The following is a 55,813-nucleotide window of genomic DNA, read 5'->3' on the forward strand; positions in this document are numbered from 1 at the left end:
GTCCATCTTCTTGTCATCTTGATCCAGTAATCATCCATGTTTTTCAGGATCAAGGCTGCCATCGCGAAAGCAAATGGCACTGCCAGCCCGACATATCCCAGGTATAATGTAACCGGGTGAACGATCATACCTGGATTCTGCAGCATTGGATTCAGGCCCCTGCCTTCAGCAGGAATTTGGTCGAGCAAGACGAACGGCTTTGCCACGAAGCCAAGGATGAAGAAAAAGAAAATGGTATTTGCAAGCAGGATGGCGGAAATATAAGGAACCATCGGATTGCCCTTCATTTTCCTAGAAAAAGCGACCATCGCAGTGTACATAGTCAAAAAGAATGTCCATAAGAGCAGAGAGCCCGAGTTGCCAGCCCAAAGGGCGCTCAACTTATATAGCAGAGGCAGCTCACTGCTTGTATAGTCCCGTACATATTCATATTGGAACTGTGAAGTTGCCAGCAGATAAAGCATGATTCCAGTTGCGATCACGGTACAGATAAAAACCGCCAGAACCCCTGCTTTTCCGCTATCTACCAGGTTTTGCTTTTTCTTATAAATGCCGACTATGATGATGAGCATCGAATAGATCGCTAATATCAACCCGATATAAATTGAAGCGTTGCCGACTAAATACATTTCGTCACCTTCTCTATCTCATTGGCCTTTTTATTTTTTATCGGTGGTTTGATCCAGCTTATTCTTATGGAGTTCTGGATCATAATTTTCCATATCCTCGCCTTCATACTTCGAAGGGCATCTTGTTTTAACGGATTCAGCGATAAATGTATCTTTTTTGTCGACGTGTCCCTGGAGGATGACAATGACTCCTTCCGAGAAGTTGTCTGGCTTCACGCCATTGTAAATGACATGCAGCTTGTTTTCTTCATTATCCTTGATGTCAAACTTCAATTCGATGTCGCTGGAATTCCAAACAATCGACTCTTCGATCAACAGGCCTTCAACTGTGACGAAATCATCCTTGTATTTCTCCTGGTTTTCCAATAAATCCTTGAGCTTCAGCTCAACCCCGCTTGATCCAGGAGTAGCCGCCATCAGCAAAAAAACAATCGCTGCGGCAATCACAAATCCTCCAATCATCACAAGTGTATTCTTTTTCATCCCATTCACCTCTTAAATTAGTTTTTTCATTTTTTCTTCATATGTCTTCTGATCGATTTTCCCGTTTAGAAGCATGGAACGCAGCTTTTTCTTTTCATCGGCAATATCCGCTATCTTGGATGGAATGGTTTTTTTCGAAGGTTTCCTCGTACTTTTCTTCGCTGGCTTAATGGCACCCTGGTGCCGCTTTCCTCGAATGCCCCAAAACACAAATGCTCCGGCAATGATAATTGAAATACCGATGATACTAGCGCCAGCTGCATCAATCAGCGGCCTTCCTTCGTCTGTGCCGTTGGTTGTTTGATCTGATGCTGTGCCGTCATGGTTCTCATCGTTAGGTGGATTCATTTTACTGATAATCGATAATGACGACTCATTGCCTTCCTTTGTATAGACAGCAGAATAGGAAAGTGCTTTTCCCGTCTTCACATCTGTATATTGATAATGACCCAATTCCTGGCCATACTCACTTTTCGTTGTTGTCGAAGGATTTGGATCAATCGTGAATCCCTCTGAATCCAGCGGCTTGTAAACAATTACATCCAACTTTTCAATTTCGGCAGGAGGCGTGAAATCGAATTTGAAACTTTTCTTTGCGCCATCCACTTCAAATGAATTCTCGTAATACTCAATGACGAAGTCATAAGTTCCTCCATTCTTTATTGGTTTCCCAGGTTCCCAGAAAACCACCCCCTTCTCCTTATCGATTTCAAACGGCCTCTGGATTTCAGGCTTGTTATCCTCAGGAAACTCGGCGATCAGGTAGATACTGAAGTTTTTTCGATCAACAGGCAGCGGGAATTCGATTTTCCCGTTGAAATCCTTGCCGGTTTGATTCAAGATTGTTCCATAATATCCTACCAGCATGGAGGGCTCATCCTTCGGCCAGTTCTCAGGATAATCGAATTCAGGCATCAGTTGGATCTGCATTTCTTTATAAGGGAATTTCCCTGAATCAAATCCTCCCTCCGCATGTGCGTTATTAAGTACAAAAAAGCCTGGGAAAGTTATTGCTAAAAACAGAATCAGTAATCTCTTCAGCATAGGTACCCTCCAACTTTTCAACATTGTCACTCGCTCCCTATTTTTACTATATCCCTCATATTAATAACTATAGTGGCTAAAAAGCGTATTTTCTGTTCCACTATTGAACATTTTGTTACCCGGCTAAAAACTTTTCCAAATCGTCAAAAATCTTTAACAAATTGGTCAAAATTTGAAACAATAGAAAATATTCCAATGGACGGATGGTTTAGAAGTTCTTTATAGTGAAAACCAAAGATAAATAAAAATGTTTCCAAATGACTGACACAATTTGTCTATTTCTCCTAATCGTTTTTTCGTGTAGAATACCACTATACGTATAAAGAAGGAGCGATTCGATCTATGAAAAAAATGCTGACTGCCCTGATGTTCATTTTGTTGATCACTGGATGCTCGTCATCCGGATCCTATAAGGATGTTTCGGTCGATGAAGCAAAAGAAATGATCGACAATAAAGAGGTGGAAGTGATCGACGTGCGTACGCCGGAAGAATTTGCGGCTGGCCACATCCCAGAAGCTAAACTGGTTCCTCTTCAGGTGATTGAGGGCATGCTTTCGGAGCTTGATAAAGATAAAAGTTATCTGGTTGTCTGCCGAAGCGGAAATCGTTCTGCTGAAGCAAGCGGAATCCTTGCCGAAAATGGTTTTAAGCATATTTACAACATGACAGGCGGCATGAACGAATGGACATACGAAATTGAACAATGAATGAAAGGAGGAGCATTCCGCGCTGCCGGATTGCTCCTCCCTCTTTCTAGCTCCATCATGTCACGCTGATGTGTTCTTGAATGGCTACTTGCCTTTTTCATGGACTCCACGTCGGCAACAAATCAAAAAAACCCCCGCTTCCTTAAAGGAGCGGGGGTTTTTGCCATTAAATTATGCTCTTGAGACATAGCTACCGTCAGTTGTATTGATAATGAGCCTGTCACCCTGGTTGATGAAGAAGGGAACCTGGACAGTCAAGCCCGTTTCAAGTGTTGCCGGCTTCGAGCCGCCAGAAGCTGTATCCCCTTTGATTCCTGGCTCAGTTTCTGTCACTTCAAGTTCCACTGTATTAGGAAGCTCGAGGCCGATTGTCTCTCCGCCGTACATCATGATATATACTTCCATGTTTTCTTTTAGGAACTTCAATTCATATTCGATTGAACTAGCTGGCAGCTCGATTTGCTCATAGCTTTCATTGTCCATGAATACGTGCTGGTCACCACTTGCATATAAGTATTGCATCTTGCGATTGTCGATCTGCGCTTTAGCCACTTTCTCGCCGGCACGGAAGGTTTTTTCCTGGATAGCGCCAGTACGTAGGTTGCGGAGCTTCGAACGGACAAATGCAGCTCCTTTTCCAGGTTTGACATGCTGGAAATCCATTACGCGCCAGATGCCGTTATCCACTTCAATTGTCAAGCCAGTACGAAAATCATTTACTGAAATCATTATTTGTCCTCCTATTGTTGTCTTTAAATTATGATGAGTTCTTTTGTAGAATGTGTAAGGGACTCATTATGGTCAAGGGTTATCACGGTATCGTCTTCAATCCTGACTCCGCCAAGGCCTGCGATGTAGATCCCTGGCTCGACGGTCACCACCATGCCAGGTTCAAGCACGGTATCCGACCGGAATGAAAGGCTTGGGCCTTCATGGACTTCCAGTCCGATTCCGTGGCCTGTGGAGTGGCCGAAGTATTCACCATAGCCTTTTTCCGTGATAAAATTCCTTGTCAGCGCATCCGCTTCCTTGCCGGTCATTCCTGGCTTGATTCCGGCCATGCCGCGAAGCTGGGCTTCAAGGACGATATCATAGATTTCCTTCAATTTGCCTGAAGGGTTGCCGATCGAGACCGTACGGGTAATATCAGACACATAGCCTTTGTAGTAGGCTCCATAATCAAGTGTAATGAATTCGCCCTTTTCAATCACCTTATCACTAGCCACACCGTGCGGCAAAGCAGAACGGTAGCCGGATGCAACAATGATATCGAATGAAGAGGAAGTAGCACCCTGTTTCCTCATGAAAAATTCAAGCTCGTTCGATACTTCCAGTTCTGTTCTTCCCGGGCGGATGAACTCAAGTATATGTGTAAAAGCAGCGTCTGCGATTGCTGCAGCTTCCTTTAATATCTTAATCTCTGAATCCGTCTTAATCAAGCGTAACTTTTCGATTTCGCCCGAGACTGGAACCATCTCTGCATCAATGGACTGATCGAATTCTTTATACGCTGCAAAAGTAACATGTTCTTCCTCAAAACCAAGCTTCTTTATTCCGAGCAATTGGGCCTGTGCCGCCACCTCTTCATGAGCCTGGCCTTTTTGAAGGACCACTTCAAAGCCTTCACATTGTTTGGCTGCTTGTTCCGTGTAGCGGAAATCTGTAATGAACAGAGCTTTCTCGTTACTGATCAATATCATGCCGGATGTTCCAGTAAATCCTGACATATACCTTCTGTTGAACTCGCTTGTGATGAGCATTCCATCAATCCCAAGACTTTCAAAACTTTCACGTAATTTCCGCACTTTTTCCATATCATTATTCCTCCCCTAAACCATCTCTAATAAATGCTTCGAGCGCCAGCTCATACCCAAGAAGCCCAAGACCGGCAATTTGCCCTTTCGAAACTGGGGCGATCACCGATTTATGCCTGAATGCCTCCCTTTCATAAACATTCGATATATGTACTTCGATTACAGGACATTGAATTCCTGCAATGGCATCCCTGATGGCGTAGCTATAATGGGTAAAAGCGCCTGGGTTAAAAATGATGCCAGCAAAATCAGCATCCTCAGCTTCATGGATTTTATCAATCAATTCCCCCTCATAGTTCGATTGGAAACAGATGATCTCCATTTGCTTTTCCTGTCCAAGCCTCGCCATCCTGGCTTCCAAATCAGCGAGCGTTTTCACGCCATATATTCCTGGTTCCCTTTTTCCTAAACGGTTCAAATTCGGTCCGTTCAGCAGAAGTATTTTTTTCATAATATGGCTCCCCAAAAAAAGAATGTTCAATAAGAACATTCTAACATAACTATTTTTAGGAAAACTAGCTTGAGCCGCTTATGAAGTTGCCTGTTTCTGATTTTTTTCGCGATTCTGCATTTCATTTTCTTCATAGGATATGGAATAGCCTACAAAAACGCCATAAAGGAGGTAGAGGCACGCTGAAGTGATAAGCGTGTTTTTCGACAACTCCCAAAATGGCTTGATTCCCGGGAAGATTGGGTTCAGTACATAAAAGACAAGGAAAAATAATACCAGCCCATAGGCGGCACCTGCCCAGATGGAATTTACCTTTCTTAAAGCCGCGTAATAGATTAGCGCTGCACCGATCGAAAAAAGACCGATTGCCGCAATCGAAATGACAGTCCCCAGCCATTGCTTTTTCCAATCACCCAGAGCCCATGGTTCCAGGATGACGTTCGGACTGACTTCCGTAAAGTTAAAGAGATATGCAAGGTAACCAAGGGAACTCCAAAAGATTCCTCCAAACAAGCCAGTAATCACTGTCAGTGCCATGAAGGACATCGGCTTTTCCTTTTGATCCTGTTCGAGTCGTTCTTCATTTCCAGCCATCAAAAACACCTCCAGGCTTAGTATATCCGGATGATGCGCTTCCCTTTCATGAATTGGAAAATAACTGCCTTGCAATTGTCATTCTTTTTTAGCAGACTGGACGGTTTACGATATGGAGGTTTTATCTTTTCTTTAGTAAAATATAAGTATATACAGACAATCTTCGAAATATTGAATATGCTATGAACGATCAGCAATTTTCAGGATTTTCCTTTAAAGACTTCGATAGTCTGTGATTCTCTCGTTTAGAGCCCTCCGAAAATAGGGAAAAGAAGCAGGAGAAGGGTATAAAATCGAAGAAATTGTATAAAGTATACGTTGGAAAGTTTAAAAGCTTGAAAAATTGCTCATGATGCTTTTAGGGAGGTGGCTTTCTTGAATAATAGATCTTCGATGTTCATTGTTGCGGGGCTGATCATCCTTGCAGGCATTGGATTAGTATCAGGACTCCTTAAGAATCCTGCTGGTATCCTCAAAATGGTTGCTGTTGTGGCCTTGATTGTTGCCGTTCTATATTTTGCAATAGGACGTTTTTCTTCATCTGGCCCCGGAAAGCAGCAGCAGCGGGCATTCCATAAAGCGGCAATCCGCTCAAAAAAGAAATATCAAAGCAAAGAAGCGAACACTTATTCGAAACGGTCGAAAATCAGGTCCCTGGCATCCGCACGGAGGAAAAAAGATGCATCCCATTTAACTGTCATTGAGGGCAAAAAAGGAAAGAAAAAAAATCGGGCCTCTTTTTAACCCGATTTTTTTATTTTTCTCAATAACACCACGATTTGAAAAACCGGTCCGCATACTCCTTGCCAAGGCCGACCAGCTCATCCTTTTTTTCATTAGTCAATTGAAACTCAGTCGTCAGCGCCCCTTCAGTCGGGATAAATATGATGTTTTTTTCATGTTTTCTTGAGATATATCTTGAATCATGGGCATCCTTCATGGTTTCAAACAGCGCCTCGTATAATTGCAGGGCATTCTTTATTTTATTCGTGGGCTGCTGGGTCAGGTGATGACTGAGCTTGACCCCAAGAACTGGCCTGACTTTCTTGATGTTTTCCTTGTCAAAAAGCCACATCGGAAAATTGCTCAGTACACCCCCATCAACGACAATATTTGTTCCTACACGGTCCCGCAGCTTAACAGGCTCAAAGAAAAACGGCAGGCTGCAGCTCATCCTGATTGCCCTGGCAATCGGAAAGGTCCGCGGATTGATTCCATATTTCGGCAAATCATCAGGCAAAATCAAAAGTCTCCCATTTGTCAGGTCTGAGGCAATCACCCTCAATGTATCAGGCGGCAGATCTCCAAATGTCTTAAGCCCCCGTGCGGCAAGCTTTTCATTGATCCAGCATTCCAGTTCACTGCCTTTGTACAGTCCTAGCCGCCAGTAGACATACAGCCACTTTGTCAACGCTGTAGGGAATATCGTTTTTCGGGAATCGAGGAACTTCTTAAGATCGAGTCCATCGACAAGCAGCTTCATTTCGGTACTTGAATACCCGGCTGCCAGCAATCCTGCAATAAGGGATCCTGCGCTCGTTCCTGCTACCCTCTTGAATTTGAATCCCCGCTCCTCAATTGCGGCACATGCACCGATCAGGGCGAAGCCTTTGATGCCTCCTCCGGAAAAAACGCCGTCTATATACATATGAGCCCCTCCCGTCGATGTACTCTATTGATACATCTTTAAGCTCATATTCTGTAAAATAGTACGGCGTACAAGCTGAAAATTTTTATTGTCAATGTAATACTGGATTTTTTAGATACTGAAATGGGCCGACTCTTATTGTCCCATGCCAGATGTTGCGATAATGTATTCTCCAGCTCCGAAAGGCCCCGCTTTTCAGAATGATCGCCCTTAGACAGATATTAGGGGCGCCGTATGATCTTGCCGAACGCCCGACCCTCATAAATCTTCTTTCGCTCCTTTATTCAAATCGGCCAATAGGACGATACCTTCCTATAGCTTACTGGAAGTACAAAAAACAGAGGCTGGATAAGCTTTTCCACCCTCTGTAGATATTCATTAAAGTCCGCATTTCAATTGCGCGTTGCAATTCGTGCAAGTGTTACAACCGCCGATTTCCTTTACTTCGCCCTTCCGGCACACTGGGCATGTGTTCCCGACCTCTGAACCGATCGTTACATTCGTAGAGCGAAGCTCATTGATCGTGTCAACTAGGACGACATGCTGCTTTTGCTTTTGATGTTTGTCTTCTTTCTCTTCGAAACTGTTTTCCTCAGCTTTCAACGTCAGTACTTGAGAATCACGGGAGCCGTCAACGTATACAGTTCCTCCCTTGGCTCCGCCCTTGTACAGGCGTTCGTATACCTTTTCTACCTGCTCGACACTATAGCCCTTCGGAGCGTTTACCGTCTTGCTGATCGAACTGTCAATCCAGCGCTGGATTACGCACTGTACATCCGCATGTGCCCCAGGAGATAGTTCCATTGCCGATATGAACCAATTCGGAAGGTTATCAGGGTCGGCACCAGGATTGCGATCAAGGTATTCCTGGACGATATCCGCTTTCACTTCGATGAACTTGCCAAGACGGCCGCTGCGGAAGTACGAGAATGAGAAGTATGGTTCGAGTCCTGTGCTTACACCAACCATGGTTCCAGTGGATCCAGTAGGGGCAACAGTCAGCAAATGGGAGTTGCGGATGCCATTTTCCAGGATCGATTCACGGATATCTTCAGGCATTTTTTTCATGAAGCCTGTATTTGTGAAAGCCTTTCGCAATCTGTTTGTTTCTTGCTCTGTCCCGCCTTGCAGGAATGGGAAGCTGCCCTTTTCCTTCGCCAGTTCGACAGAGGCTCTATAGGCTGAGGTTGCGATTGTTTCGAACACTTTATCAACAAGCATGTTGCCTTCTTCGGAACCGTACTCTGTTTCACAGTAAATCAGGAGGTCATGCAGCCCCATGACACCCAGTCCGACCCGGCGTTCGCCAAGGGCTTGCTTTTTATTCTCCTCAAGGAAGTATGGAGTAGCATCGATGACATTGTCCTGCATGCGGACACCCACTTCAACTGTGCGTTTGAGCTTCTCAAAATTCACTGTTTTCGATTCCTTGTCCGCCATTTCCGCAAGGTTCACGGCCGCGAGGTTACAGACCGAAAATGGAGCAAGCGGCTGTTCCCCGCATGGATTGGTCGCTACAACCTTTTGTCCATATGCTTGTGCGTTTGTCATGTCATTGGCGTTATCGATGAAGAAAATACCTGGTTCCGCTGAATATGTGGCACAAATATTGATCAGATTCCATAATTCTTTTGCCTTGATTTTTCTGTAAGTGCGTACCTTATAGCCGAGCTTTTCCCACTCGCGAACGTCGCCAACTTTATGCCATTCTTCATTATAGACTTTCATTGTCTCAGCATCGTAGCTTTCAACATCAGGGAAACGAAGTCCATAATCTTCATCTTTTTCAACTGCTTCCATGAAATCTTTTGTCAATGTGACTGAAATATTGGCCCCTGTCAGGAATTCGGGGTTGTGGACTGTGTAAGTACCTCCGGTAGCAAGCTTTTCTTTAGCTGCACTAATAATATCAGCACTGAAACCACCATACCCAGGGATGTTCTCATAATTTACAATTCCCTGATACATCGCTTCTTCTTGAAGGGTTAGCGGTGTGAACTTCAGTTTTTCCCTTGCTAATTTCTTGATTGATTCATCCTTTGTGTTTTCAATCAAGAAACGAAGGATCCTTGGATTTTGCATTTTTGAAATGATGAATTCAACGATGTCAGGATGCCAGTCTGCCAGCATGATCATCTGGGCGCCCCTGCGCGACCCTCCCTGCTCGACTAAGTGTGTAAGCTTTGCAATATCATCAAGCCAGGAGACGGAACCTGATGATTTCCCGTTTACCCCTCTAGCCAAAGTGTTCCGTGGCCTAAGTGTTGATCCATTCGTTCCCACACCTCCGCCGCGGCTCATTATTTCCATGACCTGCTTGCGGTGCTCGGAGATACCCTCACGCGAATCCTTCACGAAAGGCATTACATAGCAATTGAAATACGTGACATCGGTCTCGGCGCCGGCACCATAAAGAACACGTCCAGCAGGAATGAAGTTCATGCTTACAAGCTCTTGATAGAACTTTTCAAACCATTCCTTGCGCTTTTCCTCGGTCTTTTCCACTGCAGCCAATCCGGCAGCATTCCTCTTCGCAATTTGTTCATAGAAAACTTCCAAAGGTTTCTCTATGACATCAAGCGAACGTTTAATGACTCCTGTCGCTGCTTCCTCCGGATCATCCAGCACGGCGCGGAACTCCTCATCCACTAGGACCTTCGCAGCCTTGCTTTCCCAGTCTATTTCTAGAATGAACCCAAGTCCGCGGGCAGGGAATTTCGGATCCTCCTTGATGGTAAGGACGACGAAATCGCCAGCTGACAAAGTAATCTTCTCTGTGTCTTTGTACGTATAGCGGTCAAGCATGACTAGGCGGGAAACACCTTTGTGTGTAAGTTTCATATCAGGGGTGATCGGATGAACCTGTGGAAATAGCTTAATATCCTTGTTCAAACTCTCAACATTAAGACTCATTTTTTGTCCAGTAGTAATAGACATTTCTACAACTCCTCCAACGGTTTTGAAACTGCTATCTTTTTTGTCACTTGTTTTTCAGGATGGTATGTAAATCTAGCTGCATTTTTCAATTACCCTTACGTTATCATACCGAAACACAAAAAATCAATATATAGTATATATTTAATTTTCAACAATACTATATATGGTGTTCGGTTCATATGTGATTAATTTTGTCAAAAACGAAATCTATTAAAAAAAAGAGAGAAGAAGAGAGAAAGACGGATATCCTTCTCTAAATGAAAAAAAACAACAAATTTCGAGGGTTGCACTTTTTCAATCGCAAACAACCTTTTGAAAATACTGGATAAAAACAAAAAAAGCGGATTCCGCTTTTTTCATTTTTGGCTGTTTTCGTGAATTTAAAATGGTGGATTTCCACTCCAGGCTGCTCGCTTTCCGCAGGGCGTCAGCTGAGCCTCATCGGCGAAAAAGATCCTGTAGGGTCTCAACTTTCCCGCTGAACCCGATGGACACTGAGTGAGCTACTGTGAATTCACCCACTCACGAAGAAAATGCGTTAGCATTTTCTATGAGTCTCGCACCGTCCGTTCCAATCAATCTTTTCGAACTATTTGTTACTCTTAAAATTGATATAGAAAACAACAATCCTTTAGAAAAAAGCCTACCTTTTAAAATTCCACTCATCCGTTTCGTATTTGTTTCTTGCAAGTGTGGATACATACTCCATCTCTTCGTCACTAAGCTGATACGGAGTCAATTCAATGTTAAGCCCCTCTTCAAAGCCTTGCCTGAACGCTTCTTTTGCTTCTCCAATCGTGATTTTCCTGCTGCTAAGTTCGTTGATGGTTACGGCTTTTGTCTTGAAGGCTCGCTGCATCCGTTCCTTCACGCGTTCATTTGGATATTTGAATAAACTGAAAAGCTTATCTTCATCAAGATCAAGCAAAATGGAACCATGCTGCAGGATTACCCCCTTTTGCCGTGTCTGGGCACTTCCAGCAACCTTTCTCCCCTCAACGACAAGTTCGTACCAGCTTGGCGCATCAAAACAGACAGCGGAACGCGGATTCTTAAGTGCATCTTTTTCGGCAGAAGTTTCAGGCACAGCAAAATAAGCCTCAAGTCCAAGCTTTTGAAAGCCTTTCAAGATTCCTTCTGAAATGACACGATATGCCTCCGTGACCGTTTTAGGCATATCCGGATGTTCTTCAGTAACAATCACGCTATATGTAAGCTCATGTTCATGCAATACGCCCCTGCCGCCTGTAGGCCTGCGTACAAAGCCAAGTCCTTGTTCCTTCACTGCTTCCAAATTTATTTCCCGCTCGACTTTCTGGAAATAACCAACTGATAGTGATGGAGGGTTCCAACCATAAAAACGGATGACGGGAGGCATTTTCCCGGAACCGTGCCAATCCAGGAGCGCTTCATCCAAAGCCATGTTGAATGCTGGTGAACAATCACCTGAGTCAATAAATCTCCATATTTCTTTTTCCATTCCATTCCCTCATTTTGTGTTTTGTGAAGTTTATGCGATTTTAAGTCTAACAAAATTCATAGCAAATTCAAAGCAGCTTGATTTTTATATATCCGGAGAGAAATTTGCCAAATTCCTTTGCTCTTATGCTAAATGGCTTATATAATTAAAAGTGGTTCAGCTAAGCTTGAAAGGAGAAAGATGTTTTGGACACACTTTATTTTTTACTGATCCTCACTGCAGCGGTCATCATTTATTCTGTCATCATGTATTTTTACCAGAAGAAAATCGTGAAGACGCTGACAGAAGAAGAATTCAAGTCTGGTTATCGCAAGGCTCAACTGATCGATGTCCGCGAACCTAATGAATTTGCAGCCGGGCACATCCTTGGAGCAAGGAATATCCCGTTGACACAGCTAAAGTCCCGTCTGAAAGAAATAAGGCCGGACAAGCCCGTCTACCTCTATTGCCAGGGCGGATCCCGCAGCGGCCGTGCTGCGCAGTTCCTATATCGAAAAGGATATAAGGATTTGTATCAACTCGAGGGCGGCTTCAAAAAATGGGGCGGCAAAATCAAAACGAAATGACCTCACTTTAATAAATGGCCCCTCTTGCATATGCAGAGGGGTTTCGCATTTCTTACGGTTGCCCATCCAACCCATCATACTGATATTTTCGAAACCATTCATCAATATGAAAAAAATCACCGGATCAAACCAGCCCGATACTCCTCGCAGGCTGGCCGGCTTAATAAGTCCTGCCTTTGAAAAGCGAATCCGCTTGATCGGATGACAGCAATAGATTGACAACTTTCAACGAATTCCCCACGATATCACCAGGCGCGTGGTCAACCACCTTGCCAGCTTCATCCCAAACGGAATAAAGCCCTGCCGAAAATAGCAGGGCTTTGTTGCATTAAGCTTTTTGATAGCGAAGAATCGGCTTTCTTGCTGCGGTTGTTTCATCCAGTCGGCCTACTACAGTAGAGTGAGGTGCTTCCTGGACGATTTCCGGATTTTCCTCTGCTTCCTTTGCGATCTGGATCATCGCATCGATGAAAGCATCCAGAGTTTCTTTCGATTCGGTTTCAGTCGGCTCGATCATGATTGCCTCTTCCACGTTCAGCGGGAAGTAAATGGTTGGCGGGTGGTATCCGAAATCAAGCAGTCGCTTAGCGATGTCGAGTGTACGGACACCAAGCTTTTTCTGGCGCTTACCGCTCAATACGAACTCGTGCTTGCAGTGCCTGTTGAATGGGAGGTCGTAATATTCTGCCAGCCTTCTCATCATATAATTAGCGTTCAAGACAGCATATTCTGTCACTGCCTTCAAACCGTCCGGGCCCATCGTCCTGATGTATGTGTAAGCGCGGACATTTATCCCGAAATTCCCATAGAATGGCTTGACTCGTCCAATTGACTGAGGGCGGTCATAGTCAAATCCGTATTTGCCATCCTGCTTCGTTAAGATTGGTTTCGGAAGGAATGGCACCAGGTCAGCTTTGACTCCTACTGGACCGGATCCTGGGCCGCCGCCGCCGTGGGGGCCAGTGAATGTCTTATGCAAATTCAGATGGACGACATCGAATCCCATGTCCCCCGGCCGGGCCTTTGACATGACCGCATTCAGATTCGCACCGTCATAATAAAGCTTACCTCCTGCACTGTGGACGATTTCAGCCATTTCAAGGATGTTTTCTTCAAAAAGTCCAAGGGTATTCGGGTTGGTGAGCATCAATGCCGCTGTATCCTCGCCAACTACCTTCCTGAGGTCTTCCAAGTCGACAAGGCCATTCTCATCCGACTTAACAGTGATTGTCTCGAATCCGGCAACTGTTGCTGAAGCGGGATTCGTTCCGTGCGCCGAATCAGGGACGATGACCTTTGTACGCTTGTCATCCCCGTTTGCTTCGTGGAAAGCACGGATCATCATCAATCCTGTCCATTCACCGTGGGCTCCGGCAGCCGGCTGCAAGGTTACTTCATCCATACCAGTTATTTCAATCAGATGCTGCTGCAGATCATACATAAGTTCAAGAGCTCCCTGAACCGAACTTTCATCCTGGAGTGGGTGCAGATGCGCGAATCCATCGAAGCGAGCAACGTTCTCATTCATTTTCGGGTTGTATTTCATTGTGCAGGAGCCAAGAGGATAAAATCCTGAATCGACGCCATGGTTGCGCTTCGATAACGCTGTATAGTGGCGCATGATATCAAGCTCGGATGCCTCTGGCAGTTCCGGTTCGTCTTCGCGAAGGAAACCTTCAGGCAATAATGCGGCCAAATCGAGTTCGGGCACATCCATTTCCGGCAGGCTGTAGCCGACTCTGCCTGGAGTACTTAGTTCAAAAATGAGTGGCTGGTCTTCCTTATGCATTGAAATCCCCCATTTCCTTTACAAATGTGTCGATCTCTTCTTTTGTCCTCAGTTCGGTGATGGCGACAAGCATATGCTGCTCCAGCTCAGGGAAGTCCCTTCCGAGGTCATAGCCGCCGATGATGCCTTTCGCCAGGAGATGTTCATTGATTTCCTTGACAGGTTTATTGACTTTAACGACAAACTCATTGAAGGAGTGGCCGTCGAATGCAATCACAAAACCATTTTCCTTGAACGCCTTTTTAGCATAGTGGGCTTTCTGGATGTTGTCAGCTGCCATTTCGCGGACGCCCTTTTTGCCTAACGCAGTCATCGCAACAGAAGCGGCCAGAGCGTTTAGAGCCTGGTTCGAGCAAATATTCGAAGTTGCTTTATCGCGGCGGATATGCTGCTCGCGTGCCTGGAGAGTCAATACGAACCCTCTGCGCCCCGCATCATCCTTTGTCTGGCCGACAAGCCTTCCAGGGACTTTCCTGACAAGCTTTCCTGTCACGGCAAAATAACCGCAGTGCGGACCGCCGAAAGCAGTCGGGATCCCGAATGGCTGGGCATCGCCGGTGACAATATCAGCACCGAACTTTCCTGGCGGGGTCAATACTCCAAGGGAAAGCGGATTGCTTGAGACGACAAACAACGATTTCTGTTCGTGGGCAATTTCCTCGATTTCCTTCATTGATTCGATCCTGCCAAAGAAGTTAGGATACTGGACTATTACTGCTGCAGTATCTTCACCTGCCATATTTTTCAGTTCAGCCAGATCCGTAACACCATCCTTGTGGGGAATCTCGACAACCTCAATATATTGTCCTTTCGCATAAGTGCGGACTACATCCTTATATTCCGGATGAACCGTGCTTGAAATCAGTATTTTTTTACGTTTTGTATGCCCGGCACTGAGCATCGCGGCTTCTGCGAGAGCAGTACCTCCATCGTACATGGACGAGTTTGCTACTTCCATCCCTGTCAGCTCGCAGATCATCGTCTGGAACTCAAATATAGCCTGCAGTTCTCCCTGGGAGATTTCCGGCTGGTATGGAGTATAGGCAGTATAGAATTCAGAGCGCGATAGGACATGGTCTACGATGACCGGTATGTAATGGTCATATACACCCGCTCCAATGAATGAGGAGTACTTCTTCAAATCAGCATTTTTTGCAGCCATCTGTGATAACTCTTTCATCAAGGCTGTCTCTGATTTCGCAGGTTTGATGCGGTATTCTCCAGCGAAACGGACTTTTTCAGGTATATCACTGAAGAGCTCGTCAATCGACTTTACGCCAATCGTTTCCAACATTGCGTTTTTATCACTTTCAGTCAGCGGTAAATAGCGATGCTTCATATCTCTTTCCCCTCTTCCATTTTTACTTTTTGTCTCTTTTATAAAAAGGTGTCGCTGAAACAATGGCTTTCAGGCGTTTTCCTCGTATTTCAACTTCCAATTCATTGCCCAGCCCGGATTCTTTGGAATCAACAAGCGCAAGCCCGATATTTTTCTTCAGCGTAGGCGATTGTGTACCGGTGGTAACCTCGCCAATTTTCACATTCCCTTTATAAACAGGATACCCATGGCGCGGAATGCCGCGGTCAAGCATCTCGATTCCGACAAGCTTTCTTGGTACGCCATTTTCTTTTTGTTCCAGCAAAGCGTCTTTTCCAATGAAGTCTGCATCTTTGTTCAATTTGACTGCAAAGCCGATTCCTGCTTCAAGCGGGGTGATATCCGGGGATAGCTCCTGGCCATACAATGCAAGATTGGCCTCGAAGCGGAGCGTATCCCTGGCTCCAAGCCCGCATGGCAGCACACCCTCTTCCTTTCCTGCTTCAAGGATTTTTTTCCACAGGCTCACTGCATCTTCAGGCTTGCAATAAATTTCAAAACCATCTTCCCCGGTATAGCCGGTCCTTGAGACGAGGGTTTTCCTGCCATCAAGCTTTACTTCCGGATTGAACCTAAAAAATCCAATCTTGCTCAAATCGTGATCAGGTGAAAGCTTCTGCAGTACAGATTCAGCCAAGGGTCCTTGTATGGCAAGCTGGGCATAGTCTTCTGAAAGGTTCTCGACTGTAGCCTCACCCTCCAGGTGGTTTTTCATCCATTCATAATCCTTATCGATATTGGAAGCATTGACAACCAAGAGATAATGATTGTCACCCAGCTTGTAGACGAGAAGGTCATCAACAGTACCGCCATTTTCGTAGCACATCGCCGTATAGATGGCTTTGCCGTCGGTGAGTTTTGAAATATCATTGGTAAGTAATTTTTGCAAATAGGACAGGCTATCCGGGCCTTTCACTTCAATTTCGCCCATATGGGAAACATCGAATAATCCCGCTCTTGTCCGGACCGCTTCGTGTTCCTCCTTAATGCTTGAAAACTGAACAGGGAGTTCCCAGCCTCCGAAGTCAATCGTTTTTCCTCCATATTCCTTGTAAAGCTCGAATAAAGGTGTTCTTTTCAATTCTGACATCATATATCCCCCTTCGTCCTTCGCCTCAAAATTCCGCAGGCAAAACATGACGAACATAAAAAAGACAGAGTCCCCCCTCGAAAAAAGAGAAGGTCTCTGTCCTTTCACCTGAAAGTTTACCCGTAAAGGCTTTCCCCTTTGGTGGCTTCCAGTTTTTGAAAGCGCTCTCCAGAGATGCGTCAAACAAGAGTTCTTTTGCCTGAGAGATTCACAAATCATGCTTGCTCCTTCGGCGCTACTCGAGTAGTCTCTCCCCTTGTCATCATTCGCATTATATTATTTTCCAAATTGGGCATGCTATACGATATTCATCATGCTATGCCTGCGGTTTTTCAAAAACTATAAAATGAAAAATTTCAAAACATTCAAAGCTAACTTCATCTTACATTAGACTGACTGGTTCGGCAATATATAAATATTTCAAAAAGAGGTGAGTTAAATGTCTATTCAAATAAACTTTGATTCATCCTGGCAGGACGGTTTGGCAGAACGGATCGAGAACGATGGGCCATGGGGGAATTGGGAGCTTTTCAAGCTGGCCGTCGAGATAGAGAAACATACCATCATCCCTGAATTTGAAGGACTTCAGGCACCGGTGCACCTGCCAGGGCTTACCCCCCTTCCCCATCAGCTTGAGGTCGCCAGGCAGGTAATCGAAAACATGAATGGAAAAGCGATTCTTGCGGATGAAGTCGGCCTCGGAAAAACAATCGAGGCCGGGCTCATCCTCAAGGAATATATGATCAGAGGACTTGTGAAAAAGGTGCTGATCCTTGTCCCCGCCTCGCTTGTGTCCCAATGGGCGATGGAGCTGAACACGAAATTTCACATTCCTGCCGTTGCGCAGCGTAAAAGCTATGTGTGGGAGCAGTGCGATGTAGTGGTGTCTTCGATTGATACTGCAAAACGCAACCCCCACCGGGAGATCATTTACAATCAGGATTACGACCTGATTATCATTGATGAAGCTCACAAGCTAAAAAATAACAAAACTAAAAACTATGAATTCGTCCAGAACCTGAAGAAACGATTTTGCCTCCTGTTGACCGCTACTCCGATCCAGAACCGCCTTGAAGAAATCTTCAATCTGGTTTCCCTCCTGAAACCTGGCCATCTGGGAAATGAAGCGGCATTTTTCGAAAAATATAAGAAAGACTCCCGCTCAGTATCGGATGACGAGCATCTAAGGGAGCTGGTCAATAAGGTGATGATCCGTAACAGGCGTGCCGATACCGGGATCGAGTGGACCAAACGCCATGTCGAAACAATTGTCATCGAGTTTTCAAAGGAGGAACAGGCCTTATATGACATGATTTTAGGCTTGCGTGAGTCCGATGGTGGCCTTTCTGCAAGCCAGTTTTCGCTTATGACACTGCAAAGGGAGGCCTGCAGCAGCAGGGAAGCGGTTTTTTATACACTAAAGAACATGCTCCAAAGGCAGGAAAACCCTTCAGAAAGCTATAAGGGCACGATTGACATGCTAGTTAAACGTGTCGAAGAAGTGAAAAGTAACTCAAAAGCTGAAAAAGCATTGGAACTGATCAAAAAAATCGGCGACAAAGTGATTATCTTTACAGAATACCGCGCGACCCAGCTGTATCTCCAATGGTTCCTGAAGCAAAACGGAATCACGTCTGTCCCTTTCCGCGGCGGCTTCAAACGGGGGAAAAAGGACTGGATGCGGGAATTGTTCCAAAAGAATGTACAAGTGTTGATCGCTACTGAAGCCGGAGGAGAGGGAATCAATCTTCAGTTTTGCAGCCATATCATCAACTTTGATCTGCCATGGAACCCCATGAGACTAGAGCAGCGTATTGGACGGATACACCGCCTCGGACAGGAAAAAGATGTAAGGATCTATAATTTTGCAACCAAGAATACGGTAGAAGAGCATATCCTGAAACTCCTGTACGAAAAAATCAATTTATTTGAAAAAGTCATCGGCGAACTGGATGATATCCTGACCAGGCTTGAATTTGGGAGTATCGAAGACCATCTAGTTGATATATTCGGCAAGTCGTCGTCAGAAGGTGAGATGAGGATAAAAATCGATAATCTGACATCGATGATCCAGCTGGCAGAAGAAATGAAGGAGGGCAAGCAGCGTGCAGCAACAGGCGATTCATGAATTTTTGGTGAGGTATTTCCATGCCAATAACTGTGAAATAATTGAAAACAAACCTGGTTATCTGAATGTTCAGCTGACCATCGACCTGGACAAGGAACTGATGAACCGCCCTTTTTACTGGCATTATCTCGAAAAGACTGGCGGCACTCCTAATCCTGCAAAACTGGCCTTTATCACGAATAAGCAGCACGCCCCTGAAAATGCAAAAGGAGAAGCAATCTATTTCGGCTCGCCAAGGCTGCATCAAATCTTTCAGTCCACTAAAAATCTTGCAGGGTATATCAGGCTTTATGAAAATAAAAGTCCAATGGCTGGCATGAATTTGCCTTTGATTCCCTGGCTGGGGTTGAATATGAAAATATCCTACCAGTGCGACCGCAAACGGGACGTGTTCAAATCGATCGGATTGAACTTGATCAATGGACGGTTGCTGGACGGATTCCACGACAGGCTGCTCCAGCTGCCGATGACACCAAAAATACCTGATTACGCCTATACCTTATCGCCGCTCATACGGCCAGGAAGCGGAGTGGCAAGAGTCCATTCGTTTTTGTCATCGGAAATCAGCGTGGAAGACCATACATGGGCAGAAGAGGCCAGGAAGCGCTGGAAAAAAGATCTGGATTTATTGAATCATTTTTACGAAGGCATTGATGAAAAAACGGAAAGCTATGAAACGGAAAAGCTAGCCCTTCGTGAACAATACGAACCAAAGGTCAATATCTCAATTGTCAACGGAGGAGTATTCTACATTACTGAAAAAGCGATTTAAAAGGTGGAAGCCCGGCTGCAGCTTCGCCGGGCTCCCGATCACTTTTTCTTTTTGAAGCTGGACATCAGCAGGAAGGGAAGAATCCCGAACCATCTGTATAAAAAGGTTCCTTCCCCATCCTTTTTGGCCTGCTTTCTCTTTTTCCTTTCTTCTTTCGGCTGGTCTATATACTTCACAAACGTCTGGGTTAGATACTTTACGTAGTCATTTGTCTTCATGGTTCCACCTGCCTTCATACAATTACAAGTATAACCATGGCTTATTGTTTCATACGTCTGATGATTTCTTCAGCTATTTCCCCGACGCCCTTCCCAGTTGTGTCGATTTCAAGATGGGCTGCCTGACGATACAGCGGCAGCCGTTCACTATATAATGCCTCCGCCTTCTCCCGCTTTTTGTGTTGAAGCAATGGCCTGGTCGTATCCTCCCTTAAACGTTCGAGGATTTCCGCCGGTTCTGCAAATAAAAAAACAACCAATCCCTTTTCTTTCATTGCTCTGCGGTTCGTTTCCCGCAAGATTGCTCCGCCGCCTGTAGCAATAACCGCATTTTCTGAAGGCATTGCCTGAATTATTTCCGTCTCCTTTTTCCTGAAGCTTTGCTCTCCTTCAGTAGCAAAAATCATGTTGATGGCTTTTCCAGATGCTTTGATGATTTCTTCATCTGTGTCAAAACAGCCAACGGATAATCTTTCCGCCAATTCTTTAGAAACCGACGTCTTTCCCGCCCCCATAAAACCAATCAAGTAAATTGCTTTCATAGACTTAATCCCCCGCCATTACTTTTCTGTCCATTTTACCATCTGGCCTTTTACTTTGTCATATTCACAAGCAGCTTCCCTTTTTTCGCCATTATCAAGCGACATATAAAAGATTATTTTTTCCCTGTCAGCTGATAACGGATAAGTTTGGTATTTGACAATTCCCCTCATGAACCGGAAGGATCCTTCCCCTTGCCAGTCGGTTTTTTGGACAAGTGATTCAGCAGCCTGAAGGGAGCAGAACAGATAATATTCCTGCAGCCTAATTGTCTCCGTCTCCTTTAGAAACCGTGCCTCAGCAACATATTGCTGGGCCGCCATCATCAAAAGCAAGGTCATGAAAAATAAAAAGATGATGGTTAGAGGATACATGAAGCCTTGCTGGCATTTCTTGGAACGTTTTATTTTTGAATGAAATATTGGATTCTTAAAGAACGCCCTGAACCCGATAGATGGACGGCAAATATTTCAACCCCTCCCTCAAACTCCCCTAACTTCAGACTAGAAATATTCTGAAGAAGGATTTCATGTCCTTCGTTGTCAACCCTTCTCCTGATCGAGTTTCCGTACTTTTCATATAAGACCGTTTTGCCATCCCCTTGCAATACAATCCTGTCAGCCTGGACAGAAACGGTCTCAGCGTTTTGGATTTCTTTTTTTGCCTGGATGCTGAAAAGCTCCCATTCCATTCTCCACAAGCCTTGCTCATAAATTCCATCAGCAAGAAATAGCTTTATGCCCATCGGAAAGATCGTTGCGATTACCAGCATGGTTGCCAGGCTTGTAATCATCTCTAGCATCGTGAAGCCTCGTTCATTCAGCATAAGCGCATTTTTTGCTGTCCTTTTGATGGTCGCCTTCATAATGGACACATACCTCCCGTGGAAGATCGTTCCCATCCTTGGCAACGGTCACGTTGTATTCAAATCCGTCTTTCACGATCAGGTTCCTTTCTGATCCTTGACCGGCCTGCTTAATATACATCAGTTCATCATAAAGGATATGGATTGCATCGGCATCCTGCCTTGATTGGACAAGTTGGCTCCTGACATGGATGGAATAGGGAAGCAGAAAGGATCCCGCCATGAGGATAGCAGCCATGGAAAGGACCATCTCTACCAGGAAATATCCTTCATTCCTGTTTAACATAGAACCTCCCCTTCCCAATCTGGAATGTAAACCGATACGTCTTTTTTCCGGCTTGAATGTAAATTGATCCAAATTTATCAATATTCCCATTTGCAAGGTAACGAAAAATTGAACTCATAGTGGCTGGCGTAACTTTGATTTCCCTTGAATAGTGCCTTTCAATCAAATAACCGCCCTCTCCAGCAGAAACAATATAAGCATATTGGTCAGGGAGAAGATAAACGGTGACATTTTTTTGGCGGCTAATGGCATATTGCTGAGCGTAAAACAAGTCGGACTTAAACTGGGACAAAAAGAGATGGGTTTGAAGGAAATCGCGCTGCGGAGTGAAAACGAAAAGGGAAGAAAAGGTAAGCATGAAAGCAGCAGATAGTACAATCAGCATTTCTATGAGAGTAAAACCGGAAGATTGCCTCATGGGTCATTGGTTTGCCGGGATGACCCTGCCATCGGGAGTGATTTCGAGTTCGGTGCCATCCGGGCATTTTCCTTCTGCGCTTTTAAGATAATTCTTACTGGCCAGTTCCGTAAATGTTGGCTGCGTAGTCGTATTTTGCTCTATTTTGTATGCCTGTATCTGACCCTCTATCATTTTTGCATATGCTGAGCAGCCTTTCGAGTTGATGTTCGAGCTATGCTTCGAAATATTCGGTACAGTGATGATCAATAAGACAGAAATGACGAGGAGGACAATCATCATTTCAATCAGCGTAAAGCCTTTTTGGTTTTTCATCGACTTTTTCTCCTTTTTGTTGATATTAAATCCCTTGTATTAATTGAAACATAGGCAGCAAGATTGCCAGATACAATGAGATGATAAGCAGACCAATGAAGCTGTAGAGCAATGGCTGAATGACTTTCATCATTTTCTCTGTCCTTTCTTCAAGCTGGTTAAGGCAATGCCGGCTGTAAAAGTAAAGCTCCTGGTCAAGCTTCCCATTCTTCTGTCCATGCCGCACAATCCGCGGAAGTTCAGCTTCAAAAAGCGTGTAGTCTAATATCGCCTCATCAAAATCCTGTCCCTTCAACAGCTTCATGATGAGATCTTTTCCAAGTTCCGCCGAAAAATCATCCTGAAGATTTTCCTCGAAAATTTTCAATGCGCCGAACACTGAGAGACCCCCCGCAAACAGGTAACTTAGTTGTGAGGAAAAGTAATGCGTATAATATAGCTTCATAAGTTTTCCCACAACCGGGATCTTAGTGAGAAGGATTCTCTGCTTGACAGGAGGGATGTTTTTAAAAACGGCAATATAAAATGCGTAACAAATGATCGCTGCAGCTACTATAAGGGATGACAGGACGGGAAGCAGTGAGGAGGATGCATTGATGAAACGGATAAAAATGTTTGGAGCAAGATCCATATCGTTGAATAGAGCAGTGAATTTAGGAAGCAGGATTTGCTGGATGAAATAAAAGAGCACACCTGTCAGAATGACAAGGAACAGAGGATAAGTCCCCAGCCTTTTTAAACGCTGGTAGTCGCTGTTCCTTCTCAGGACCATTTCGCTCCCTTCGATCACAGCCTTAGCCAGGCTCCCATGCTGCTCAGCAAAATAGACATAGCTGACTAATTCTTTTTTGAACCCCAGCTTTCCAAGGATCAAATGAAGCGGATACCCCTCACGGAGATTGCGAAGGCTGTTTTTGATATCTTCTTTCCTTTTCTTCTCAAGGTAAAAAGAAAGAGACTCGAATGCTTCTGCCAATGGATATCCACGGGATAGCAATTCACCCGTCCTTTTTAGGAACCTTGCCTGTTCTTCAGCCGGCCATTTAGTCCCCATCCTTCATGACCCACCTTTGGTACTCCGATTCCTTGATGTAGCCAAGTGCAATCCCCTTTGCGATCGCATCCTTCAAAGTTTTGTAATGGTATGTTGGATGTTCGCCTCTCGTTTCCCTTATAACGGCTGAAAGGTTAGCCCCGGTCAGGATTTCGAACACACTCCCTCTCTTTCCACTTCCTATTGAGAAACAAAATGGGGAACAGCCGCCATCGCAATAAGGGCAAACGAGTTCCACAAGCCTTTGGGCAGTGACCGCTATCAGCGTTTGTTCAATCTCCAGCCAGTTGACTCCAAATTCGATGAGCCTGTATATCGCCCCTTTTGCATCCCTGGTGTGCATCGTCGTAAGCACCAGATGTCCTGTCAAGGCCGCCCGTATTGCGATTTCTGCCGTCTCCTTATCCCTAATTTCACCGACCATGATGATATCTGGATCATGGCGGAGGATTGCCTTTAATCCTGTTGAATAGGAAATTCCAGCACGCTCATTCACCTGTACTTGAAGTGCCGTTTGGCTCGGCTTCTCAATTGGGTCTTCAAGGGTGATAATGTTTCGATTGACGATTTCAGATGTCTCAGAAAGCATGGAGTAAAGAGTCGTTGTTTTTCCGCTGCCGGTCGGGCCTGTGAAGATGACCAGGCCATGTGCATGTTTCAAAAGGGAAATTAACTTTTTTGTCGTTGAAGGATAAAGGGAAATTTGGAATGAAGGGATCTGGTTTTGCTGGGGAAGAAGTCTGATGACCATGCTCTCGCTCATGTAGGCAGGAAGGGTGGATAGCCTTAATCCAATATTCATGTTGTTATATACGTAGTTATAGGCACCGCTTTGCGGCCTTCTTTTTTCACCGATATCCATAGATGCCGTGAATTTGAAATGGGAGATGAGTCGGTCACAATCCTCGTGCTCAAGAGTGTAACGGGGCATTAGCTGATTGCCCAGCCTGAATTTAATCAGGGTGTCTTTCTCGCGGGGAATGATGTGGATATCTGATGCTCCGCTTCGAAAAGCATCCTTTAGTACTTTATCTGCCAATTGTTCAATCGACTTTACAATAAAAAACACCACCTTTTTCGATAATATAAAAATAATTCGCTGGAAGTACTGGCATATCCTGCGAAAAAAAAGAATAATTGTGAATAAATGGTGACATTCAATTCCATACTACTACTGTAATAGGAGAGTAATGCTTTGGGCTATAGCCAAGCGGTAAGGCAACGGACTTTGACTCCGTCATGCGTTGGTTCGAATCCAGCTAGCCCAGTCCTAAAAGCTGGCCTTTAATTGGCCCATAAAACAGGAAGCACATCCGTGCTTCCTGTTTCGTCATTTCGCAATACTTTTCAAGGCATCGGGATTGAAACCGACAATCAGTTTTTTTCCATCAGTCAATATCGGCCGTCTCAAAAGTTTTGGTTTATCGATCAAGAGCTTGATCACCTCTGAAAGCGGCAGGTCTTCAACGTCGATATCCAAATTTTTATATGCTTCTCCCCTTGTTGCCAGGAGTTCATCCAGTCCCTCTGATGTTAGAGATAAAATCTGGAGAATCTCATTTTTTGATGGAGTGTCTTTGAACAAATGCCGTTCTTTGAATTTCACGCTGTTTGAAACCAGCCATTTTTTTGTCTTTCTGCATGATGTACAGCTCGGATAAGAAAAAAATGTTAACTCACTCATTTTAGCCAGCCTCCTTGGGGGAATATCTTCTTTATACCTATTGTATAGCTTTTGTATAATATTTGTATACTATTTTGTCATCATTTTGCCATTTAGTTGTGAACATTTTCTAAACATATAGTGTTTACAGTGGAAACCTCATTCCCTTGTGTTTGAGGCTGTAATATAATAGAGGCAAAATAGTGGTCTGAGGTGAATTAAGGTGGAACAAACATTAAAAATCACAAGTGTTTTGTCTGACCCAACTCGGTATTATATTTATCAATACATTACAAAAAGGCATAAGGACGTAACGGTGCAGGAGATCGCAGATAACTTTGACATTCATCCGAACGTGGCAAGGCTTCATCTTTCCAAGCTCGAAGATGTGAACATGCTGATTTCAGAAACGAAAAAAACTGGTAAGGGCGGACGTCCGAGCAGGCTCTATCGCTTGTCGGAAGGTGTCATACAGCTTCACTTCCCGTTCCGTGACTATCAGCTTTTATCCAAAATCGCAATGATGACGATGATGACACTTGGCGATGAAGGCAAAAAAGCACTCTACCTGACTGGAAAGAGGCTCGGAGCCGAATTGATCGACCAGGAAATGGCACGTCATCCACAAATCACTGAGGAGATGAATTTCGAACAAAAACTTCAGGCCATCAAAAATGCTGCGACCGTTGCCGGTTTTTACCCGGAATTCGAGCCGAACAGCGAAAAGACAAAGATCTATTTCCAGATTTTCAACTGTCCATTTAAGGAAGTGGCAATGGACCACGCTGAAACCGTCTGCAATATGCACTATGAATTTTTGCGCGGCATGTTCGAGTCCTTATTTGGGGATATCGAACTGATTGAGAAGGAGAATATGATCACCGGCTGTGATTCATGCTCCTATCAGGCAGTGATCGGGCAATAATCAATCCGGTTCATTGTTTACTTTTCCCTCTACTTTACTTTATAATATGATAGTGATGGACTTGTAGGGTAAAGGAGGGATATCTTTGGATCGTATGTACAGAGTTTTAGGATTCTGGACGGGAATCTTTGCTGTCATGTTTTTCTTGGGTGACATGTATACGACGTCCTTGATTTTCTTTGGTCAAACTGGATTTTTCTTGTTATTAAGTTATTTGAAGCTGACCGAACGTATGTATATCTACATATTCGGCGCATACCTAACCATTTTCTTCGCAGGATTTACTTACTGGAGCACGTTCATGATGCCACTGGGTGGCTGAGGCGGGCATTGATCATTTGTTTGCCAAATAAAAAAACGATGGATTCCCATCGTTTTTTTATTTGCAATCGTCTTTGCCGTTTCACGCAATGCGATCGTTGCTTTCCGATTTCGATTTGGACGGCTTCCAGGCGAAGAAACGCCTGGACACGACCTCATCTCTTTTTTAATCCTGCGCCCCTCTTTCTAACCTCCAAGCTGTGAATTAGTATGTTTCCCATGTTTAAACCTGAAACTTTCCAATGTTTTTTCCTTGAATGATGACAGAAAAGGATTGACTGATCCCCCCCGGCATGATCAAACTGCGAATGGCCCGATTCTGTTTGCTTGCCTCAGAGAATGGGTTTGAATCACGGTGCTCTGCCAATTCCTCCAATATGCCAATCGAAAGCAGGAATTCATCCTGCCGTTTTTTCTGGAAAAAATCCAGCCCATACTTTTTTCCTTGGGCGATCAACGCATCAAAATGGACATGGCTTGTAATATCCATCTCCCCAGGGTGCTGGAGAATGTCCTTGTACAGTTGGTGCTTATAGTAGCCCCTAAGGCTACCATTCCTGCGCCCAGGCTGCATCCATTCTTTTTTTGTATATCCATAGTCCACGCTGATCAGGATTCCTTTGTCCAGCTTTTCGGAAATCGAACGGAGGAAAGGTTCCATGCCCAATGGAACTTCCATTCGCTGTCCTTCTGCCAGTCCAATATCCCCTTCTTTGAGGAAGCGGAAGATTTCTTTATTTTCGGCAGGCAACAGCTTTTCAACGAAATTCCCTTCTTCGTATCCAACAAAAACCTCATGGATCACTCCTTTATGGTTCTCGATCACATGTACTGGGAAAGCGTCGAATAATTCGTTTGAGAAAATCAGCCCTTCCTTCATTCCTGTTTCTCGATAATCTTCAAAGTACAAGACTTTGGCACCGGTGATCTCGCTCAATAATTCTTTTTGAAGCTGCTTGTGGTAAGGACTCGTCTCTACCAGATAGTAGAGCAGGGGTTCAGCTGAAGTCTCATTCCAGCCTTGGATAAAGGCTTTGGCGAAACGTCCGTTGCCTCCGCCAATTTCACACACCGTTCTCCCCAGATTGAGTTTCCCAGTGTTGTTCGCATACCATTTCCCCATTAGCCTGCCAAAAACATCCGACACATTGCTCGTAGTATAGAAATCGCCACCCCGGCCAATTTTCGGCACATCTTTCATATAATAGCCCTTTTCAGGATGGTAAAGAGCGCATTCGATAAAATCCGCATATGTAATCATTTGTTGTTCTGTGGCAGCGATTCTTTGCTTGATAATTTCTTTCATAAATTTACTCCCTGATCGAAGTTTTCACTATTGACATAGTGTTTTCTTTATTATATTGTTGAGATAGTAGCTTAACTATATCCCCTCCCATGATATGAATAGAACATCCCCCGGAAAGCCCTTCTCGTTCGAGAAGGGCTTTCCTAGTTTTTGAGTCTTCGACAAGGGTTCCCGTCTTGTCGAATTCCGGAATAGAATCGTGAGCCTCCATTAAGATAAAATGCTGATTTCCTGTTAGCTATCATTCCGCTTGATATTTCAAATATTCCTTTATTCTTTATTAAGCAATACCCGATTTGACCTTAAGATCAAGGTTTAAAATCCATTTAAGAATGGGTTGGTATCCATCTCGTCGCCGATGGAGGTGACTGGCCCATGCCCTGGCAAAACTGCGGTTCCTTCAGGCAGGACAAGCAATTTTTCATGAATGCTGCTGATTAGCTGACTGTGGTTTCCCCCAGGAAGGTCTGTCCGCCCGATACTTCCTTTAAAAAGTGCATCCCCTGCAAGGACAAACTGATCCTCGGGAAAGTAAAATGATACACTTCCTGGTGAATGCCCAGGTGTGTAGAATACGGAGAACGTGAACGAATCGATTGTCATTTCTCCTTCTTCACCCAATAGATTTTCAGCTGGCTTGGCTTTGACCGCGTCCTGCATCATAAAATACTTTGATCCATTCAGCGCCGGATCGTCCAGCCAATCAGCTTCTTTAAAGTGGACATGGACTGGAATATCATATTTTTCCCTGACCATGTCCACTGCGCCAATATGATCAAAATGTGCATGGGTAAGTAAAATACATACAGGCTTCAATCCCTGTCTGTCTATTATCGAAATCAATTTTTCAGGTTCAGCTCCAGGGTCCACCACAAGACATGAACCATCTTCATCGCTCACAAGATAACAATTCGTCTGCAGCGGGCCAAGAGGGATCTGTTTCCATTTCAACTCACTTTACCTCCTAATAAGTTTGAAATATGCGCTATGTTTATTTTACACTAATACAAGGCAAGAATTAAGGAATGTCTATTGAAATAATGAGGAGAATCAATATGGAAAACATGATTGCAATTGAAGCTTCACATATAATAAACGAACTACCCGATTTCCTTGAAGTATTTGTATCGGTGACAAACCCTCATCAACAGCACGAAAATCTATTCATCTTCCCAGCTGGCACAGAAGCGGATAATGCTTCCTATTTTCTTGAGGAAGCTGGAATGCTCGCAGGAATCCACACCCTGGTAAAGGTCTCGCAGGGTCAGGAAGGAGCAGATTTTTATGACACTGGATTCATTGTCGGCTCTGCGATTTATTTATTTAAAGACTTATTGACTGCCTTCAAGTTCAAGAATGGAAACAAGATGCAGATAGAAATGTCCCTTCTTCAAATGGAAGAACACCTGTCCTTTACAGCCTTTGGGAATAACGGACAAAGTATCCATTTTGCGCACGCTCATTACGAAAAGCTGATTACGGGTATAGCAAAAGCATATGAAGTTGGAGTAGAGTTTTTAGACCTCGACAAATGATCCAAAAAAATATAAAATAGAGAACGAGTGTATGCTTGTATCTACATAGCAGGCTTTAGCGCCTGCCATCTTAATAAAGGGGGCTTAATCATGGGATTGGCAATTATTTTTGCTTTAGTCACACTTCTTGCCGGCTATGCGACTTTCTCGGCACTTAAAAACAAAAACATTCTTGGAATTGTATTTGGGGGAGGAACGTTCCTGGTTATCGGCTGGTTCACAGTCATGACGATCATCCATCAGGGCTTCCCTACAGCACATTAATTCAATCCAAGAAAATTGCAAGCGCCCTGATCGGCCCCGGCGGACATAAGACGAAACGCGTGAAGGCAGTTTCCCGGCCACCACAGCGCTACGGCTTATGACCAGAGGGGCTTGGCGCTAGTGCTGGACATTTCTCAAAGTGAATCTAATACTTATTTCAAAAAAAAAAGGAAAAGCCTTTTATGTTAAGGTGGCTTTTCCTTTTTTTATTTCAGCCCTCAAGAAGCTGGTTAACCCGATCGACCTTTTCTCTCATTCTCCTCTTTATATCCCGCCGGTCATCAATCCTAATGTTCGTTGCCACGCGTTTAACCCCCGCGCTGAAAGGCACTTCGTGTATTGCCTCGATAACCTCGAAGAGCACAGGAAGGTCCCCCTCGATCAAGGTATTCATTGGCGTTAGCTGAAAATCAATTTTCCCCTGTTCCTTGTACTTGACCAGGATTTTCTGGATATCTGCCACATACGAACTGACACTCGGTGACTCAGTTCCAATCGGAATTACTGTCACATCAACTATGGCCATTGCAATCTCTCCTCTTTTTCCTTATTCAGTAAGCTCTACTATTTGCTTGGATTCAATATCCAAGAGTTTTTCGAATTGAAAACCATACAAACAGAGTGGAGCCGAGGGGGCACATGAAAGGGGCTCGTTGTTGAGATTGGATAAAATCACTTTCTCTTCATCCGAATCAAGATTAAAGCGAACCAGGTCAAAACCCTCGTCATATACATCTGCTTCTCCTTTATGAAGAGCGCGGAAATAGATGAAATCTTCCCCATCGTTCATTAAATCATAAAATGGGACAAGCCAGCCAGAAAAAGACGTCAGCAGCGGAGCATCGAATTTCCCAAGCTGGTTGAAGCCTTTGTTGTAAAGGACATAATTCGCCTGATTGGGATTTTCTTCAAGCATGTTGATAGTCAATACATTTTTCCCGATGGCATCAAATTGAAAAATGGACCGAAAAACCTGCTTTATCTTTTTTTCTTTCAAAGAGTAGGACATCAATGGAGCCTCGAGAGACATCCCATCTTCATCCCAATCCTGGAAAACAAGTTGATCCGATGAGACCCATCGTGCGAAAGGCTCTGGCAATGAAATCTGTTCAAGTCCCTTCTGATCCAAATCCAAAATATAAGTTTTGAAATCCCAATCCTCTGTAAAAGCAGAGACAAGAATTGTTTTTTCCGCAAAAGAATTCCATTCAAAGCTTAGCTCATGTGACTCTATACTTGAAGAAAATAGTTCTTGGCCAGACGTATTGATGACATCTAAAATCGCTTCATCGGCACCGGCACTATGAATCAAAATCAAGTTTTTGCTAGGACTGATTTCCGCGGTTATGGCAGGATGCTCACTTTTATAAAGCAGCCTGCTTTCCCCAGTGGAGATGTGATGGGTGTATAAAGAGGAACCAGTCTCGGTATTGGCAATATACAAGATGGTTTCGTCATCAAGCCAGCCTGCAGCCTTATAAAATTCTCCCTCTTCCAGCACAATTGGCATCATGCCTGATGATAAAAAGGAAGGTCGGGGTGATTCCTTTAGCGTTTTGCTGTGGCCGCTACCTGAATGCAATCCTCCTGGTGATTTCCCGGAACAGCCTGAAAGCGCAAGGGCAACGCTGAACAAAATGATCAATAGCAATGATGGTCTGTATGTATATCGGTACCAGTTTTCCACCGCGAAGCCCCCTTTAAACACTGTATATATGTGTACGTTAAAAACCCTTAAATGTTTCACACATCATCAAGAATCTATAAAAGCAATCCAAACATAAAAGCACAGGCTCCCTCAAAAATGAAGCCAAAGTAGATCTTTATCATTCAATGGCAACTTTTAAAAATCCTCTGGCAGATATGATTATCCTCTGTCTCCTTAATTATACTCTAGCATTCAAGCATCCCTGTTGTTCAAAGAACATTCCTTTCCAAAAGACTTCCCAAGAGTCTTTTGGAAAGTGGCCCACACCCGCTCCCATCTGAATATCCGCTCTAAATGGGCAATATAGCCATTCAAAAAACCTGCGCCTTCTTCCCCAGCGCAGGTTTTTGTTCCGCAAACATTTGTCTTGAAGTCTTACTGCTGTTCATAGAACCTCAACAAATCTCCGTAAATGATTTTGTCAGAATACTCAAGTTCGTTCTTTGCTTTTTCCATGAATTGCTCGCAGCTTTCCTTGTCGGCTGGCTGGCCTGTTGCCTTATCATAGCAAGTTTCCCGCGTGTAGACATGGTCTTTTGTAATGAAGCTTCCATCACGGAGTACGGTAAAGTCCAGGCGATCCTTAGCGAACAAATCCGTTCCGAAATCGATGTGGTCCTTCGTATCGATACCCAGTAAATGCAGGATTGTCGGTTTCAGGTCAATCTGGCCGGAAACAGTGGAAATCGTCTTTCCTTCTTGGCCTGGAATGTGGATAATCAATGGAACCTTTTGCAACTGAGTGCTTTCAAACGGTGTGATTTCCTTGCCAAGGTATTCACTCATAGCCTTATTATGGTTTTCTGAAATTCCATAATGGTCACCATATAAAATGATGATCGAATCTTCATATAAGCCTTCATCTTTCAGCTTCTGCACAAAACGCTTAAGTGCTTCATCCTGATATCGGACAGTCGGAAAATAGTTGTTGACTGTTTTATCATTTGACGTATATGGTTGGATGAAACTGTCTTCCTCATTCAATTCAAATGGGAAATGGTTAGTCAAAGTAATGAATTTTGAATAAAACGGTTTTGGCATTTCCTTCAGATGCTGGACAGACTGATCGAAGAATTCAATATCCTTCATCCCCCATCCAACGGAATTCCCTTCATTCACTTCATAATCCGTCAACGAATAAAAGCGCTTGTATCCTAATGACTGGTACATGATGTCACGGTTCCAGAAGCTCTTGTTATTCGCATGCAATGATGCAGTAAAATACCCGTTTTCGTTCAAAATTTCAGGCGTAGCTTTATACTCATTGCCAGAGTGCGTAAAGAAGACAGCACCTCGGCTCAGCGGATACAGCGAGTTTTCAACCAGGAATTCAGAATCCGAAGTTTTCCCCTGGCCGGTCTGGTGATAGAAATTGTCAAAATAATAACTTTCCTTAATGAAATCATTCAGGAAAGGAGTGATTTCCTGCCCATTTACCTTCTGGTTGATCACAAAATTCTGTGTCGATTCCATCGACACAAGGATGACATTCTTGCCTTTTGCGGCGCCGAACATTTCATCATTTGGAGGCAAATAATTCGCACGGACATAATTGTCGATATCAGCCAATTCACTTCCATCTGCCAGCGCGCGCTGTGCGGAAGATTTGGACTGCAAGAATGCATCATATAAATGATAGTTGTATGTCCCGATGTTCTTGACCAGCATCTCCCTGTCGAACGTCCTTGTCAAAAGCTGAGGGCGTTCTGTCTCAGCAAGCCCCAGGTTAAAAAACGCGATGGCGATTGAAACAAGGAAAAATGCCCTGCGGTCCACCTTGGAATATTCCCTATAGCCGATAAATGACGGCTTAAATTTAATCAATAAAGCTAAAATAATGAAATCAGCAAAATATAACAGGTCCTTCAAGTTGATGAGTTCCGTCACACTGCTCCCAAGATCGCTCATGTTGCTTGTCTGGAATAGGACAGGAATCGTGAGAAAATCATTGAAAAAGCGATAAAAGACAACATTCGCGAACAGAATCACAGAAACTATGAAACTTGTAATCAGGATATAGCGTTTCTGATTCTTTTCCTTCAGGAACAGGCTGATTCCGAATATGAACATCAGAAAGCTCAGCGGATTTATGAACAGGATGATTTCCTGTTTCCAGTTTTCAATCTTGATATCAAAACTTGTTTTATATGCAATATAGGTTTTGAGCCACAACATGAGAACGGCAATCGTAACGATCGATGCTTGTGACCATTTGTTATTCTTCATCGTGTTTGCTACCTCCCTGTTACAAATAACAGATATGGAAAATTTTGGTTAATTTATCGATTGTTCCAGAATCAAAGATAATCTTAATACTTTTCATTGAAAAAATCAATTGAAAGTTAAGCATTAAACATGCACTTATTTACCGAGTCACCACAATATTTTCCACCATATTAGACGAATTAAACCTTGAAAAGTTTCAGGTTTGTCCATATTCAGAATATTCATTTAAAAGGAACTTTACGAATTCGGAACGATGTTCGCATCCTTTCCGATGAACAGCAGCTCCTTCTTGTCGAAACGTTCACCCTTTTATTTCCTTTGACAGGGCCAACTTCGAATGGTCAAAGCCAAGGAGAAACATGCTGGGAGGTGCCCATACCCTTGTGGGCAGACTTCGCACTATTCTCTGATACCTTGCGGGTCCAACTTTGGAGCCTAACATAAATTATGCTAAAACAGATAAAGCAGGGAATTTTCCCAATAGAAGATTTCCCTGCCTTTTTCTTCAAATTTTATTTTTGACGAGCCATGCGGCTCCAATGACTCCAGCGTCATTTCCCAAGGTTGCGATGCTGATATCTGTTGAATGCGCAACCCGTGGGAACGAATTCCGTAAAAACTGTTCCTTTACCGGTTCGAGCAGGATATCCCCTGCTTTCGATACCCCCCCGCCCAAAACGATTTTTTCAGGGTTGAGCGTGTTCGCAATATTCGCAAGCGCAATGCCTAAATGCAATGAAACCGTTTCAATCACTTTTCTGGCGATGCGATCCTCTCTTCTCGCAGCGTCGAACACATCTTTTGCAGTTACCAGGCCCTTTTCCTTGTAAACAGTTGATAATTCACCCTCGTCAACATTTTCTTCCAGCATTTCAACCGCAATCCTGACAATTCCAGTTGCTGAGGCAATGGTTTCAAGACAACCTGTTTTCCCGCAATTGCAAGGTGTCCCTCCCACAGGCAAAGAAGTGATATGGCCTATTTCACCCGCAGCACCGCTGATTCCATGTACGATGTCCCCATTGGCAATGACCCCGCCGCCGACTCCGGTTCCAAGTGTCACGCAAACAAGATCTTTTGCTCCGTTTCCGGCGCCCTTCCACATTTCGCCGAGGGCAGCACAATTGGCATCATTATCAATCACTGCCGGTAAAGATGTTTCCACCTCAAGCAAATCCTTCAACGGATAAGGCTCCCTCCAGCCAAGGTTCACCGCTTCATATATATCTCCTGTTGCCAGATTCACTGGTCCTGGTGCACCCATTCCAATCCCGGCGATTTCACTTTTTGGGCGACCAATCGCTTCCAGCTTGTGATCAATTGATTTTGCAATATTCACTGTAATGTTTTTCCCAGCATCCGAAATATCAGTTGGGATTTCCCATTTATGGAGGATCTCCCCGTATGGATTCAAGAAAGCAAGCTTTGTAGTTGTTCCTCCGAGGTCCACTCCGACCAGCCATTTTTCAGACATTGAACGTCACCTTTTCTTATTAACATTTTTTTCTTTTTCAAGCTGTATTTCATGCCTTAACAATAGGAGCGCAGACTGATATTCCTTCGTTTCAATCAATTGGGATTGAAACAGCTCCTTCAGCTCTGATTCCATCAATTCCAAATCAGCTAGCCTATCGCCTATGTATATAACTGTACCGTACTTTTTCAAAAATTGCTGGATATCATAAATCGTTTTCAATGTATTCCCCTCAATGCTTGTGAAAATAAGAGCATGTTTCCAATTATTAAGTATAATAGATACCTATAGTCTACTCAAGTACAGAGTAGATATAAATATGAATAATCAATTCCATCACTTTGCGATATCCATTGTTGTTATGTGGTATTTGTGAATAGCCATCCACCCCTTCTCGGAATGGAAAAAGGCAGCATGATTGCTGCCTCATAAAAAATCCTATCCTCATTTACAGGGAAAAGGGATGTTTTTATGCCAAAATTGCAGTGTAATCGTTATAATAAACCACAAATAGAAAAAAGCTGTGTTATGCTGCTTTTTTCTATTGTGACTTTATCTGTCAGGGTCTTGCGGGCTCAAGATTCGCGGACGGCGATTTTTCAGGGGAATTGGCGATCTTAACAGCACGTCCCGAAAGGCTCTTAAATTGAAAGGGATGAACGGCCAGAAGTAAGGAACGCCAAAAGAGCGCATCCTTGACAGCAGCAGCACCAGGAGAACGAAACCTGCTAGAAGCCCGTATTCCTGGAAAGCAGCGGTAGCAATCAAAAGGAAGATCCTAATAATCCTATTAGCAAGACTCATTTCATAGCTTGGAGTTGCAAAGGTTCCAATCGCGGCAATTGCCAGATAAAGTATGACTTCATTGGTCAGCAAACCAACCTCAACAGCAACCTGCCCAATCATCAACGCTGCGACAAGCCCAAGGGCTGTTGCCAAAGAGGTTGGCGTATGGATTGCAGCCATCCTGAGTACGTCAATCCCCAATTCGATGACCAGGAACTGCAAGAACAGCGGAATCTCCCCAGGGTCATTCGGACCGATAAACGACAGCTTCTCAGGTAGTAGTTCGGGTTTGACCGCAAATAAGTACCAGAGCGGCAGCAAAAATAAGGAAGTCCATACTGCTAGGAACCGGACCATACGCAAATAGGCTCCTACCAGCGGTTTATTACGGTATTCTTCCGCATGCTGTAAATGATGCCAAAAGGTAGTCGGTGTGATCAGAACACTTGGAGAACCATCGACAATGATGCACACATGTCCTTCATACAGGTGTGTCGCAGCAGTATCTGGCCGCTCTGTATACCTGACTGTTGGGAACGGGTTCCAGTGTCTGCCAGAAATGAATTCCTCGATTGTTTTTTCAGCCATCGGCAAGCCGTCTGTATCGATAAGTGATAGAGAATCCTTGATTCTCTTCACCAGGTCGGGATCGGCGATATCTTCAATGTAACAAACAACGATGTCAGTCTTCGACCGCCTTCCGACCTGCGTATATTCCATCCTTAACGTTCGGTCCCTTATCCGTCTCCTTGTGAGGGCTGTATTGAAGACCAGGGTTTCAACGAATCCATCCCTCGACCCCCTCACAACCCTTTCCATGTCAGGTTCCTCAGGCCCTCTTACAGGGTATGTCCTGGCATCGATCAGGATGATGTCAGAAATCCCATCGACACTAAGTGCGATGGGTCCAGCCAATACCATATCCACTACCTTATCCAGGTCATCCGTTGTTTCCACCTCGACATATGGAATATAGGTCTTCACAAGTTTCTTCAAAGTTTCCGTATCTAATGTGCCTGGCTCAAGCTTGGCAAGCAGCTTCATGATATGCAGCATGATATCGTCCTTGGCAAATCCGTCGACAAGAAAGATTGCCATTTCTCTCCCAGCATACTCCACATCAAGATGAATCACATCGAAGCTTTTCCCGACTCCAAGTTCATGCCGTAAAAAATCGGTGTTTTCCTTTAGGTTTTCATTTACATAGTGTTTCTTGAATTCATCCATACCCTGCCTCAAACCTTTCATCACAGCAATTCACCATTATTTTCCTTTAACAGCTTAGCCAAACGATGAAAAAAAAATACTTGTTCATCAGTTGATGGTGAGGTTCATATAGTGGTTATATCGGACAACCGCCATTGTGGCTGCGGGAGGAAACAGGCTGATGAAAAAAATGCTTATCGTTTGGTTCAGTGCAGCGGCAGTTCTCACTGCTTTCTTGATCGGTCGTTTCAATATTTTTGACTCTGCAAGAGAAACGATTATCTTTTTCCCAATCGATGAATCGGTCTCTTTTAAAAGTTCAGGTACAACCCTGTCCCTTGGAAAAGAAAATGACCATTCGATCGATTGGAAAACGGAAGCCAAACTCGACCGGAAAGCATACTTGCGACAGGATTTAGCCCTTTTATACACGAATGGATTATTAAAAGGGAAGATGGGGAAATGGAGGCAAAACACTGCTGACTTAATCCAAAAGGAAACGATTAAGGGGAATGAAAGTTCAAAAGTGGATGCCATTACATTCCACTATGCCGAACTTCATCAGCCAGGCGATACAATCACAAGTGCGCAAACGATGTCAAATGATTCACTTTATATTATCGATTCTGCATTCACTCCCTTAAGCGCTTTCAGGGTAGCGAAGAGCAGCGAGGAAATAGAATGGAAAAAAGTACTCGATCGAAATGTCAGGAATAAGCAGAAAACAAGTTTGCAGAATGCCCAGAAAACCCATGGAGTGAATCTTGCCGAATATTCCATCATTCCCTTAAATGAATTGAAAAGGTTTAGGGAAGAGCCGCTCCCAGGATTCTCTAGAATGGAGTCAGCCGAGATCATAGGCAGGCTTTGGGAGGGAATCTATAAAAACTATTTTCTTGGAATAAGAAAAAGCGACGGTACTGTCGTCGAACCAAACGACAGTACGATGCCGCTAATCCTTATCTCAAGGGATAAAACCCATTTGCTTGTCATTACGGAAACAAAAGACGGGGAAAGCGTGCTTTTAAAGCAGCTGATCTGACCGGGAATACCCAGATAATGGCCAGAAAGGAAAGATTACAAGCCGTTTTCCATCCTAACATGGAAAGCAATCATTCTGAAAGGAAGTGATTGATCTGATTGAGTGTCTTTTGGTAGCTTTCTTCGCCAGCATTTAATTCAACAGCTTTTTCGGCAAATTTTTGGGCTTCCGGGAAATTGTTCTCTTCCATATAGATAAGTGCCAGATTGAAGTAAGCCTCGTGGAACGCTGGGTCTAGTTCAATCACTTTGAAGAGATTTTGCTTTGCGTCTTCAAGCTGGTCCTGCTTGATTTCAGTATAGGAAAGCAAAAAAAGTATTTCCGCAGAGGAAACATCCTTCCTGCTGTATTCTGAAAGCAAATCGTATGCCTTTCCATACTCTTCTTCCTGGATATGCTGCTGGGCAAGCAGGAGGATTGACCTCTCATCTACTAAATCTGCTTTATCGCTGAATCCGTATCTTAGCGAAAAGGCCATCGTGGCAATGGCAACAGCGAGAAAGAGAAATTGCAGCACAGGCCGCTTTTTCCCAGGGAGATGCACGATTCCCGCTGCGGCAAACCCGCCTGCCAGGCCACCGAGGTGTCCAGCATTATCTATCCCAGGCACTGTGAATCCAAAAGCAAGGTTAATCCCAAGCACGACAAAGATATTCAAGCCAAGTGTTCTCCAAAAAAGCCTCGGGTGCACGACCCCGAAATAAAGCAGAGCTCCGAAACAGCCAAATATCGCGCCGCTTGCCCCCGCTGACAGATTAGGACTGAAAAGAAAGCTCGCAAGGGTCCCTCCTAAACCGGCTGTCATGTAAATGAACAGAAACCTCATATTCCCATATAGCCTCTCAACGAGGGTTCCAAGATAGTACAATGCCAAAGTATTCATGAATAAATGCAAAAATCCGATATGGATAAAGATCGGTGTGAAAAAACGCCACCATTCGCCTTCAAGGATGAGGGGATTGAATTTGGCTCCAAACTTAATCAACGTAGCTGTATCCGTGCTTCCCCCTGCCGCTTCCAACAGAAGGAAAACAATTATTTGTGCCGCGATAAAAAGATACGTGAAAAAAGGCTTGCCGTAATTGAACACGGAGCGTTCAGCCTTGGCTCTGTTGGCCGCTTGGAATAAGGCATTTTTCTTATGTGCTTCAGTATCATCATCCGTAAATCCATCAGCAATATCAATTCCGAGCGGTACTCCCATAGTCTGTTCAAATTTAGCAAGCTGTGCTGCCGCATTTGCCCTATCGATCAATATGGATTCAATGGTAACTTTGCTGCTATCCGAGTATCGATACGGCTCTTCAAGGCGGAATTCATAATCATCCACAGGCGGATAGGCGCTGAAATACACATTGAGTAGCTTCAATTCTCCCTTTGCAAGGCCCCTTCTTATCCGTTCCCCATTCCCGGCAGTTGTTTCGATATCACGCTGCAGCCAGTTGCTCCAGTCCAAATTATAATGAAGCAGGCGGACAACCTGTGCTTGTTTGTTTTCGGTTTTTTCCAGCCAAAGTTCATTCTGGTCATTAGACAGCTGAAGAATGCGGTAGCCCTGGTTGCTGATTAAAAATTCCGCTACCCTCCAGTACAAGTACTCCTCCAAAAATGCCAACTTCTCCCCTACTTTCTGCCTTGTTTTTCAATTTAATTGTTTCCATGGAAACACATCGTAACCAAGCTTCATCATGCTCGGCATTGTGCATTCCCTGAAGCGGGAGACTTCTTTTTGAAAACCCAGTTAAAAATATTATAAACCAAATTTCCCCTATCCATATATCCTTTCGCCTTGTCAAAACAAACTTAGAATTTAAATAGTGTCCAAATAGCGCAAAAAAGACCCGAATGGGTCTTTTAGCGGAAATCTCCTGGTCCGGCGAAAACGGATTGGAGCATCTTATTCCTGACTCCGGGCAGACTCATCAATGAACCTACAGCAATTCGGCGCAAGAATCTGTTTCCCAGCAATCCGTTCATGACCCGGTATCGGTTTTCAAATAAGTAATAGCCAGCAAGCCCAATCATAAAAATCGAGAAAAGTCTTTTTAACATTTCGATCCCTCCCCTATTATTTTAGGGAACAGGCTGCTATTTTATCCCTGGTCTTCCTAAAAATCATGTGGGGTTAAAAGCGGCTATATAATAGAAGAAAACCGGGGACATATTGCAAACTAGCCTCTCCAGGTCGCAGGTCACCGCGCTCGGATTTATAATACAGGAGCCATGGCTTTTTTTAACACCTTGACGGAGTGATCGAACTGCTTCTGTTCTTCCTCATTTAGCGATAGCTCGACAATTTCCCTGATTCCATTCCGGTTCACTACGGCAGGGACGCCAATATAAATGTCCTGATGTCCATATTCACCATGAAGCTGGGCAGAAACAGTCAAGATTGAATTCTCATCTTGGAGAATTGCTTTTGTGAGGCGGACAAGCCCCATCGCGATGCCATAGTAAGTGGCACCTTTCCGCTCGATGATATGATAGGCGGCATCACGGACATTCTTAAAGATGTCATCAAGGTCGGCAACGTTATAACCGCCTTGATGATCCATCATCTGAGCGATAGGTTTCCCGCCAATATCTGCATGGCTCCATACAGGAAGCTCAGTATCCCCATGTTCTCCAATGATATAGGCGTGGACGTTCCTTGTATCGACCTTGAAGTAGTCGCCAAGCAAAAATCGGAATCTTGCCGTGTCAAGGATAGTTCCCGAACCAATTACACGCTCTTTTGGCAGACCGGAAAATTTCCAGACAGCATAAGTGAGGATATCAACAGGATTTGTTGCGACCAGGAAAATTCCATCAAAACCGCTGGCCATTACCTCGCCCACGATACTTTCAAAAATCCTAGTGTTTTTCTCAACAAGGTCAAGGCGTGTTTCACCCGGTTTTTGATTCGCTCCGGCGCATAGGACAACAAGGTCTGCATCCTTGCAATCGGCATAGGAACCAAACCAGATTTTCGTCTGCGATGGAGCAAACGCCATGCCATGGTTCAAATCCATCGCATCCCCTTCTGACTTTTCCCTATTCAGGTCTACAAGTACAAGTTCTTCTGCCACACCCTGGTTCAACATCGCAAACGCGTAACTTGAGCCAACAAACCCTGTCCCTACCAATACTACCCGATTTACACGACTTTTCATCTTGAATTCCCCCTAAAATAATGTATACTTATTTACTTCATGTTTATCATTTCACATAAGCTTTTCCTATTTTATTTTCAAAAGAAAACCTTATAGAAACTAATTCCCATCAAGGCTGAAATAAAACACGCTGAAAAATTGACAACATCATTGTTCATGACCCTATATCCTGAAGAAAGCATTGTACTTTTCCCGCAATGTATTTTCTTCTCTGTTTTCGCCCGGCATCCAGGACATTCATACAATGCCTGGACAGAAGCTCCGAGCAGCGCATCAATCATCATTCCGGCCATTCCGACAAAAAATACCGTGGCAGCCACCAGTAATTCCAGCTCGAATAACAACAATGCTGCTGCAGCTATCAGCAATGAGCCTGCTCCTGCCGCAAAAGTGCCGAACAGCGACACAGCCCCGGAAGTACCTCGGGGAACCATCTTGAATGTTTTTACTGAATAAGGGGGATTTTTGCTTAAAATCCCTAATTCTGACGCCCATGTATCGGCGTTCGCACTGGCAAGCGAAATTGAAAAAGCGAGTACCCAGACAGGATCCGGATACAGATGATTGACAATCCCGGCAATCGCTGCCGTACCGCCATTAGCAGCAACCTGTGCCCAGTCTCGTGTCGAACCTTTCTCATGCAAATCACCAAGAAGCATTTTCCGTTGATGCTTGAAGATGGATAACAAGCTTGATGTCAGGAAAAAGACTCCAAGCAATACAAGGCCACGAGCACCAAACCCCAGGAATATAGATACTCCGCTAAAAAAAGCGGCAATCGCCCCTGACGCGGTCAACAGCCGAAATTGATAGGATGCAGCCGCGGTAACAGCGACCATGAAGGTTACGAGATACCTTTCAGTTTCCAATGATTATGACCCCATCTTCAGTGATGATTCTATCCACCGGGATGTCATGGGCCTCAATCGGAACATTGCTGACAAGCTGCTTCCTGAAAGCAAGTGATAGCGTATTCCCTTTATAGTTTTCAAGAAATCGGTCATAGTATCCCCCACCAAAACCAAGGCGAAACCCTTCATTTGAAAAGGCAAGCCCGGGCACAATGACTAGGTCGATTTCAGATGGCAGCACTTTTTCCGTCTCTGAGGGAATGGGCTCCAAAAGACCGAAAAATACAGATTCAAGTTCCGAAAAGTGTTTCAATTCCCTGAAATCCAGCCCTTTTGTCTGTGGTTCGCATTTCGGGACAGTTACCCTCTTCCCTTGCTCCCATGCCTTCCTGACCACTTGAAGCGTTTCCACTTCTGGCATCCTTGAGATTGTGATGCCAATGGTTGAAGCGCTCTCCCACATTTCATCATTATAAAGCCGGTTGGCGATGCGGTAGGATAAATCCTCATACAATGGCCTGGATATCCCGGATAACCCAGCCTGGATCTTTTTTCGGAGATCCTTTTTTTCGTCCATATACGATTCCTCCAATTGAACAATGCGAATGAATGGGTAGTGAATGTCTCTATGTATTGACTTTATCATTTATTGCCTGTTATGGCATTCAAAATCCTATTTTTGTGAGGAAAAGAATGCTCTCCGATCAGTAAAACGTATGGTGACAACCGAGATAGCCTTATCATACACAAACAAAAAAAGCAGCTGGGAGGAATCCCGCTGCTTACTTTGTTTCACGGTGTAATGTTGTACGTTTTTCTCTTGGGCAATACTTCTTCAGCTCAAGACGATCTGGGTTGTTTCGCTTATTTTTTTTAGAAATATAGTTGCGATCTCCGCACTCTGTGCAAGCTAATGTAATGTTTACACGCATGTGATTTCCCTCCAAACTGATTCAAGCTAGGTTCGTGCATACGACTTTTCTATAATATCACTTTTTTTCGCTAAATGCTAGTCTGTTTTTCAAAAGCAATTTGTTCAAATCGATCAGTATATTTATGTCAGATCCTTCGATCGCCCAGCAGCTGCATTCCTGGGTTTCGAAGGGCGAAATACTCAAATCAAGTGAGAAGAGACTCACCGAAGCGCCTTTTGCCAACGGCTGGTAATTCAGCCTTCCTGATTCCTCGCACCTCCAAAGACGGTCCGTGCCAAGATTCCAAAGCGGCTGTACGGTACACTGTTTCATCTTTCCCTCGCTATTCATCCCGTTCACAAGATAAATGGAATTGCCGGCTAAATGAAAAATCACTTCCTCGGCAGGAGACACGAAGCAAAATTGTTCAACTGCAGGATTTGCATGACATTGGAGTATGATCAGTTTTGCTTCCTTCGATAACCGTGATTGGTTTGTGACATAAAACTTCAAATATTCCACTCTGGAATGAAGGTTCAATAATCTCACTCTGATCGAAAGGTCCTCAAGAAGCTGCGATTTCTCCATGCTGCTCTCTGCCCAATGCATTTTTCCATCAATCCATAATCCGTACCTGAACACCAGCGGATTTGTCTGTCCGGCGCCTTTAACACGAGTTTTTAGATGAGCGTTCGCTTTCATTGTCTGCCTCCTTTAAAGTGTATTGAAGCCTCAGCAAGTCATCATACAAACAATCTGTCAATCTGGCGTTCCGCCTCCAACTGAAATTGATTTCCGTTTCTTCGCTCCCACTTTCAGCTATTTTCTTTGCTTTTTCTGGATTTTTGATTATGTAGGAAACAGTGTCAGCAAGGCTCTTTTCGTTGCCAGGTTCCATATAAAAACCGGTTCTATAATCTTCAACCAGTCCCTGCATCCCCCCAGTTTTCGCGACGATAGTTGGGACCCCAAATGAAAGGGATTCCACTGCAGCCAAGCCGAACGGCTCATATAGACTTGGGAACACGGCCAGATTAGATTTCGCCAAAAAACCCAGCCGGACTTCATCAGGAATGAAGCCGATGAAAAATACCCTGTCATCGACGGAGAGTCTTTTTGCGAACTTCCGATATTCATCCAGTAAAGGACCATTCCCGGCGATGACAAAACATATATCCGGATGGGTGTCCCTCAAAAGGACTGCCGCTTTTATCACGCTGTCGAAGCCTTTTTCCTTGACGATCCTGCCAATTGAAAATATGACTTTCTTTCCTTTTATGAAGGGATATTGTTCCTCTAAATTAGCCCGCTGCTTTGTTTTAATATCAAAGGAGGCCCCATTCTCGATCACGGTCACTTTCGCCTTCTTGATTCCAAACAAAGCTGTAACCTCTTCAGCCATGAACTCACTGCAGACAATCACGCGGGCTGCTGATTCAGCAAGTTCCTTCTCTTTGGAATTTATAAAATGCTGAAGCTCCGTAAAAACCCCATTATTTCGCCCGAATTCGGTGCCATGGATCGTTGCGACAAGAGGGACGTTCAATGCTTCGCTGAGGTATTCAGCGGCGGGGCCTGTCAGCCAGTCATGGGTATGGACAATATCAATCGGGGCTGGTCCTGCAATCAACATTGCTTTATTAGCAGCAGCGAGATTCAATCCGCCAATCCAAGCAATGAAATCCGGATCGTTATGATTCAACGGTGTCACCCGATGAATATGTACACCATCTTTCTTCTCATAGTCCGAAGCATTGTATGGATTTGCCGTTATCACATGGATTTCCTGCCCAATTTCCGCTAATTCGGCGGCTAGAGCCTGGACATGTCTAGCGAGACCCCCAACGATATGAGGCGGATACTCCCAAGTCAGCATGATGATTCTTTTCTTTGTGTGGTCGATCGCTTCAGCTATCACTTTTGCGGCTCCCTTCAAGGTCCTCATAATACGTATAAGTGGAGACCCTGCCTGTCCATGTTGGAATTCTGAAATCAACCTCCTGCCCGGCTCCAGTGTTCTTTCCATCGGCGCCGTTAAGTATATTTGACCTTAGGAGCGGGAAGAAACGATCATCGTTATATTTAATACCAAGTTCAGCCATGTATGTATGTCCTTCCCTTACTCCTTTGAACAGCCAGCTTTTGGCTTCCGGCCGAAGGATGGCCTCATGTATGCAACTGGATTCTACACGATTGGATCCTGCGCCAGTGAGATCAAATAAGCGCAGGGACCGGACAGCCGTGTCTTCCCCAAGGTTGAAATATTTAATGATGAATCGGACTTTCGCCTCTTCAATCTGCCAGAAAGCGTAAAGCTTGTCCGATGTGATATGGTGTACAGCGAGAAAATCCGGAATAGCTATGGCTTGTTTGTTTGATTGTTCCATGCTGCCCCTCCAAAAGAAAAAATATATCTGCAAAAACAAATGATTCAGACGACGATGTTTTTAGTAAGGCGGACCAAACACAAGCCATCACGACGGAGAAATTGGACAATGATGGTATCCACAGAAAAGCTGATCAGATGTATTCCTTAAAATTATGTTAGCATTTTCCATAGATAGTCACAATAAACACATATTGTCGTTTTTTGACCCTGTTGATACCCCAATGCACAGAGACGTTCTTTTTTTCAAAAATAGTCATAATGAATTAAGCAGATGGCGTCCCATCGACACTCTTTACAACTTTTGGTGTCCAAATATGACAAAAAGCCCATTTTTTCTTAAGAATGAAAATTATGTCGAATTTTCCAGGCCTGAATGGTAAACTATTTCTGTATGTTTAATTACAGCTCGGGAGGAATTATACATGGGCTACATTTTTATCGGCCTGGCGGTCCTGGCTCTGCTTTTGTTCATACTTTCATTTTTTCTAAAAGATCCATATAAGGACCTGCGCGAGGAAATTGATCAGCTGAACATCCAGCAAATTCAGGACCTTTACCAAATCAAGAAAAAGCTGAAGGTTCTCGAAGAAGAATTGCTAATCAACGACCCTGCGGTCGAAAAGCAAACAACCTTCCATTCAGGCAAAAAGCAAATTCACGAAATCATTAAAAACCAGGTTCGGTCTCTTGCACAGCAAGGAATGGATATTCAGCAAATTGCAAGGCAGTCATCGCTTTCAGCCCAGGAAGTACAAGAAATTATCATTGACTATACTGATAAAGGACAGATGGTATGAATAAACGGACTATACAAGCATTCGCGTTTGGAATACTTTTTTCATCCATAACCCTTTATGCTGGCACAAGCGTGATTGCTGATAAGGAGCCGAAACAGCCTGAAGTGACTGTATCGGGTGCAAAAAAATTGCTAGAAACAAAGGGTTATAAAGTTCTAAGCAACAGTGAGTTCACCAAACTCTCAGAGAATAAGGCAGATGCCAAGGAAGCGAAGCCAAAAGCTGAAGCTCCTGCCGAAAAGCCGAAAGAGGAAGTAAAAGAGGAAGTAAAGGAAGATAAGAAATTCACACTGGTGATTGCGGGCGGTATGTCCCCAGGAGATGTTGCGGTCATGCTGAAAAGCCAGGGGATAATCGATGATGAGAAAAAATTTGAACGGTTCCTTATCGACAAGGGCTATCATACTAAAGTCCAAATAGGCCGCTATGAATTGACTAGCGGGATGGATTACCACCAAATCGCAAAAATTATCACGAAAAACAGGTAAAAATCGGTGAAGCAGAAAAGCTTTTAAACGAAGAAGGTTAACACCCAAGATCCCCGCGTTTCTTGGGTCTGTCCCATCTTATGCTTAGGTCATAACGGAGGAAAAGACAGGCCAGATGATAGCTGTTCCTTAACTTTTGGAAGGCTTTGCTTGAGGCGTTGAGTAGATGGTTTTGGTCAAGGCACTTACGGTACGCAAGATTCACACAAATTCCAGGAAGCTGAAAGGAGCAGGGGAGGTCCCCCTGCTCCTTTCCAATTTATTGATTTAAATCGTATCTCTTCCCTTTAACAAGATAGAATACATTCTCCGCGATGTTCGTGACGTGGTCTGCACATCGTTCAAGATATCTGCTGATAAAGGATAATTGAGTGATCTGTGCCAGTGATTCAGGCTTGTTTTGGCTTAATGTCAGCAAATCTTTGATTGTCTGTCCATACAGATTATCTACTTCATCATCCATCTGCGCAACCTTTCTTGCCTTTGTTAAATCTTCCTCATTGAATGCTTCCAATGCCAATGTCAGCATTTTTAGCGAAAGCTCATGCATTTCCTTGATATGCTCGATTGGTTTTACGAGTGGTTCATTCCCAATCCTGATTGCTGACTTTGCGATATTCACTGCAAAGTCAGCCATTCTTTCAATGTCATTGGCAATCTTGATCGCGACAATCAGCCTTCTCAGATCAACAGCTACCGGCTGCTGCTTTGCAATCAACAAAATGGCGAAGTCATTGATTTCCTCTTCGAGAATGTTCGCCTCCGAATCATCCTCCAGAATTTGAAGCGCCAGTTCCACATCTTTGTTCTCAAGTGCGAAAAGAGATTGATTTAAAGCATTGACAGCAAAGTTGCCGAGCTCCAACAATTTTGCATGCAGGATATTTAGGTCTTCCTGGAATTTTTCCCTCACTACCATTATATTCTATTCGCATCCTTCCTATTGAAATGATTGAAAATTTTCATCCGAAACGTCCTGTAATATAGTCTTCCGTTCTTTTATCGGAAGGGGTTGAGAAGATTTTGTCTGTTTCAGCATACTCGATGACTTCCCCATTCAAGAAGAAGGCAGTCTTGTCAGAGATGCGCGCTGCCTGCTGCATATTATGGGTAACAATGATAATGCTGAAATCCTTCTTCAACTCTTGAACCAGTTCTTCCACCTTAAGTGTGGATATTGGGTCAAGAGCCGATGTCGGTTCATCCATTAGGATAACATCCGGCTCGATCGCAAGAGCACGCGCAATGCAGATGCGCTGCTGCTGTCCTCCTGAAAGTCCGTAGGCATTCGAGTTCAGCCGATCTTTGACTTCATCCCAGATGGCCGCGCCTCGCAAGCTCTTCTCGACAATCTCATCAAGGATTTTTTTGTCGCGGATACCATGGATCTTTGGCCCATAAGCTATATTTTCATATATTGACTTTGGGAATGGGTTCGGCTTTTGGAAGACCATGCCGACACTTGTCCTCAAGTCCTCTACCTTATATGATTTATCAAGGATGTTCCGGCCGCGGTAAAGGATTTCTCCGGAAACCTTTACCGAAGGGACGAGTTCAACCATCCTGTTCAACGTTTTAATGTAGGTTGACTTGCCGCAGCCAGAAGGCCCGATGATTGCCGTAACTTCGTTTTCATTAATTTCAAGGTTGATGTTCTTCAATGCATGCCCTTCACCATACCAGAGATTGAGATCTTTTGTATGATAGACAATTTTTTTATTTTCCTGTTTACCCGCTTGATTTTTTGCGTTTTGAGATCCGTTTCTATTTTCAATACTTACTGGCATATGAAAAAGCCTCCCAGACTAATATCTTTTTTGGAATTTGTTGCGAATCAAGATTGCTACCGAATTCATCGCAAACAATACAATCAATAAGATGACGATTGTCGCGGCTGCGAGGTTTGCATATTCTGCTACCAAGGCCGAGTCTACTGTCCAATAATAAATCTGTACCGGCAAAATGGTGAATTTGTCGAAGATGGAGTCCGGTACAGGAATCAGCAATGCTGGTATCCCAATCACCACTAGAGGAGCCGTCTCACCGATTGCCCGTGATAACGCAAGGATTACGCCTGTCAGGATTCCTGGCAAAGAAGCAGGCAGCACGACGTTTTTGATTGTCTGCCACTTTGTAGCGCCCATTCCGTAGGAAGCTTCACGCAAGAACTGCGGGACCGCACGGATGGCCTCCTGGCTTGCAACGACTACTACCGGCAGGACCAGCAAAGCCATCGTCAATCCACCTGCAAGGACAACTGACCCAAGGTCAAGGCCTCGGGCAAAAACGGTCAAGCCCAGGATTCCAAAAACGACAGAAGGAACTCCGGCCAGGTTAGAGATGTTCGTTTTGATGAATGAGGAAATGCGGCCTTTCTTCGCATACTCTTCAAGATAGATGGCTGTTCCGATACCAAGGACCATCGTGACCGGTGCAACAACAATCATGAGCCATAAAGTGCCCATGATTGCTCCCCGGATGCCCGCCCTTTCAGGATCAGTCGATAGCTTGTTCATCAGAAAATCGATACTGATCCAGCTTAATCCGTCAGAAAGGACACGGTAAATCAACACAACAAGAACAATCAGTCCAAATAAAGTTGCCAAAAAGAATAGCGATTTTGCCAATTTATTAGCCAGTAGCCTTGAACGCATTTTTTTATGGACTTGAGCTGAGTCTACATATTTCATCTCAATATTCCTCCCTGAATTTGCGAGAGACATACTGGGCAACCAGATTCATGATCAAAGTAAAGACGAACAGAGTCATCGCAACGGCATATAGGCTGTAATACAATGTTGAGCCAGCCGCCGCTTCCCCCCCGGTCACTTCGACAATGTAGGCTGTCATTGTCTGCATCGATTGAGTGATGTCGAATGTGAAGTTTTTCGAACTTCCGCTCGCAATCGTTACTATCATCGTTTCCCCAATAGCCCTTGAAACTCCAAGTACAAAGGAAGCGACGATCCCTGATATCGCTGCCGGGATGACGACTTTCCATGTTACCTCCAGCTTTGTTGCGCCTAGTGCCAATGCCCCTTCCCTCATGGCATTCGGAACCGAACTCATCGCATCTTCTGATAGAGAGGCAACCATTGGGATGATCATAATGCCCATTACAATCCCAGGACTGAGGATATTGGTTGGCTCAAGACCGGGAATAAAGGATCTTAATAAAGGTGTCACGAATGTAAACGCAAAGAAACCGTAAACGATTGTCGGGATGCCTGCCAGGATTTCAAGAAGCGGTTTGAGTATTTTTCTTGATCGCTCTGATGCGTATTCACTCAGGAAAATAGCTGTCATCAATCCGACTGGAATGGCAACAAGCATTGCGATAGCTGAAGAAATGACCGTTCCTGCCAGAAGCGGCAGGACACCAAAAACGGCGTTTTCCCCTAATGGTTTCAGTTTTGTCCCTGTAAAGAAATCTATGAATGGAACCTCTTTAAAAAAGGCGATAGTTTCCGTAAGTAATGTTAAGACGATACCAATTGTCGTCAATATCGATATCGCTGCAATCCCAAATAAAATGCCCGGTATCAGCTTTTCGGTATAGTTGCTGACACTTTGCGCATTCTTTTTCTGCTGAATCAATTCCCTGATGTTCAGCTTCTTGCTTGTTGTAGCCAATGCACTTTTTGCCACGCTTAAAACCCCTTTCATCCTTCATTCATCCAGGAAGAACTCTCGATCTTTCTTCATCCAAAAGAAAATGTATCTGTATTCAGACACAAGAAGATGAGAAGCCTGAACTTCTCATCTCCCCTTGACCTAAAAATTCTGAAGCTTACTTTTTCAATCCTTCAAGAGTATCAAGAGATGCTTTGATATCATCATCAGATAATGGAGCGAATCCTGTTTCTTTCGCCACATCCTGTGCGTTTTTCATTGAATAGATCGCATAATCAAGGACCTGCGGCTTTTCTTTCGCTTGGTTCACATTCAGGTATGTGAATACCGGACGAGTGAATGGTGCATACTCTCCATCTTCTTTGATGGTATCCAGCGATGGTTCTACCGGACCGTTCCCAAAATCCACTTTAACAGCTGACAGCTTGTCCTTGTTGCTTTCATAGTAGCCATATCCAAAGAATCCGATTGCATTCTTATCCTTTGACACAAGGTCTACTAGTGTTGAGTAGTCTTGCTGCAGATTGATATTTTCTTGAAGGTCTTGTTCTCCAAGAATGTTCTCGAACATGAACTCATATGTTCCATGGTTCTCGTTAGGTCCATATGTCTTGATTTCTTCTTCCGGGAAGTCTGGACGTACATCGGACCATTTCTTCTTGCCTTTGCTTGCAAGGAAGATATCGACAACTTCTTCTTTAGTCAGTTCTTTTGCCCAATCGTTTTCTTTATTGATGACAATTGTAATTCCGTCTAAAGCAACCTTCAATTCCTGTACTTCAATGCCAAGCTCTTCAGCCTTGGCTTTTTCTTCGTCTTTGATCTGGCGGGAAGCATCGTTAAAATCTGTTCCGTCTTTTGCAAGGAACTTCTTGAATCCTGCTGAAGTTCCAGAACGGCTGACCTCAACTGAAACATTTTCCTTTTCTCCCATATAGTTTTCAGCCATCCGGGACATGAATGGATAAACCGTTCCTGAGCCATCGATGACAACGCTGCCTTCTAGTTCTTCAGCATTTCCATTTTCGTTATCTTCGCCTCCGCAAGCCGCAGTAAAGACCATGGTAGCTGCAAGCGTGATAAACAGGCCCATTTTCTTAAGACTCTTCATTCCTTAATTCCCCCTACGAGATATGGTTGTTTTGTCCTACAAACAAAGAATAATCCTTTACCTTTAACTCTGTTTTAATTGAATGTAAAGGTTTTGTAAAATTGGTTGAACGGTATGTAAATCTCCTACAGCACGTAATATGCAAAATGCAAATGGCATCCACTCGGATGACATAAAAAAAAACTGCCTCAAAACCGAGACAGTTACACCGTTCATTCCAAATCCTCTTCAACTTCCTCCAGCAGCTGGTCACCCTCTTCTTTTTTCTCTATTTCCTGGTCAGGCTTCACTGGATTCATATTCCCTTCCATTCTTTTTTTCTTCAATTCAAAATACGTATCCAGTACGCGCCGGCCGATGTCATTATTTGCATGATGGCCACGATTCCCTTCATAGGCCCATGGAACCATGACAGCTATGGCAACTTCAGGGTTATTATATGGAGCGTATGCCACTAGGCTCAAGTTCATGACCTCAGGAGGCTCATTACGTGGGAATTTGCTTCTTTCCGGTCCATCATAAAACGCTTGGGCAGTCCCTGTCTTTCCTGCCGGTTTGTATTCAGCACTATGGAATGACCCGTAAGCCGTTCCGCCCGGCTCCTGCATGACTCTCCTGAATCCTTCCTGTACCCTGTCGAACCATTCCGGTTTGGCATCCACTTTGTTAAGGATGACTGGACCAAATTCCTGCAGAACGGGTCCTACCTCGTTATTATCCATCACAGGCTCCCGCAGTTCCTTTACCATTTTCGGCTGGATCCTGCTCCCTCCATTCGCGATGGTCGATACATATTGTGCCAATTGCAAGGTGGTGTACGTATCATACTGTCCAATGGAAAAGTCGAGCAGAAGACCTGGTCCTCTTCCAGAACCTTTGAAACCGACCATTTCATTAGGGAGATCGATTCCAGTTCTTGCTCCAAGACCGAACTGGCTGAAATAATTCCTCATTGTATCGAATGCTTTTGGATCCAATGGAAGAGGCTGGTCGTACTTATAGACACCTTTTCCGATTTTGATGGCTGTCATGAACATATAGACATTGGAAGAAACCTTCAGGGCATTGCGGTCATCCAGCATTCCAAGGCCCTGCTTCCAGGACTTCTTAGGGTTCGTATTTTTAATCTTGATCGGGGTGTCATAGAAATGGGTTCCTGGTGTAATTGCGCCTGTCTTGAACCCAGTCATGATTGTCGCCCCTTTTACTGCAGACCCGGCATTATACGATGTCGTGAAATTCCCGCTGGCAAAATCACGCATGACCGCTGTTCCGGTCTCTTCATCCTTTGCGATCTGCTTGCCGGCTAGCGTCAGGATTTCGCCCGTTTTGGGATCCATCATGACAACGAATGCCCTGTCAAGAAGCCTTGTTCCTGGCTGCCTTTTGGCATTCCGCAATTCTTCTTCGATGATTTTCTCAACAGCGAGCTGAAGGTCCATATCCACAGTGAGGACAAGGTCTTTTCCCCGCTGCCCTTCAGAGATGATCTTTGTGTCAAGCACATTTCCAGCTTTATCCGTTATGTTTTTGACCTTAGCCTTCTGTCCATGAAGGACATCTTCATATTGAAGCTCGAGATAACTCTTCCCGACCCTGTCATTCCGGCTGTAATCCCGGGATAAGTAGTAATCAAGCTTTTCCTTTGGAAGACCTTCATCTGAATCAGTCACGGATCCAAGGATGGACTTCAGCGTATTTTGATAAGTATATTTCCTTTCCCAATCAGTCGTCGTATCGACACCTGGCAACTTTTCAAGGTTTTCGCTCACAACTGCGAATTCTTCCGGCGTGACATCTTTTTTGACAATTTGCGGAGACAACGCATATCCGCTGATGAACTCCCGGAAAATCGCAAGGATTTCCATGTCTTCCCCTGTCAATTCCTTTATTTCCGCTTCTGTGATCCTTTCAAGCTGGAGGTTGTAAATGGCTTTGTCATCGAGCTTCTTTTCGTTATAAAGACTCCATTCTTTTTTTGTGATTTTCTTCTTCGCCCGTTCTTCGTTTATCAATATCCAATAGTCTTTTTTATCTCTTTCCCTTACCTGCTTTGTATCCTTTTCGATCAGCTTCGCCAGCCGTTCAGCCACCATCAGCATCTCGTCCGTTTTTGTACCCTGGTTCTTCGTGTAGGTGATGGCTTTGCTTGGGACATTGTCGACAATCGGCTTCATATTCCTGTCATACATTTTCCCCCGTGGAACCGGACTGTTCACTGTTACATCCTCGGTCCGCTCAATTTCCCTTTTAAAATCTTCCCCATAAACGATCTGGACAATCCCGAGCCTTAAAATCAGCATCGAGAACAGCAAAAACACGGCAAAGAACACCATATTTAGCCTGAATGGCACATGTGTCTTCTTTTTTTTCTTTTTGTTCAAGCCTCTCCCACCCCCATAAATCTGGTATATCCGTGCATTGGCACTAATGTTTATTCTATCGAAAAAAAGCATTTTTTTCTATCAGCAAATCCTTTAAGATAATTTTTCCAAAGGCTCTGTTAAACCTGGGTGTTGATTTCCACTCCAGGGACATGCTTTCCGCGGGGCGTCAGTGGAGCTGGTCCAGCTTCAGCGCTTAGCCCCTCGAGTCGCTTCGCTCCCGCCAATGGAGTCAAAGAGCGACTTCACTGTCAGGCCCTTCGACGGACAGGACGTCCTAGTGCCGACGTTGCCGCAGGACGCGGCGGTCTTAGTCGGCCAGCGCTTGTCGGGGCTGGCCAAAGCGCTTCCAGCTTCCCTATCTCCTCGGCCCTTTGCGCCTGCGGGGCCTCCACCTTGCCGCTGCATCCCGCAGGACACTGAAAGGCTCCGGCGAATTCGCCCACGCACGAAGGAAATGCATTAGCATTTTCGAGGAGCCAGTCCCTTCCGTTCCGATCAACTCTTTAAAAAACAACATTCAACTTTAACACAGCCTTTCCAAAAAGCTAATATTATTTAAAAGGATGAAAAAACCGGGATAGCTGTTCCCGGTCAGGCTGTAGCCTTAAGATGGACTTGACGCACAAACCAATAAATCAATGTATGGCCGCTTCCGAGAATCAAAAGGATGACTGGGATGCTTTTTTCTTCGTTGAAAAAAGTAATCGCTCCCAGGAACACGATTATCGATACAATTCGGCCGAGATTGAGGAAAATTTCCCTGACAACGATATATTCTATCCTCATTTCTGCTGCTTTCCACCCTCTGCCGATCACATCATAGGTCATCGAAATATAAGGCACCAGGAGAAGGGGATAAGCGACAGCAATGAGCACTGCATATAGGAGCAATCGTTCGAAGGTAGGCTCGAATACAATGAAGAAAATGGAGAAGTAAAGAATCAGCCCTCCAATCAGGATCGCTTTTTTCCTCAGTTGTTTCTTCAAAAGCCTTGAAGCCAAATAATAGGCTAGAAATGATATAGCTGAATTCAGGAGGCCAAAAGTTCCAAGCGCCATTTCACTATCCGTCGCAATAAAGACAAAGACGGAAATGATGAACACAAATACTCCCTCTCTCAAACCCTGAAAAAAATGGGCGTTTGTAATCATCCTCCAATTCAGATCATGTTTTCTTTCAGTAAAAATCCTCTGAAACCAATACTTCCCGTGTGCTGGTCTTCTTTTCAGGAAAAAGCTAAGAAAGACGGCAATGGAAAACAATGACAAGGAGAGTCCAAAGACTACAGTATATCCTGTGAAATTCTCCATCCTTGATATGATGAAACCTGCGGCGACAGGTCCAATCATGCCGCCAAATGAGGTGAGGATCCCGAGAAAGCCATTAAAGAAATCCCTTGTCTCCGGTTCAGTTATTTCGAATGTAAGCACATTATAGGCAAGCCAATAGAAACCATAGCCAACTCCAAGCAGTCCCCCTAAAAGCAGTAGATAGTCGGAAGCCCTGGTACCCGCTAGCAAAACAGTGACATAAAAAACGGCTAAAAAAATGACCCCGATCCGTAAGACGATGACCCTGTCGATTTTCTTCGCCCATCTGCCTGCAAGGATGAAAGTTAAAGGCTGTGCAATCACAATCGCTAAATTATATAATCCCAAGTCGGATAGTTCACCGGATTGTTTCCATAAGTAAATATTGACGAATGTGTTGGAAAGGGCGATGCTCAATGAGTACAATCCCCCAATGGTCAGCAGGAGCGACAAATCCTTAGTAAGTTCAATGTCTCCCAGTATTTTCTTCACTTTGCTCATGGACAACTCCCCTTTACTCTTGGGTAGTTTCTAACAAAGTGTAGGGCGTTATGCACTTTTTCAATGCCGCGTTCGATATGCGGTGCCCCTGCTATTCTTGTTCGGAGCTTTCTTCCGGTTTAGCTGCTGCTTCGAGCTTTCCATTGGGATCAAATGTCTGCAATTACATTCTATACCGTTTTTAAAAAAGTGGCCTTTAGAATCAGAAACTGATTGCAAAGAGGAAGCCTTCCTGGCTTCCTCTTTTACTTTCAGTTCCTCCTCAACAATCCATACAGGAGGTTTTCCCTCGTACGGCTTGCCCGGGCACGCATAACGAAAAAGAGGCTGCAATGAATGCAGCCTCTTGATTAAAACCTTATTATTTTGCTGAATTGAAACGTTTGTTGACTTCATCCCAGTTCACGACATTCCAGAATGCACCGATGTACTCTGGTCTTCTGTTCTGGTATTTCAAGTAGTAGGCATGTTCCCAAACATCAAGTCCAAGAATTGGAGTCTTCCCTTCCATTAAAGGAGAATCCTGGTTTGGAGTGCTGGTTACTTCCAGTTCGCCATTGTTAACGACAAGCCATGCCCATCCAGAACCAAAACGAGTTGTTGCAGCTTTGGTGAA

At 44.3% G+C, this 55,813-nt stretch carries 60 protein-coding genes, 1 tRNA gene and 1 riboswitch (2 of these 62 only partly in view); of the genes, 13 read left to right on the forward strand and 48 right to left on the reverse strand.

Annotated elements, in window-relative coordinates; genetic code table 11:
* The 3 genes in view from JJQ88_RS10750 to JJQ88_RS10760 are tightly spaced (at most 30 nt apart) and all read right to left on the reverse strand, a layout consistent with a single transcriptional unit that may run on beyond the window.
* Nucleotides 1–629, reverse strand: partial view of a heme lyase CcmF/NrfE family subunit gene (locus JJQ88_RS10750; protein ID WP_210365893.1) — the 5' end (the start) only. 1,354 nt of this gene lie to the left of the window's left edge; the window shows 629 of its 1,983 coding nt (coding positions 1–629); it begins with the start codon at nt 627–629; its stop codon lies beyond the left edge, outside the window.
* Nucleotides 630–659: 30 nt separating this feature from the next.
* Nucleotides 660–1,112, reverse strand: a complete 453-nt coding sequence (locus tag JJQ88_RS10755) for a cytochrome c maturation protein CcmE (protein ID WP_210365894.1) — start codon at nt 1,110–1,112, stop codon at nt 660–662.
* Nucleotides 1,113–1,124: 12 nt separating this feature from the next.
* Nucleotides 1,125–2,156 carry a hypothetical protein gene (locus JJQ88_RS10760; protein ID WP_210365895.1) on the reverse strand — a complete coding sequence of 344 codons (1,032 nt, stop codon included), beginning with the start codon at nt 2,154–2,156 and terminating at the stop codon, nt 1,125–1,127.
* A gap of 342 nt (nt 2,157–2,498) precedes the next feature.
* Here JJQ88_RS10760 and JJQ88_RS10765 point away from each other — a divergent pair, with 342 nt between their 5' ends.
* Nucleotides 2,499–2,864, forward strand: coding sequence for a rhodanese-like domain-containing protein (locus JJQ88_RS10765; protein WP_210365896.1), 366 nt, complete (start codon nt 2,499–2,501; stop codon nt 2,862–2,864).
* A gap of 171 nt (nt 2,865–3,035) precedes the next feature.
* Here JJQ88_RS10765 and efp read toward each other — a convergent pair whose 3' ends face one another.
* From efp to JJQ88_RS10785, 4 genes are all read right to left on the reverse strand, one after another.
* Nucleotides 3,036–3,593 (reverse strand): elongation factor P, encoded by a 558-nt coding sequence (efp, locus tag JJQ88_RS10770; RefSeq protein WP_210365897.1) that lies wholly within the window; start codon nt 3,591–3,593, stop codon nt 3,036–3,038.
* 23 nt (nt 3,594–3,616) lie between these two features.
* The gene (locus JJQ88_RS10775) at nt 3,617–4,678 is read right to left on the reverse strand and encodes a M24 family metallopeptidase (protein WP_210365898.1); all 1,062 of its coding nucleotides are present in this window, start codon (nt 4,676–4,678) and stop codon (nt 3,617–3,619) included.
* Nucleotides 4,679–4,682: 4 nt separating this feature from the next.
* A complete protein-coding gene (gene aroQ / locus JJQ88_RS10780) occupies nt 4,683–5,129 on the reverse strand; it encodes a type II 3-dehydroquinate dehydratase (RefSeq protein ID WP_210365899.1) in 447 nt (148 codons plus the stop codon).
* 78 nt (nt 5,130–5,207) lie between these two features.
* The gene (locus JJQ88_RS10785; RefSeq protein WP_210365900.1) at nt 5,208–5,723 is read right to left on the reverse strand and encodes a YqhR family membrane protein; all 516 of its coding nucleotides are present in this window, start codon (nt 5,721–5,723) and stop codon (nt 5,208–5,210) included.
* A gap of 366 nt (nt 5,724–6,089) precedes the next feature.
* Between JJQ88_RS10785 and JJQ88_RS10790 the strand changes: the two genes are divergently transcribed.
* Entirely contained in the window at nt 6,090–6,467 is a 378-nt protein-coding gene (locus JJQ88_RS10790; protein ID WP_349237126.1) for an SA1362 family protein, read from the forward strand.
* A 19-nt stretch (nt 6,468–6,486) separates the two neighbouring features.
* Here JJQ88_RS10790 and JJQ88_RS10795 read toward each other — a convergent pair whose 3' ends face one another.
* From JJQ88_RS10795 to JJQ88_RS10805, 3 genes are all read right to left on the reverse strand, one after another.
* Nucleotides 6,487–7,371 carry a patatin-like phospholipase family protein gene (locus JJQ88_RS10795; RefSeq protein ID WP_210365902.1) on the reverse strand — a complete coding sequence of 295 codons (885 nt, stop codon included), beginning with the start codon at nt 7,369–7,371 and terminating at the stop codon, nt 6,487–6,489.
* A 378-nt stretch (nt 7,372–7,749) separates the two neighbouring features.
* A complete protein-coding gene (locus tag JJQ88_RS10800; RefSeq protein ID WP_210365903.1) occupies nt 7,750–10,308 on the reverse strand; it encodes a vitamin B12-dependent ribonucleotide reductase in 2,559 nt (852 codons plus the stop codon).
* 643 nt (nt 10,309–10,951) lie between these two features.
* A complete protein-coding gene (locus JJQ88_RS10805; protein ID WP_210365904.1) occupies nt 10,952–11,788 on the reverse strand; it encodes a lipoate--protein ligase family protein in 837 nt (278 codons plus the stop codon).
* A gap of 185 nt (nt 11,789–11,973) precedes the next feature.
* On the opposite strand from JJQ88_RS10805, the gene JJQ88_RS10810 reads away from it, so the two are divergent.
* On the forward strand, nt 11,974–12,354 hold the full coding sequence (locus tag JJQ88_RS10810) for a rhodanese-like domain-containing protein (protein WP_246861068.1): 381 nt from the start codon (nt 11,974–11,976) through the stop codon (nt 12,352–12,354).
* A gap of 328 nt (nt 12,355–12,682) precedes the next feature.
* Here the strand turns inward: JJQ88_RS10810 and gcvPB are convergent, their stop codons facing one another.
* The 3 genes from gcvPB to gcvT are packed head-to-tail and all read right to left on the reverse strand — an operon-like array spanning nt 12,683 to nt 16,611.
* On the reverse strand, nt 12,683–14,143 hold the full coding sequence (gene gcvPB / locus JJQ88_RS10815; protein WP_210365905.1) for an aminomethyl-transferring glycine dehydrogenase subunit GcvPB: 1,461 nt from the start codon (nt 14,141–14,143) through the stop codon (nt 12,683–12,685).
* Nucleotides 14,136–15,482, reverse strand: coding sequence for an aminomethyl-transferring glycine dehydrogenase subunit GcvPA (gene gcvPA, locus JJQ88_RS10820; RefSeq protein ID WP_210365906.1), 1,347 nt, complete (start codon nt 15,480–15,482; stop codon nt 14,136–14,138). Before gcvPA ends, gcvPB begins: the two co-directional genes overlap by 8 nt.
* A gap of 22 nt (nt 15,483–15,504) precedes the next feature.
* Nucleotides 15,505–16,611, reverse strand: a complete 1,107-nt coding sequence (gene gcvT / locus JJQ88_RS10825; RefSeq protein WP_210365907.1) for a glycine cleavage system aminomethyltransferase GcvT — start codon at nt 16,609–16,611, stop codon at nt 15,505–15,507.
* A 177-nt stretch (nt 16,612–16,788) separates the two neighbouring features.
* Nucleotides 16,789–16,877: riboswitch (glycine riboswitch) on the reverse strand.
* Between the two features lie 173 nt (nt 16,878–17,050).
* Here gcvT and JJQ88_RS10830 point away from each other — a divergent pair.
* Nucleotides 17,051–18,739: a DEAD/DEAH box helicase gene (locus tag JJQ88_RS10830; protein ID WP_210365908.1), complete on the forward strand. Its 1,689-nt coding sequence runs from the start codon at nt 17,051–17,053 to the stop codon at nt 18,737–18,739.
* Complete coding sequence (locus tag JJQ88_RS10835) at nt 18,717–19,511, forward strand: YqhG family protein (protein ID WP_210365909.1); 795 nt, start codon at nt 18,717–18,719, stop codon at nt 19,509–19,511. The genes JJQ88_RS10830 and JJQ88_RS10835 overlap by 23 nt, the downstream gene beginning before the upstream one ends.
* Before the next feature lie 38 nt (nt 19,512–19,549).
* Here JJQ88_RS10835 and JJQ88_RS10840 read toward each other — a convergent pair whose 3' ends face one another.
* From JJQ88_RS10840 to comGA, 9 genes are read right to left on the reverse strand one after another with little or no spacing between them, the layout of a single operon-like run.
* Nucleotides 19,550–19,729 carry a YqzE family protein gene (locus JJQ88_RS10840; protein ID WP_210365910.1) on the reverse strand — a complete coding sequence of 60 codons (180 nt, stop codon included), beginning with the start codon at nt 19,727–19,729 and terminating at the stop codon, nt 19,550–19,552.
* 41 nt (nt 19,730–19,770) lie between these two features.
* Nucleotides 19,771–20,271, reverse strand: a complete 501-nt coding sequence (locus tag JJQ88_RS10845; RefSeq protein WP_210365911.1) for a shikimate kinase — start codon at nt 20,269–20,271, stop codon at nt 19,771–19,773.
* Between the two features lie 18 nt (nt 20,272–20,289).
* Entirely contained in the window at nt 20,290–20,643 is a 354-nt protein-coding gene (comGG, locus tag JJQ88_RS10850) for a competence type IV pilus minor pilin ComGG (protein ID WP_210365912.1), read from the reverse strand.
* 29 nt (nt 20,644–20,672) lie between these two features.
* Complete coding sequence (comGF, locus tag JJQ88_RS10855) at nt 20,673–21,134, reverse strand: competence type IV pilus minor pilin ComGF (RefSeq protein WP_210365913.1); 462 nt, start codon at nt 21,132–21,134, stop codon at nt 20,673–20,675.
* Nucleotides 21,085–21,420 carry a hypothetical protein gene (locus JJQ88_RS10860; RefSeq protein WP_210365914.1) on the reverse strand — a complete coding sequence of 112 codons (336 nt, stop codon included), beginning with the start codon at nt 21,418–21,420 and terminating at the stop codon, nt 21,085–21,087. Before JJQ88_RS10860 ends, comGF begins: the two co-directional genes overlap by 50 nt.
* Complete coding sequence (comGD, locus tag JJQ88_RS21865; protein WP_210365915.1) at nt 21,404–21,838, reverse strand: competence type IV pilus minor pilin ComGD; 435 nt, start codon at nt 21,836–21,838, stop codon at nt 21,404–21,406. The genes JJQ88_RS10860 and comGD overlap by 17 nt, the downstream gene beginning before the upstream one ends.
* 3 nt (nt 21,839–21,841) lie before the next feature.
* The gene (comGC, locus tag JJQ88_RS10870) at nt 21,842–22,153 is read right to left on the reverse strand and encodes a competence type IV pilus major pilin ComGC (protein ID WP_210365916.1); all 312 of its coding nucleotides are present in this window, start codon (nt 22,151–22,153) and stop codon (nt 21,842–21,844) included.
* Nucleotides 22,154–22,178: 25 nt separating this feature from the next.
* Entirely contained in the window at nt 22,179–23,207 is a 1,029-nt protein-coding gene (gene comGB, locus JJQ88_RS10875; RefSeq protein ID WP_210365917.1) for a competence type IV pilus assembly protein ComGB, read from the reverse strand.
* On the reverse strand, nt 23,197–24,276 hold the full coding sequence (gene comGA / locus JJQ88_RS10880; RefSeq protein ID WP_349237127.1) for a competence type IV pilus ATPase ComGA: 1,080 nt from the start codon (nt 24,274–24,276) through the stop codon (nt 23,197–23,199). Before comGA ends, comGB begins: the two co-directional genes overlap by 11 nt.
* A gap of 127 nt (nt 24,277–24,403) precedes the next feature.
* Here comGA and JJQ88_RS10885 point away from each other — a divergent pair.
* A tRNA-Gln gene (locus JJQ88_RS10885) sits at nt 24,404–24,475 on the forward strand.
* A gap of 62 nt (nt 24,476–24,537) precedes the next feature.
* Here JJQ88_RS10885 and JJQ88_RS10890 read toward each other — a convergent pair.
* Nucleotides 24,538–24,891: a Spx/MgsR family RNA polymerase-binding regulatory protein gene (locus JJQ88_RS10890; protein WP_210365919.1), complete on the reverse strand. Its 354-nt coding sequence runs from the start codon at nt 24,889–24,891 to the stop codon at nt 24,538–24,540.
* A 202-nt stretch (nt 24,892–25,093) separates the two neighbouring features.
* Between JJQ88_RS10890 and JJQ88_RS10895 the strand changes: the two genes are divergently transcribed.
* A complete protein-coding gene (locus tag JJQ88_RS10895; RefSeq protein WP_210365920.1) occupies nt 25,094–25,795 on the forward strand; it encodes a helix-turn-helix transcriptional regulator in 702 nt (233 codons plus the stop codon).
* An 85-nt stretch (nt 25,796–25,880) separates the two neighbouring features.
* Nucleotides 25,881–26,117, forward strand: coding sequence for a DUF2626 domain-containing protein (locus JJQ88_RS10900; protein WP_210365921.1), 237 nt, complete (start codon nt 25,881–25,883; stop codon nt 26,115–26,117).
* A 222-nt stretch (nt 26,118–26,339) separates the two neighbouring features.
* Here the strand turns inward: JJQ88_RS10900 and JJQ88_RS10905 are convergent, their stop codons facing one another.
* Nucleotides 26,340–27,422, reverse strand: coding sequence for a class I SAM-dependent methyltransferase (locus JJQ88_RS10905; protein ID WP_210365922.1), 1,083 nt, complete (start codon nt 27,420–27,422; stop codon nt 26,340–26,342).
* A gap of 315 nt (nt 27,423–27,737) precedes the next feature.
* A complete protein-coding gene (locus JJQ88_RS10910) occupies nt 27,738–28,373 on the reverse strand; it encodes an MBL fold metallo-hydrolase (protein ID WP_210365923.1) in 636 nt (211 codons plus the stop codon).
* 104 nt (nt 28,374–28,477) lie between these two features.
* On the opposite strand from JJQ88_RS10910, the gene JJQ88_RS10915 reads away from it, so the two are divergent.
* Complete coding sequence (locus tag JJQ88_RS10915) at nt 28,478–28,957, forward strand: hypothetical protein (RefSeq protein ID WP_210365924.1); 480 nt, start codon at nt 28,478–28,480, stop codon at nt 28,955–28,957.
* 90 nt (nt 28,958–29,047) lie between these two features.
* Complete coding sequence (locus JJQ88_RS10920; RefSeq protein WP_210365925.1) at nt 29,048–29,221, forward strand: DUF2759 domain-containing protein; 174 nt, start codon at nt 29,048–29,050, stop codon at nt 29,219–29,221.
* Nucleotides 29,222–29,432: 211 nt separating this feature from the next.
* On the opposite strand, the gene JJQ88_RS10925 is transcribed toward JJQ88_RS10920, so the two are convergent.
* The 6 genes from JJQ88_RS10925 to JJQ88_RS10950 form a co-directional block, all read right to left on the reverse strand.
* Nucleotides 29,433–29,747 carry an MTH1187 family thiamine-binding protein gene (locus JJQ88_RS10925; protein ID WP_210365926.1) on the reverse strand — a complete coding sequence of 105 codons (315 nt, stop codon included), beginning with the start codon at nt 29,745–29,747 and terminating at the stop codon, nt 29,433–29,435.
* A gap of 21 nt (nt 29,748–29,768) precedes the next feature.
* A complete protein-coding gene (locus tag JJQ88_RS10930) occupies nt 29,769–30,908 on the reverse strand; it encodes a YqgU-like beta propeller domain-containing protein (RefSeq protein WP_210365927.1) in 1,140 nt (379 codons plus the stop codon).
* 396 nt (nt 30,909–31,304) lie between these two features.
* Complete coding sequence (locus tag JJQ88_RS10935) at nt 31,305–33,155, reverse strand: LTA synthase family protein (RefSeq protein ID WP_210365928.1); 1,851 nt, start codon at nt 33,153–33,155, stop codon at nt 31,305–31,307.
* 505 nt (nt 33,156–33,660) lie between these two features.
* Nucleotides 33,661–34,629 (reverse strand): ROK family glucokinase, encoded by a 969-nt coding sequence (locus JJQ88_RS10940; protein WP_210365929.1) that lies wholly within the window; start codon nt 34,627–34,629, stop codon nt 33,661–33,663.
* Nucleotides 34,630–34,635: 6 nt separating this feature from the next.
* On the reverse strand, nt 34,636–34,851 hold the full coding sequence (locus JJQ88_RS10945) for a YqgQ family protein (RefSeq protein ID WP_210365930.1): 216 nt from the start codon (nt 34,849–34,851) through the stop codon (nt 34,636–34,638).
* Nucleotides 34,852–35,181: 330 nt separating this feature from the next.
* Nucleotides 35,182–36,663 (reverse strand): spore germination protein, encoded by a 1,482-nt coding sequence (locus tag JJQ88_RS10950; RefSeq protein WP_481748297.1) that lies wholly within the window; start codon nt 36,661–36,663, stop codon nt 35,182–35,184.
* Between the two features lie 139 nt (nt 36,664–36,802).
* On the opposite strand from JJQ88_RS10950, the gene JJQ88_RS10955 reads away from it, so the two are divergent.
* Nucleotides 36,803–37,663, forward strand: coding sequence for a hypothetical protein (locus tag JJQ88_RS10955; RefSeq protein WP_210365931.1), 861 nt, complete (start codon nt 36,803–36,805; stop codon nt 37,661–37,663).
* Nucleotides 37,664–37,733: 70 nt separating this feature from the next.
* Here the strand turns inward: JJQ88_RS10955 and JJQ88_RS10960 are convergent, their stop codons facing one another.
* The 9 genes from JJQ88_RS10960 to JJQ88_RS11000 form a co-directional block, all read right to left on the reverse strand.
* Complete coding sequence (locus JJQ88_RS10960; protein ID WP_210365932.1) at nt 37,734–39,278, reverse strand: rhomboid family protein; 1,545 nt, start codon at nt 39,276–39,278, stop codon at nt 37,734–37,736.
* 239 nt (nt 39,279–39,517) lie between these two features.
* Nucleotides 39,518–39,715 carry a hypothetical protein gene (locus JJQ88_RS10965; RefSeq protein ID WP_210365933.1) on the reverse strand — a complete coding sequence of 66 codons (198 nt, stop codon included), beginning with the start codon at nt 39,713–39,715 and terminating at the stop codon, nt 39,518–39,520.
* 155 nt (nt 39,716–39,870) lie between these two features.
* Nucleotides 39,871–40,815, reverse strand: a complete 945-nt coding sequence (locus JJQ88_RS10970; protein ID WP_210365934.1) for an L-lactate dehydrogenase — start codon at nt 40,813–40,815, stop codon at nt 39,871–39,873.
* A 77-nt stretch (nt 40,816–40,892) separates the two neighbouring features.
* Entirely contained in the window at nt 40,893–41,684 is a 792-nt protein-coding gene (locus tag JJQ88_RS10975) for a DUF92 domain-containing protein (RefSeq protein WP_246861070.1), read from the reverse strand.
* Nucleotides 41,674–42,243 carry a 5-formyltetrahydrofolate cyclo-ligase gene (locus tag JJQ88_RS10980; protein WP_210365935.1) on the reverse strand — a complete coding sequence of 190 codons (570 nt, stop codon included), beginning with the start codon at nt 42,241–42,243 and terminating at the stop codon, nt 41,674–41,676. The genes JJQ88_RS10975 and JJQ88_RS10980 overlap by 11 nt, the downstream gene beginning before the upstream one ends.
* A gap of 205 nt (nt 42,244–42,448) precedes the next feature.
* Nucleotides 42,449–42,598 carry a 50S ribosomal protein L33 gene (rpmG, locus tag JJQ88_RS10985; protein WP_210365936.1) on the reverse strand — a complete coding sequence of 50 codons (150 nt, stop codon included), beginning with the start codon at nt 42,596–42,598 and terminating at the stop codon, nt 42,449–42,451.
* Between the two features lie 57 nt (nt 42,599–42,655).
* Nucleotides 42,656–43,282, reverse strand: coding sequence for a hypothetical protein (locus tag JJQ88_RS10990; protein WP_210365937.1), 627 nt, complete (start codon nt 43,280–43,282; stop codon nt 42,656–42,658).
* A complete protein-coding gene (locus tag JJQ88_RS10995; RefSeq protein WP_210365938.1) occupies nt 43,248–44,498 on the reverse strand; it encodes a glycosyltransferase family 4 protein in 1,251 nt (416 codons plus the stop codon). The genes JJQ88_RS10990 and JJQ88_RS10995 overlap by 35 nt, the downstream gene beginning before the upstream one ends.
* Nucleotides 44,488–44,967: a DUF4912 domain-containing protein gene (locus JJQ88_RS11000; protein ID WP_210365939.1), complete on the reverse strand. Its 480-nt coding sequence runs from the start codon at nt 44,965–44,967 to the stop codon at nt 44,488–44,490. Before JJQ88_RS11000 ends, JJQ88_RS10995 begins: the two co-directional genes overlap by 11 nt.
* Before the next feature lie 424 nt (nt 44,968–45,391).
* On the opposite strand from JJQ88_RS11000, the gene JJQ88_RS11005 reads away from it, so the two are divergent.
* Nucleotides 45,392–45,766 carry a hypothetical protein gene (locus JJQ88_RS11005; RefSeq protein ID WP_210365940.1) on the forward strand — a complete coding sequence of 125 codons (375 nt, stop codon included), beginning with the start codon at nt 45,392–45,394 and terminating at the stop codon, nt 45,764–45,766.
* Nucleotides 45,763–46,254, forward strand: a complete 492-nt coding sequence (locus JJQ88_RS11010) for a hypothetical protein (protein ID WP_210365941.1) — start codon at nt 45,763–45,765, stop codon at nt 46,252–46,254. Before JJQ88_RS11005 ends, JJQ88_RS11010 begins: the two co-directional genes overlap by 4 nt.
* Before the next feature lie 259 nt (nt 46,255–46,513).
* Here JJQ88_RS11010 and phoU read toward each other — a convergent pair whose 3' ends face one another.
* The 8 genes from phoU to JJQ88_RS11050 form a co-directional block, all read right to left on the reverse strand.
* Nucleotides 46,514–47,173, reverse strand: coding sequence for a phosphate signaling complex protein PhoU (gene phoU, locus JJQ88_RS11015; RefSeq protein WP_210365942.1), 660 nt, complete (start codon nt 47,171–47,173; stop codon nt 46,514–46,516).
* A gap of 43 nt (nt 47,174–47,216) precedes the next feature.
* Entirely contained in the window at nt 47,217–48,041 is an 825-nt protein-coding gene (gene pstB, locus JJQ88_RS11020) for a phosphate ABC transporter ATP-binding protein PstB (RefSeq protein ID WP_246861071.1), read from the reverse strand.
* Nucleotides 48,042–48,059: 18 nt separating this feature from the next.
* The gene (gene pstA, locus JJQ88_RS11025; RefSeq protein ID WP_210365943.1) at nt 48,060–48,944 is read right to left on the reverse strand and encodes a phosphate ABC transporter permease PstA; all 885 of its coding nucleotides are present in this window, start codon (nt 48,942–48,944) and stop codon (nt 48,060–48,062) included.
* A 1-nt stretch (nt 48,945) separates the two neighbouring features.
* The gene (pstC, locus tag JJQ88_RS11030) at nt 48,946–49,920 is read right to left on the reverse strand and encodes a phosphate ABC transporter permease subunit PstC (protein WP_210365944.1); all 975 of its coding nucleotides are present in this window, start codon (nt 49,918–49,920) and stop codon (nt 48,946–48,948) included.
* A 124-nt stretch (nt 49,921–50,044) separates the two neighbouring features.
* On the reverse strand, nt 50,045–50,998 hold the full coding sequence (locus JJQ88_RS11035; RefSeq protein WP_210365945.1) for a PstS family phosphate ABC transporter substrate-binding protein: 954 nt from the start codon (nt 50,996–50,998) through the stop codon (nt 50,045–50,047).
* 212 nt (nt 50,999–51,210) lie between these two features.
* Complete coding sequence (locus JJQ88_RS11040; RefSeq protein WP_246861090.1) at nt 51,211–53,334, reverse strand: peptidoglycan D,D-transpeptidase FtsI family protein; 2,124 nt, start codon at nt 53,332–53,334, stop codon at nt 51,211–51,213.
* Between the two features lie 642 nt (nt 53,335–53,976).
* Nucleotides 53,977–55,197, reverse strand: coding sequence for an MFS transporter (locus tag JJQ88_RS11045; RefSeq protein ID WP_210365946.1), 1,221 nt, complete (start codon nt 55,195–55,197; stop codon nt 53,977–53,979).
* Nucleotides 55,198–55,558: 361 nt separating this feature from the next.
* On the reverse strand, nt 55,559–55,813 hold the 3' end of the coding sequence (locus JJQ88_RS11050; protein WP_210365947.1) for a superoxide dismutase. Its footprint extends 354 nt past the window's final position; only the last 255 of its 609 coding nucleotides appear in the window; its start codon lies off the right edge, out of view — the gene reads right to left on this strand; its stop codon occupies nt 55,559–55,561.

The organism is Bacillus sp. REN3 (genome assembly GCF_017912555.1).
Taxonomy (GTDB): Bacteria; Bacillota; Bacilli; order Bacillales; family Cytobacillaceae; genus Mesobacillus.

What these genes read in the sequence shown, in the direction of transcription:
- rpmG (WP_210365936.1), bottom strand. Translation starts at nt 42,598, where the DNA reads ATGCGTGTAAACATTACATTAGCTTGCACAGAGTGCGGAGATCGCAAC.
- JJQ88_RS11000 (WP_210365939.1), bottom strand. Translation starts at nt 44,967, where the DNA reads ATGGAACAATCAAACAAACAAGCCATAGCTATTCCGGATTTTCTCGCT.
- JJQ88_RS10785 (WP_210365900.1), bottom strand. Translation starts at nt 5,723, where the DNA reads ATGGCTGGAAATGAAGAACGACTCGAACAGGATCAAAAGGAAAAGCCG.
- JJQ88_RS10915 (WP_210365924.1), top strand. Translation starts at nt 28,478, where the DNA reads ATGGAAAACATGATTGCAATTGAAGCTTCACATATAATAAACGAACTA.
- phoU (WP_210365942.1), bottom strand. Translation starts at nt 47,173, where the DNA reads ATGGTAGTGAGGGAAAAATTCCAGGAAGACCTAAATATCCTGCATGCA.
- pstC (WP_210365944.1), bottom strand. Translation starts at nt 49,920, where the DNA reads ATGAAAGGGGTTTTAAGCGTGGCAAAAAGTGCATTGGCTACAACAAGC.
- JJQ88_RS11040 (WP_246861090.1), bottom strand. Translation starts at nt 53,334, where the DNA reads ATGGTGTTCTTTGCCGTGTTTTTGCTGTTCTCGATGCTGATTTTAAGG.
- JJQ88_RS10765 (WP_210365896.1), top strand. Translation starts at nt 2,499, where the DNA reads ATGAAAAAAATGCTGACTGCCCTGATGTTCATTTTGTTGATCACTGGA.
- comGC (WP_210365916.1), bottom strand. Translation starts at nt 22,153, where the DNA reads ATGAAAAACCAAAAAGGCTTTACGCTGATTGAAATGATGATTGTCCTC.
- JJQ88_RS10990 (WP_210365937.1), bottom strand. Translation starts at nt 43,282, where the DNA reads ATGAAAGCGAACGCTCATCTAAAAACTCGTGTTAAAGGCGCCGGACAG.
- JJQ88_RS10795 (WP_210365902.1), bottom strand. Translation starts at nt 7,371, where the DNA reads ATGTATATAGACGGCGTTTTTTCCGGAGGAGGCATCAAAGGCTTCGCC.
- comGD (WP_210365915.1), bottom strand. Translation starts at nt 21,838, where the DNA reads ATGAGGCAATCTTCCGGTTTTACTCTCATAGAAATGCTGATTGTACTA.
- JJQ88_RS10950 (WP_481748297.1), bottom strand. Translation starts at nt 36,663, where the DNA reads ATGAAAGGTTTGAGGCAGGGTATGGATGAATTCAAGAAACACTATGTA.
- JJQ88_RS10775 (WP_210365898.1), bottom strand. Translation starts at nt 4,678, where the DNA reads ATGGAAAAAGTGCGGAAATTACGTGAAAGTTTTGAAAGTCTTGGGATT.
- JJQ88_RS10830 (WP_210365908.1), top strand. Translation starts at nt 17,051, where the DNA reads ATGTCTATTCAAATAAACTTTGATTCATCCTGGCAGGACGGTTTGGCA.
- gcvT (WP_210365907.1), bottom strand. Translation starts at nt 16,611, where the DNA reads ATGTCAGAATTGAAAAGAACACCTTTATTCGAGCTTTACAAGGAATAT.
- JJQ88_RS10860 (WP_210365914.1), bottom strand. Translation starts at nt 21,420, where the DNA reads ATGTTAAACAGGAATGAAGGATATTTCCTGGTAGAGATGGTCCTTTCC.
- JJQ88_RS10800 (WP_210365903.1), bottom strand. Translation starts at nt 10,308, where the DNA reads ATGTCTATTACTACTGGACAAAAAATGAGTCTTAATGTTGAGAGTTTG.
- JJQ88_RS10840 (WP_210365910.1), bottom strand. Translation starts at nt 19,729, where the DNA reads ATGAAGACAAATGACTACGTAAAGTATCTAACCCAGACGTTTGTGAAG.
- JJQ88_RS10805 (WP_210365904.1), bottom strand. Translation starts at nt 11,788, where the DNA reads ATGGAAAAAGAAATATGGAGATTTATTGACTCAGGTGATTGTTCACCA.
- JJQ88_RS10970 (WP_210365934.1), bottom strand. Translation starts at nt 40,815, where the DNA reads ATGAAAAGTCGTGTAAATCGGGTAGTATTGGTAGGGACAGGGTTTGTT.
- JJQ88_RS10890 (WP_210365919.1), bottom strand. Translation starts at nt 24,891, where the DNA reads ATGAGTGAGTTAACATTTTTTTCTTATCCGAGCTGTACATCATGCAGA.
- JJQ88_RS11045 (WP_210365946.1), bottom strand. Translation starts at nt 55,197, where the DNA reads ATGAGCAAAGTGAAGAAAATACTGGGAGACATTGAACTTACTAAGGAT.
- pstB (WP_246861071.1), bottom strand. Translation starts at nt 48,041, where the DNA reads ATGCCAGTAAGTATTGAAAATAGAAACGGATCTCAAAACGCAAAAAAT.
- JJQ88_RS11035 (WP_210365945.1), bottom strand. Translation starts at nt 50,998, where the DNA reads ATGAAGAGTCTTAAGAAAATGGGCCTGTTTATCACGCTTGCAGCTACC.
- JJQ88_RS10980 (WP_210365935.1), bottom strand. Translation starts at nt 42,243, where the DNA reads ATGGACGAAAAAAAGGATCTCCGAAAAAAGATCCAGGCTGGGTTATCC.
- comGB (WP_210365917.1), bottom strand. Translation starts at nt 23,207, where the DNA reads ATGGGGACTAAATGGCCGGCTGAAGAACAGGCAAGGTTCCTAAAAAGG.
- JJQ88_RS10965 (WP_210365933.1), bottom strand. Translation starts at nt 39,715, where the DNA reads ATGTTAAAAAGACTTTTCTCGATTTTTATGATTGGGCTTGCTGGCTAT.
- JJQ88_RS10845 (WP_210365911.1), bottom strand. Translation starts at nt 20,271, where the DNA reads ATGAAAGCAATTTACTTGATTGGTTTTATGGGGGCGGGAAAGACGTCG.
- JJQ88_RS10755 (WP_210365894.1), bottom strand. Translation starts at nt 1,112, where the DNA reads ATGAAAAAGAATACACTTGTGATGATTGGAGGATTTGTGATTGCCGCA.
- comGF (WP_210365913.1), bottom strand. Translation starts at nt 21,134, where the DNA reads ATGAAGGCGACCATCAAAAGGACAGCAAAAAATGCGCTTATGCTGAAT.
- JJQ88_RS10905 (WP_210365922.1), bottom strand. Translation starts at nt 27,422, where the DNA reads ATGAAAGAAATTATCAAGCAAAGAATCGCTGCCACAGAACAACAAATG.
- JJQ88_RS11005 (WP_210365940.1), top strand. Translation starts at nt 45,392, where the DNA reads ATGGGCTACATTTTTATCGGCCTGGCGGTCCTGGCTCTGCTTTTGTTC.
- JJQ88_RS11010 (WP_210365941.1), top strand. Translation starts at nt 45,763, where the DNA reads ATGAATAAACGGACTATACAAGCATTCGCGTTTGGAATACTTTTTTCA.
- efp (WP_210365897.1), bottom strand. Translation starts at nt 3,593, where the DNA reads ATGATTTCAGTAAATGATTTTCGTACTGGCTTGACAATTGAAGTGGAT.
- comGG (WP_210365912.1), bottom strand. Translation starts at nt 20,643, where the DNA reads ATGTATCCTCTAACCATCATCTTTTTATTTTTCATGACCTTGCTTTTG.
- gcvPB (WP_210365905.1), bottom strand. Translation starts at nt 14,143, where the DNA reads ATGCATAAGGAAGACCAGCCACTCATTTTTGAACTAAGTACTCCAGGC.
- JJQ88_RS10925 (WP_210365926.1), bottom strand. Translation starts at nt 29,747, where the DNA reads ATGGCCATAGTTGATGTGACAGTAATTCCGATTGGAACTGAGTCACCG.
- JJQ88_RS10940 (WP_210365929.1), bottom strand. Translation starts at nt 34,629, where the DNA reads ATGTCTGAAAAATGGCTGGTCGGAGTGGACCTCGGAGGAACAACTACA.
- aroQ (WP_210365899.1), bottom strand. Translation starts at nt 5,129, where the DNA reads ATGAAAAAAATACTTCTGCTGAACGGACCGAATTTGAACCGTTTAGGA.
- JJQ88_RS10760 (WP_210365895.1), bottom strand. Translation starts at nt 2,156, where the DNA reads ATGCTGAAGAGATTACTGATTCTGTTTTTAGCAATAACTTTCCCAGGC.
- gcvPA (WP_210365906.1), bottom strand. Translation starts at nt 15,482, where the DNA reads ATGAAGCATCGCTATTTACCGCTGACTGAAAGTGATAAAAACGCAATG.
- pstA (WP_210365943.1), bottom strand. Translation starts at nt 48,944, where the DNA reads ATGAAATATGTAGACTCAGCTCAAGTCCATAAAAAAATGCGTTCAAGG.
- JJQ88_RS10955 (WP_210365931.1), top strand. Translation starts at nt 36,803, where the DNA reads ATGAAAAAAATGCTTATCGTTTGGTTCAGTGCAGCGGCAGTTCTCACT.
- JJQ88_RS10935 (WP_210365928.1), bottom strand. Translation starts at nt 33,155, where the DNA reads ATGAAGAATAACAAATGGTCACAAGCATCGATCGTTACGATTGCCGTT.
- JJQ88_RS10920 (WP_210365925.1), top strand. Translation starts at nt 29,048, where the DNA reads ATGGGATTGGCAATTATTTTTGCTTTAGTCACACTTCTTGCCGGCTAT.